Below are 54,799 nucleotides of genomic sequence, written 5' to 3' on the forward strand. Positions count from 1 at the left end.
CGCCACGCGCTTCGCGAGACGCACCTCGCGGGCACGCTGGCGGATGAGATGAGCTCGACGCGCTTGCGCCTTGGCTGAAGCGGCGCGGCTGCCGCAATGGCCTCCGGTTGCGACCACCACAGCCGGACCGGGGTTCGCTGCGGAGCCGGACAGTAGCCGGTCGACGGTCAACTGGATCGCGGTACCTTCGGTGATCGGCGGGCGCCGGCGGGTTGCGGGCAGGGTGCGATGGGTCGGCCTCGGATGCGGCCGGTTCCAGCGGCGGGCGGGCTCGGTGCCATAAAGCTGGGTGTCGGTGGTGGTCGTGGTGTCAGGTTCATGCTCGCTGGCCGGGGGGTACCGAGGATGAGCTCGCCGCCGTGGTGGGGATCGCGTCCGCCGTGCTGCCGGGGCACCCACAGGTGGTCGCTGCGGGTTCTCCGGCCTGGACGCGCTCCGGAGCCTGCTCGCCTCAGCCGGCGACGTTCACCGCGCGGCGTACGTCGGCGGCGTATGCCGTTGGTTGTTCCCAGGCCGCGAAGTGGCCGCCTGCGCTGTGCCGCCCGTACTCGCGGACGTTCAGGAACGTCTCGGCGTAGCTTGGTGGCTCCGCCCGGGCATCGCCCGGGCGGGTCAGCCGAGCGTCACGTGCAGGAGCTTCTCGTCGCTGTTGTCGGGGGTGCTGTCCTTGTCGCCCAGGTTGGACGTGGTCAGCCACAGGCCGCCGTCCGGGGCCGGCTCGACGGTGCGCAGGCGGCCGTAGGTGCCGTTGAAGTACACCGTGGCGGCCGGGAGGGCGGTGCCGCTGATCGGGGCCCGGTACAGGCGGGTGCCGCGCTCGCAGGCGATGTACACCACGTCGCGGACGACGGTCAGGCCCGAGCAGGAGCCTTCGGCGGTCGGGTAGGTGCGCTTCGGGGCGATGTAGCCGGCCGTCCCGCACGTGCCCGAGGTGCCCTCGCACGCGGGCCAGCCGTAGTTGCCGCCCTTCGTGATCAAGTTCGTCTCGTCCATGATCGAGTTGCCGAACTCCTGCTCCCACAGCCGGCCCTGCGAGTCGAACGCCAGGCCCTGCGGGTTGCGGTGGCCGTAGCTCCACACATAGTTGCCGAACGGGTTGTCCGACGGTACCGAACCATCCGCGTTCATCCGAAGGATCTTGCCGTTGAGACTGTTGGTGTTCTGCGCGTTGTCACCGTTCTGCGCGTCGCCGGTGGACGCGTAGAGCTTGCCGTCGGGGCCGAAGCGCAGCCGGCCGCCGTCGTGGAACTTGTTGCGCAGGATGCCGCTGACCAGGACCTGCTCGCTGCTCACGTCCAGCGCGTCGCCGTTGAGCTTGATCCGCACGATCCGGTTGTCCGTCGGCGACGTGTGCATGATGTACAGCCAGTGGTCGCTCGCGAACGAGCTCGAGACAGCCAGGCCGAGCAGGCCGCCCTCGCCGTCGGTGCTCTGCACGTTCGGCACCGCCCCGACCGCGGTCTTCGCGCCGGTCGCCGGGTTGAGCCGGACGATGTTGTGCGCGTCGCGCCGCGTGTAGAGCAGGTTGCCGTCCGGCAGCGTCACCAGGCCCCACGGGATGTCGGTGTCGGTGCCGACCTGCGTCACCGCGCACACCGGGCTCCCGCACGAGGCCCCGGTCGTCACGGTCGCGGTGTTGCTGTGCGCCGAGACGTTGGCCTGCGCATCCCTGGCAACGACAAAATACTTATAGGTGGTACTGCCAATCAGCGCACTGTCGATGAAGCTGGTCGCCGGCGCGGTCGTGGCCGTGCCCGTGACGGTGCCGACCTTGGCGTCGTCGCGGAAGATGTCGTAGGCCCGCACGCCGACGTTGTCCGTGGCCGCCGCCCAGTTGAGCGTGACCGAGGTCCCGGACACCTGCGCGGTGAGGTTCCCGGGCGCGGTCGGGGCCTGGGTGTCGGGCTGGCACTGCGGCGGCGTGATCGGCACGGTGGTGCTGGCCTGCGAGACGTTCCCGGCGGCGTCCCGGGCGTTGACGTACAGCCCCCAGGTGACCCCGCCGACGACGGTGAGGCCGGTCGAGAGCGTGCCGCCGGGGACGGACTTCATGAGCTGCCCGTCGTGGTACACGTCGTAGAAGGCCACCCCGACGTTGTCGCTGGACGCGTTCCAGGCGAACGTCACCGCGTCGCAGACGAGGTCACTGACCCGCGGGTTGCCCGGCACGGTCGGTGCCTGCGTGTCCGGGTTGGCCAGCGACGTCGTCCACTGCTGGTTGGTCTGCCCGTTGCAGGTCCACAGGTTGACGAGGGTGCTGTTGGCGGTCCCGGCCCCGTTGACGTCGAGGCACAGCCCGGACTGCACGCCGACGATGGAGCCGTTGGCCGCGAGCCGCCACTTCTGGTTGGCCTGCCCGTTGCAGGTGTAGATCTGCGCGGTGGCGGGCGAGGTGGTGTCCTGCCCGGCGACGTCGAGGCACTTGGCGGAGTCGTACACCCGCAGCTCCTGCGCCGCGGTGTAGGTCCAGCCCTGGTTGGCCTGCCCGTTGCAGTCGTAGATGTTGACGCCGGTCTTGTCGGCCTGGTTCTGCCCGATGACGTCGAGGCACCGCCCGGACGCGACGCTGACGACGGTCGCCCCGGCCGCGGCCTCGGCGGGCACCAGCACCGCCACCCCGACCAGCGTGACGACGACCCCCAGCACCGCCGCGCCACCCACGATCCGCAGCCGCCGCTTCACGACACCCGATACCATCCGACCCGCCCTCCCAGACGCACCTCCGGCGGGGACGGCTGGCGGACCGCCCCCGTATCCGGACATTCACCATCGAAGATGCGCTTTCGTGGCATGTCAAACGCAAGCGGAAAAAATAAGGAACCGTAAATCTCCCGCTATGGCTCGTCAGCCGCCGCGTCGGGCCGCCCTCGCCCTACGACTCGGCGAGGACGACCCGGTCCCGCGGGCGGTGGCGATCAACGGACCGGCCGGCCGCGGGACGCACGAGGCGACGTCAGCCGCGGCCGGTCTCCTCCTGCAGGTCCTCGATCAGCTGGGACGCCTCGGCCTTCGTGAGGTCCGCGGGGACCTCCTCGCCGGCCTCCCGGGCCAGCGTGCCCAGGTATGACTCCTGCGGCCCGGTCATCGGCTCGTCGCCGGTTACCCAGTCGGCCGGGTCCTTCTCAGGGTTGGGGTTCGTCATGCTCGTCTCCTCTCGAACACGTGTTGCATACCCGCCGCGGCCGGAATGAATCATGGCCCGGCCGGTGCCCATCGAAAGGGGTCGCGGGTGGCACGTTTCCGGGATTCGACCGGGTCGCGGTCGCCCTACCGTCACAGGCGACGGCCGGACGCCTGTGGAGGGGTGCCCGGCCGTTTCCAGGTCAGGCGCAGGCGACGCAGGTGCGCGCGGACGGGCGGGCGAGCAGGCGCTCGGCCGGGATGGGCTGCCCGCAGACCGCGCACACGCCGTAGGTGCCCGCGGACAGCCGGGACAGGGCGTCGTCCACCTCGGCGAGACGAAGCCGGGCCGAGGTGAGGACCGCGGTCAACTGGGCCCGCTCGTAGGCGATGGTGCTGCCCTCCGGGTCGTGCTCGTCGTCGGCGTTGGACTCGCGGGACGCCTCGAAGACCGACCGCAGGTCGGCCTCGAGGGCCGCCACCTCGGCCAGCAACGCCGAGCGCCGCCGCGACAGGGCGGAGGCTACGGAATCCATCGGTACTCCACCTCCGGGCGGCCCGCACTGCCGTAGCGCAGGTGCCGGGCGGCCGCGCCCCGCTCGGCCAGGTATTCGAGGTAGCGGCGGGCCGTGACCCGGGACGCCCGCAGCGACTGCGCCACCTCGGCCGCGGACAGGCCGCCGGCGGCGCCCCGGATCAGGTCGGCGACGGCCGACATCGACTCGGGGCTCATCCCCTTCGGCAGGTGCGTCGGGGACTGCCCGCGCAGCGTGGCCAGGAGCACGTCGACCTCGCCCTGGTCGGCGACGGACTCGGCCCGGTCCAGCTGGGAGCGGTACTGCCGGTAGCGCTCGAGCTTGTCGCGCAGCGCCGGGAACGCGAAGGGCTTCAGGAGGTAGTGCACGATCCCCTGCGACACGGCGGCCCGCACGACGTCGAGGTCACGGGCCGAGGTCACCGCCATCACGTCGGCCGGGTGGCCGGCCGCGCGCATGGCCCGGACCAGGTCCATGCCGTGCATGTCGGGAAGGTTGAGATCCAGCAGTACCAAATCGACCCGCTCTTTCACCAGAATGCGCAGCGCCTCGGCGCCGGTGCCCGTCTTCGCGGCCACGGCGAAGCCCGGGACCCGTTCGACGTACATGGCGTGCGCGTCGGCCGCGATCGGCTCGTCCTCGACCACCAGTACCCGGATCATGCCGGTACTCCCACCGGCACCCGGATGGTGAACGCGGACCCGTCGACCGCGATGTCGCCGCCGTGCCGGCGCACCGCCTGCCCGACGAGGGCCAGACCCAGGCCCGCGGAGGGGGCTGCTTTGGTCGACCAGCCCCGGGTGAAGGCGGGCGCGACGTCGGGCGGGTCGAGGCCCGGGCCGCTGTCGGCCACGCGCAGGGTCAGCGAGCCGGGCCGCAGCATCGCCGAGAACGCGACGCGGCGCGGGGGCGGGGCGGCCACGGCGGCGTCGATGGCGTTGTCGAGGAGGTTGCCGACGATCGTGACGAGGTCGCCGGGCGGGAGGGCGGCCTCGGGGACCTCCGCGTCCGGGGCCACCTCCAGCTCGACCCCGCGCTCGGCGGCCTGGGCGGCCTTGCCCAGCAGCAGCGCGGCCAGGACCGGCTCGCGGACGGCGCCGACGACCCGGTCGGTGAGCCGCTGGGCGACGGCCAGCTCGGCCCCGGCGAACTCGATCGCCTCCGCGGTCCGGCCGAGCTCGATCAGCGACAGGACGGTGTGCAGGCGGTTCGCGGCCTCGTGGGCCTGGGCCCGCAGCGACTCGGTGAAGCCGCGCACGGAGTCCAGCTCGCCGGTGAGGGCCTGCAGGTCGGTGTGGTCGCGCAGGGTCACGACCATCCCGGCGCCGGCCGGGGCCTGGTTGACCACGAGAACCCGGTCGCCGTCCAGGTGGATCTCGTCGGTGCGGGCGGTCCCGGCGGCGAGCGCGCCGAGCAGGCCTTCGGAGCCGATCGGTTCGCCGACGGCGGACTCGTCGATGCCGAGCAGGCGGCGGGCCTCGTCGTTGGCGAGCAGCAGCCGGCCGTGCCGGTCGAGCAGGAGCAGGCCCTCGCGGACGGCGTGCAGGACGGCGTCGTAGAACTCGTACATCCGGGCCAGCTCGGCCGGGCCCAGGTCGTGGGTCTGGCGGCGCACCCAGCGGCTCACCAGCCACGAGCCGACCCCGGCCAGGAGCAGGGCGAGGACGGCGGTGACGAGCAGCGACGGGATCCGCGAGCGGACCTGCTGGGCGACCGAGGTGAGCCGGATGCCGACCGAGACCAGGCCGACGACCCGCGCGCCGTCGCGGACCGGCACGACGGCCCGCATCGACGCGCCGAGGGTGCCGGTGTAGGTCTCGGTCAGCGGGCGGCCGTTGACCGCGGCGTCGATGTTGCCCAGGAAGTGGCCGCCGATCTGGCGAAGATCCGGGTGGGTGTACCGGATGCCGCCCGTGGTCATGATCACGACGAAGTCGGTCTCGGCGTCACGGTTGAGCCGGTCGGCGAGCGGCTGCAGGACGGCGGTCGGGTCGGGGGCCGCGAGCCCGTCGCGCACCGACGGGGAGTCGGCGACGCTCCAGGCGATGCCGAGGACCTTCTGCCGGGCCGCGTCGAGGCTGGCCCGGTCGGCCTGGATGTAGGCGCCGACGAGGGTACCGCTGACGAGGACGGTGATGACCGTCAGCTGGAGGCCGAGCAGCTGCTGGGCCAGGCTCCAACGCCGTGGGGACATGTACGCAATGTACGCAACAGTGACCGGGGTCACTCAAGCGAGAACGCTGGCGGTATGACACCCCCGGAGAACGCGACCGCTCCCGTCCGGCGGCGCGACCGTACGCATCTGCTGTATCTGGCCGTGATCGTCGCGGTCATCCTGGGCGCCGCGTTCGGCCTGCTCTGGCCGAAGACGGCCCTGGAGATGAAACCGCTGGGGACCGGCTTCGTCAATCTGATCAAGATGATGATCAGCCCGATCATCTTCTGCACGATCGTGCTCGGCATCGGCTCCGTGCGCCAGGTGGCCCGGGTCGGCAAGGTCGGCGGCCTGGCCCTCGGATACTTCCTGGTCATGTCCACGGTCGCGCTCGCGGTCGGCCTGGTCGTCGGCAACATCCTGCAGCCCGGCTCCAACCTGCACCTGACCGACGCGGCCAAGGCGGCCGCGGAGAAGTCGGCCGCCAGCGGCTCCGGCTCGACGACGGACTTCCTGCTGGGGATCATCCCGACCAGCTTCTTCTCGTCGCTGACCTCCGGCGAGGTGCTGGAGGCGCTGCTGGTCGCGCTGCTGACCGGGTTTGCCCTGCACTCCATCGGGCCGGCCGGGCAGAAGATCGTCACCGGGATCGGCTACGTCCAGAAGCTGGTGTTCCGGGTCCTCGCCATGATCATGTGGCTGGCTCCGATCGGCGCGTTCGGCGCCATCGCCGCGGTCGTCGGCGCCGGCGGCTGGGGCGCGATCGAGAGCCTGCTGCAGATCATGGCCGGCTTCTACCTGACCTGCGCCATCTTCGTGTTCATCGTGCTCGGGATACTGCTGCGCACGGTGGCCGGGATCAACATCCTGCTGCTGCTGAAGTACCTCGCCCGGGAGTTCCTGCTCATCCTGGGCACGTCGTCGTCGGAGTCGGCGCTGCCCCGGCTCATCGCCAAGATGGAGCACGCCGGCGTGTCCCGCACGGTCGTCGGCCTGACCGTGCCGACCGGGTACTCCTTCAACCTCGACGGCACCGCCATCTACCTGACGATGGCGTCGCTGTTCATCGCCGACGCCCTCGGCCAGCCCTTGAGCATCGGCCAGCAGATCTCGCTGCTGCTCTTCATGATCATCGCGTCGAAGGGCGCGGCCGGGGTCACCGGCGCGGGCCTGTCCACGCTCGCGGGCGGCCTGCAGGCACACCGCCCCGAGCTCGTCGACGGCGTCGGCCTGATCGTCGGCATCGACCGGTTCATGTCCGAGGCCCGGGCCCTGACCAACTTCGCCGGCAACGCGGTGGCGACGGTCCTGGTCGGCAAGTGGACCGGCGACTTCGACAAGGCGCGCTGCGACGAGGTCCTGGCCGGCCGGCTCCCGTTCGACGAGACGACCATGGTCGACGACCACGGCGGCCCCGGCGCCGAACCCGCTGAACCCGCGCCGCCCGCAGTCACCGTCCCGGCCCAGCCGTCCGCCACCGGAGCCCGGCCGGACGCGTGAGCATCCGGCCGGCGAGCGCCCCAATGCCTATCACTTGAGTGGGGTATTGACCGGCACGACATTGATTGTCTACCTTATCGGCAGGAAATAAGGGGAACCACCCGGCCACCGAGAAGCCGGGTGGTTCCGCGTCTCTGCCGATCGGGAGCCACCGTGTCCGAAACCGCCGTCGCGACCGACGTCCGCCGGTCCGCGCCCCGGCCCGCCCGCCGGGCCTGGGGGCTGCGGCTCGTCGCCCTGGCCGTCCTCGGCGCGCTGTGGCAGCTCACCGCCGTCGCCATGGACAACCCGGCGTTCATCCCGGCCCCGGCCGCGGTCTGGCACCGGCTCGTGCAGACATCGACCGACGGCTACAGCGGCTCCCTGCTGATCGAGCACCTCGGCGTGAGCCTGCGCCGGATCCTCATCGGCTCCGCGGTCGGCGTCGCCGGCGGACTGCTGCTCGGCGTGGTCATGGGCACGGTCACGTGGGTGCGGGTGGTGACCGAGCCGGTCGTCACGTTCGTGCGGGCCCTGCCGCCCCTGGCCTACTTCAGCCTCTTCATCATCTGGTTCGGCATCGACGAGACGCCGAAGCTGTGGCTGCTGTCGATCGCCGCGTTGCCGCCCGTCGCCGTGGCCACCGCGTCCGCCGTCGGGTCCGCGCCCACCCCGCTCGTCGAGGCGGTCCGCGCGCTCGGCGCCACCCGGTGGGCCGCGATCCGCGACGTCGTGCTGCCCAGCGCCCTGCCGGAGATCTTCACCGGTATCCGGCTGGCCGTCGGCATCGCCTACTCGTCGGTGGTGGCGGCCGAGACCATCAACGGCGTCCCCGGGATCGGCGGCATGGTCCGCGACGCCCAGCGGTACTCCCAGACCGACGTCGTCGTCCTCGGCCTCTTCGCCATCGGACTCTCCGGACTCGCCATCGACGCCGTGCTCCGCCTCATCGAACAGCGCCTGATCCCCTGGCGCGGACGACAATAAGGACGACCCCTTGAAGCGACTCACCGCGCTCCTCGCGACCACGATGCTCCTGGCGGCCTGCGGCAACGGCGCGGCCGGCGGCAGCAAGGACCCGGAGCAGAAGACCATCCGCCTGGCCTACCAGGCGTTCCCCAGCGGCGACCTGATCGTCAAGCACCAGCGCCTGCTGGAGCAGGCGCTGCCCGACTACACGATCACCTGGACCAAGTTCGACTCCGGGGCCAGCATCAACACCGCGTTCGTCGCCGGCAGCATCGACATCGCGGCCATCGGCTCCAGCCCCGTCGCCCGCGGGCTGTCGGCCCCGCTGAACATCCCGTACCAGGTCGCGTTCGTCCTGGACGTGGCCGGCGACAACGAGGCCCTGGTCGCCCGCAACGGCGCGAACATCGCCTCCGTCGCCGACCTGCGCGGGCACAAGGTCGCCACGCCGTTCGCGTCCACCGCGCACTACAGCCTCCTCGCGGCCCTCGACCGAGCCGGGGTCAAGGAGTCCGAGCTGACCGTCGTCGACCTCGAGCCCCAGGACATCCAGGCCGCCTGGGCCCGCGGCGACATCGACGCCGCCTACACCTGGCTGCCGTCCCTCGACGAGCTCAAGAAGACCGGCAAGGTCCTGATCTCCAGCCGGGAGCTGGCCACCGCCGGCAAGCCGACGCTCGACCTCGGCGTCGTCTCCACCGCGTTCGCCAAGGCCCACCCCGAGGCCGTCGACGCCTGGCGCAAGGCCGAGGCGAAGGCCCTCGACATCATCGCCCAGCAGCCCGACGCGGCGGCCGAGGCGGTCGGCCAGGAGCTCAACATCACCGCCGCCGACGCCAGGCACCAGCTGAGCCAGGGCGTGTTCCTCAAGCCGGCCGACCTGGCCACCCAGGAGTGGCTCGGCACCGAGGGCAAGGTCGGTGACCTGGCGAAGAACCTGCTCGCCGCGGCCCAGTTCCTCAAAGGCCAGAACAAGATCGATGCAATGCCGGACGCGGGTACCGTCGACAAGGCCATCTACACCAAGGGCCTCCCCGGTGTCCTCGCCGGCTGAGCCCGCCGTCCTGGTCGAGGACGTCGAGCACCGCTACGGGGCGGTGACCGCGCTCGGACCGCTGAAGCTCACCGTCCCGCCCGGGGAGTTCCTGGTCCTCGTCGGCGCGTCCGGGTGCGGGAAGAGCACGCTGCTGCGGCTCATCGCCGGGTTCGAGCGGCCGAGCGCCGGGCGGGTCCGGGTCGCCGGGGCGGAGCCGGTGCCGGGCCGCGGGGCGGGGCTGGTGTTCCAGGCGCCGCGGCTGCTGCCGTGGAAGACCGTCGGCGGCAACGTCGAACTCGCGCTGCGCTACGCCGGCGTGCCGCGCGAGGAGCGCCCGGGGCGGGTCACGCAGCTGCTGGACCGGGTCGGGCTCGACGACGTGGCCGGGCGGCGGACCTGGGAGATCTCGGGTGGCCAGCAGCAACGCGTGTCGCTGGCGCGGGCGTTGGCAGTACCGAATCCGCTGCTGTTGCTTGATGAACCGTTCGCCGCGCTCGACGCGCTGACCCGCGAACGACTCCAGGAGGACCTGCGTCAGGTCTCCGCCGCCAGCGGGCGCACGTGCGTCTTCGTCACGCACAGCGTCGACGAGGCGGTGTTCCTGGGCAGCCGGGTCGTCGTGCTCACCGAGCGGCCCGGCCGCATCGCCCTGGACGTGCCGATCGACCTGCCGCGGGCCGGCGTCGGCGCGGAGGAGCTGCGCCGGGCCCCCGAGTTCACCGCCTACCGGGCCGAGGTCAGGAGCACCGTATGAAACTCGAAGCACTCGGGCCCCGGTTCGGCGCCGAGGTCCACGACATCGACCTCGACCGGGCCGACGACGAGACCATCGCCGCCGTCCGGGCCGCGCTCGCCGAGCACAAGGTGCTGCTCTTCCACGACCAGCCGCTCGACGACGACGGCCACGTGCGGCTCGGCCGGCGCCTCGGCGAGCTGACCGCCTCCCACCCGGTGGTCGGCGGTGTCGACGAGGACCATCCGGAGGTGTACGCGCTCGACAGCGGCGACGGCGGCTACGCCGACGTGTGGCACACCGACGTGACGTTCGTGCGCCGGCCCCCGCTCGGCTCGATCCTGCGCGCGGTGACGCTGCCGGCCGCCGGCGGGGACACCAGCTGGGCCGACAGCCAGCTGGCCTACGAGTCGCTGTCCGCGCCGGTGCGGCGCCTGGCCGACGAGCTGACCGCGGTCCACGACGGCAACCGGGAGTTCGGCTACTACCTGGCCCAGCGCCGCGGCGGGCGCGGAAACGTATGGGACGGCGAGGTGGTGACCCGGCTCGACCCGGTCGAGCACCCGGTCGTGCGGGTCCATCCGGAGACCGGGCGGCGCGGCCTGTTCGTCAACCCCGGCTTCACCTCTCACATCGTGGGCGTCTCCGACGCGGAGAGCCGCGGCCTGCTCGACCTGCTCTACGCCCACCTCACCAAGCCCGAACACATTGTCCGGCACCGGTGGCGGGCCGGTGACGTGGCGATGTGGGACAACCGCAGCACCGCGCACTACGCCAACCGTGACTACGGCAACGAGCGGCGGGTCATGCACCGCATTACACTGCGGGGAAGTATTCCTGTCGGCCCGATCGGATAAAGGGAGTTCAGACGCGCATGGCCCTCCCCGACTTCCTGATCGCCGGGGTGCCCAAGGCCGGCACCTCGGCGCTGCATGCCGCCCTGGCACCGCACCCGCAGCTGCACCTGTCGGCGGTCAAGGAGCCCAAGTTCTTCCTGACCGACGGGCCCCCGCCGCGCCACGGCGGCCCCGGCGACGTGCAGACCTATCAGGAGCACGTGTGGCGCCTCGACGACTACGAGGCCCTGTTCGACGCGGCGCCGGCCGGTGCGCTGCGGGGTGAAGCCACGCCGTTCTACCTGCACGACCTCGACTCGCACGGGCGGATCGCCAAGCTGCTGCCCGACGTGCGGATCATTCTCGTCCTGCGGGACCCGGTCGACCGGGCGCACTCCAACTGGGCCCACCTGTTCGGCGCCGGCCTGGAGTCCGAGGCCGACTTCCTGCGGGCGGTGGCGCTCGAGGAGCGGCGCAAGGCCGCCGGCTGGGCCGCGTTCTGGCATTACACGGACCTCGGGCAGTACGGCAGCCAACTGGAGCATCTGCTCCAGCACGTCCCGCGCGAAAACGTGCTGCTGCTGCGGTACCGCGAACTGCGCGACGACCCCGCCGGCACCCTCGACCGGGTGTGCGCGTTCCTCGGCGTCGACACCGGCCTGCTCGCCCAGGCGCCACCCGACAACGTGCGCCCGTTCGTCGCCGACACGCCCGCGAACACGGCGATCCGCCTCGCATTGCGCACCGGCGGGCGGATCGGGCACCATTTCCCCCTGTCGGCGCGCAAGGTGTTCCGGACCCCGCTGCTCAGCCTGCTGCACCGCAAGCACGGGTCGCGGCCGTTCGTCACACCCGCGCAACGGGCGGCCCTGCTGCCTCGTTTCGCCGATGAGATCCGCAAGCTGGAGGATGTGAGCGGAGAGTCCTACGCCGACTGGCTCAGCCTCGAACACGCCAGCCGTTATCAGCCCTAGCTTTGAGGGGAACCGCCTTGTCTGTGCCGCCGCCGCTGCCCCGCCTGCACGACTCCGCCGTGGCGGTCGCCCCGCCGGACGGCGGTACCGGCACCTGGGCGGGCGCCCCGAGCGCGTGGCGGCACGGCGACGACATCTACCTCGCCTACCGCCTGCGCCGCCCCATCGGCGAGGGCCGCGGCTACGCCAACGTCGTCGCCCGCTCCACCGACGGCGTCAGCTTCACCCCGATCGCCGAGGTGCACAAGGACCGCTTCGGCGGCGCCTCCCTGGAGCGCCCGGCGCTGGTCCGGACCCCGGAGGGCCGCTGGCGGCTGTACGTGAGCGTCGCCACCCCCGGCACCAAGCACTGGCGGGTCGACGTCCTCGAGGCCGACCGCCCCGACGAGTTCACCGACGCCCCCGCGAAGACCGTCCTGCCCGGCGACCACACGATCGGGGTCAAGGACCCGGTCGTGCACTTCGACGGCGGGCACTGGCACCTGTGGGCGTCCTGCCACCCGCTCGAGTCCGACGAGCACGCCGACCGCATGTCCACCTGGTATGCGACCAGCCGCGACGGCCTCGAATGGCAGTGGCAGGGCGTGGCCCTGGCCGGCCGCCCCGGCGCCTGGGACGCCCGCGGCGTGCGGGTCTCCGCCATCCTGCCCACCCCGCACGGCCTCGTGGCCACCTACGACGGCCGCGCCACCGCCGAGGAGAACTGGGAGGAGCGCACCGGCGTCGCCACCGGCACCTTCGGTGCGCTCACCGCCTCCGAGGGCGAGCCGGTCACGTCCCCGCACGCCCCCGGCGGCCTGCGCTACCTGACCCTCGTCACCCTCCCCGACGGCCGGCACCGCATCTACTACGAGATGACCCGCGCGGACGGCGCGCACGAGCTGCGGACCGAGCTCGTCGGGTAGGGTTCTTCCCGGTGTGCCGGGAAGTCTGGTCGGCGTCGAATCGCCGACCCCTCCCGGAGGTGCCCGATGACCGCGCCCTCGCGCCGCCTAGCCGAGCTGCTGCGCACCGAGACCGTCGGCGGGCTGCTGCTGCTCGTCGCCGCCCTCGCCGCGTTCGCCTGGGCCAACTCACCGTGGGCCGCGGCCTACGACACCCTCGGCGGCGTGCCCGCCGGCGGCCTGACCCTGGCCGAGTGGGCCGCCGACGGCCTCCTGGCCATCTTCTTCTTCGTCGCCGGCCTGGAGCTCAAACGCGAACTCGTCGCCGGTGACCTGCGCGACCCCCGCCGGGCGATCCTCCCGGTCGCCGCCGCCGTCGGCGGTATGGCGGTCCCGGCGCTGCTGTATGTGGCGCTCAACGCGTCCACCGTCGGGGGTGACCTGCGCGGGTGGGCCGTGCCGACCGCCACCGACATCGCGTTCGCCCTGGCCGTCCTCGCGGTGGCCGGCTCCCGGGCCCCGGCCCCGCTGCGCACGTTCCTGCTCACCCTCGCCGTCGTCGACGACCTGCTCGCGATCCTGATCATCGCGGTGGTGTACACCAGCGGCCTGGCCCTGCTGCCCCTGCTGGCCGCCGCCCTGCCCCTCGCCGCGTTCGCCTGGCTGGTCCGCCGCTCGGGCTGGGTCCGGTGGCTGCTGCCGTTCCTGGCCGTCGCGGTCTGGGCGCTGGTGCACGCGTCGGGGGTGCACGCGACGGTCGCGGGGGTGCTGCTGGCCTTCACGGTGCCGGTCAACGGCGCCGCCGAGCGCCTGGAACACGTGTGGCGCCCCGTGTCGGCCGGATTCGCCGTGCCCGTCTTCGCCTTTTTCGCGGCGGGGGTACCCCTCGCAGGCCCGACGACCTTCACCGACGTGCTCCGCGACCCGGTGACCCTGGGCGTGCTGGCCGGCCTCGTCCTGGGTAAACCGATCGGTGTCGTCGGCGTCGCCTGGCTGACCAGCCGCGTGACCCGGGCGCCGCTGATGCGCCCCCGCGACCTGGCGGCCGCCGGCCTGCTGTCCGGCATCGGCTTCACCGTGTCGCTGCTGATCGCCGAGCTGGCGTTCGGCCCTGGCGACGCGGCCGAGGACCACGCCCGCCTGGCCGTCCTGCTGGCCTCGGTCCTCGCCGCGGCCGCCGCCGTCGCGGTGCTGCTGATCCGCCGCGCGCCCGCGCCGGTCCCGGGCTCCGGCGCGGGCCGGTCAGGCGAAGGCGATGTACCGTAGCCACAGATACGGCGCGCAGATCCCGACGGTGACCGCGGCGACGACGAGGCCGTATTTCGTGAACTCCCAGAAACTGATCCGCTGGCCGGCCCGCTCGGCCAGGCCGAGGATGACGACGTTCGCGGACGCGCCGACGGCGGTGGCGTTACCACCGAGGTCGGCCCCGAGCGCGAGCGCCCACCACAGCGGGTGCGGGCCCCCGGTGCCGCCGTCGGCGGCGACGAGATCGGCGACGATCGGGCTCATCGTGGCCACATACGGAATGTTGTCGACGATCGCCGACAGCGCCGCCGACCCGCCGAGCAGCGCCATCACGGCCACGTGGGGCTCGCCTGCGACAGCGCCGGCGATCCCCCGCGACAGCGCACCGATGGCGCCGGTGTTGACGAGCGCGCCGACCATCACGAACAGCCCGGCGAAGAACGCGAGCGTCGGCCACTCGACGTCCTGGAGGACCTCCCCGGCGTCGAGCCGGGAAACGGCCAGCAGGACCAAGCCGCCGACGATCGCGACCACGGACGGCTCCAGGTGGATCACCGAATGCAGGACGAACGCGGCGGTGACCAGGCCCAGGACGGCCAGGCTGACGACCAGCAGCCGCGGGTCGCGGATCGCGTCCCGCTCGCGCAGCCGGGTCACCGCCGCCGCCCGCTCGGGGTCGGCCCGCAGCGCGTGCCGGAACAGCACCCGGCACAGCCCGACGAACACGACGACCAGCACCGCGATCAGCGGGGCCAGGTGGTTGAGGAAGTCGTTGTAGCTCAGCCCGGCCCGGCTGCCGATGATGATGTTCGGCGGATCGCCGACGAGGGTCGCGGTGCCGCCGATGTTGCTCGCCATCGCCTCGGCGATGAGGTACGGCGCGACCGGCACGGCGAGGCGCTGGCAGACCAGGAACGTGACCGGCGCGATCAGCAGCACCGTGGTGACGTTGTCGAGCATCGCCGAGGCCACCGCGGTCACCGTGACCAGGATGACCATGACCGGGAACGGCCGCCCGCGGGCCCGCTTCACCGACCAGATCGCCAGGTATTCGAACGCGCCGGTCCGCTTCAGCACCGCGACGATCAGCATCATCCCGAGCAGGAGGAACACGACGTTCCAGTCGATCCCGGACTCCGGTGAGAAGAACGCGTGCCCGGCGTCGGTGGCCCCGATGAGCAGCATGAGCACCGCACCGCCGAGCGCGGCCGCGACCCGGTGGACCCACTCGGTGGCGATGAGCACGTACGCGCCGGCGAACACCGCCACCGCGGCCCAGGCGGTGACGCTCACGCTTCGAGCATCCGGTCGAGCAGCGTGTCGAGCGTGATCGCGCCGAGCAGCCGCCGGTCGCCGTCGACCACGGCGACGAGCGGGGTGCGGGTCCGGGCCATGACGGCCGCGATCTCCAGCACCGTGGCGTCCGGCGCCACGGCCGCCAGCTCACGCTGCTGGGCGGGCAGCGCCTGGGCGACGGTCCGGTCCCCGAGCTCCCGCAGCAGCAGATCCGCGGCCGGCTCCTCGATGACCCGGGCCAGGGCCGGATCGTCCTGGCAGTACTGCGGAATCGCCATGCGCAGCACCTGCGTCCCGGCCAGGACGGTGAACGGATACCCGCGGTGGTCGAGCACGATCAGCCCGGGCAGGTCCTGGCCGGCGAGCAGCCGGGCCGCCTCCAGCGCGGACGTGTCGAGCCGGACGGCCGGATACTCGCCGGCCAGATCGCGTGCCTTCATCTCGGGAGACCTCCGATCGACATGGCTGACCCACCGCCGACCAGACTTCCCGGCACACCGCCACCGACGTTACCGGATCACGACCCGGCCCGCTCGATCCGGATGACGGTCTGCTGCCCCGCCGCGACAAGCGTCCGCTCCTGACCCCGCAGCGCGAACACCTCCAGCCGGCACACGGTCAACGTCCGCCCGGACCGCAACACCGTCCCGACGGCTTCGATGGCCTCGCCTTGCGCGGGGGCGAGCAGATTGATCTTGTACTCCACGGTCAGCACATCGCTCCCGGCCGGAAACACGCTCAGGGCGGCGTAGCCACCCGCGGTGTCGGCGATGGCGCCGGTCGCCCCGGCGTGGATGTAGCCGTGCTGCTGCGTCACCTCGTCGCGAGCGTCGAGCCGGATGTGCACCACCCCGGCCCCGACGTGCGTGATCCGCGCCCCGAGCAGCCGCATCAGCCCCTGCCGCCCGAAGCTCTCGAGAATGCTCCGCTCGTCCACGTGGCCGGATAGTACCGGGATGCCCACCAGTACACCGCCCCCGGCGCGACCGGCCCGGCCGGCTGGCATCGCGTTCGGCACCGCTGCCTGAGCGCAGGCGACGAACCGGCACCGGCGGGCGTCGCCGGTGCCGGTGCCGGGGTGGGGCGCCTCAATCGCCGAGCCAGGCGTCCGCCAGGAGCTCGAACGACCGGATCCGATCGGCCGGGTCGTGGGTGATGGTGGTGACCAGCAGTTCGTCGGCGCCGGTCACGCGTCGCAGGGTGCGCAGCCGGTCGGCCACGTCCGGGGCGGTGCCGACGAAGCGGGTGTCGAGCCGGTCGCGGACCAGGGCCTGGTCCTCGTCCGACCACGGGAGGGCGGCCGCCTCGGCCGGGGTCGGGTAGGGGATGGCGCCGGTGCCGGTGCGGATGCTGCGGACCCAGTGCCGGAACGGGGAGCCGAGGTGCCGGGCCCGTTCGGCGGTGTCGGCGACGAGGACGTCGGCGGAGACCAGGACATAGGGGCGGTCCAGGACGGCGGAGGGGCGGAACGCGGTGCGGTAGGCCTCCACCGCCTCGAGGACGTTCGACGGGGCGACGTGGTAGTTGGCGGCGAACGGCAGGCCCCGCTCCCCCGCGACGCGGGCGCTCTCGCCGCCGCTGGAGCCGAGGACCCACAGTTCGGTCTTCGCGCCCTCGCCCGGGGTGGCGTGCACGTCGTAGTCGTCGCGGACCAGGGTGCCGGCGATGAGGGCCTGGATGTCGTCGACGATCGCGGCGAACGGCGGCGGCTCGGCGCCGGGCTGGCGCAGCAGGGTCGCGTAGGCGCCGAAGCGCGGGCCCGCGGCGAGTTTCGAGAAGTCGAACGGGGCCGGGATCAGCAGCCCGTCGACGAACCGGTCGGCGACGTCGGTGACCGGGGTGGGGCGGCCGCCGGAGCGGCCGAGGCCGAGGTCGATGCGGCCAGGATGGATGGCGTCGACGATCCCGAACTGCTCCACGATGGACAGCGGGGTCTGGTAGCCGACCTGGACGGCGCCGGAGCCGACCCGGATCCGGTCCGTGGCCGCCGCGATGAGGCCGATGAGCACGGCCGGGGCGGCACTGGCGACGCCCCGGGCGAAGTGGTGCTCAGCGACCCAGTAGCGGGCGTAGCCGAGCGCGTCGGCGCGGCGGGCCGTCGCCACGCTCGCGCGCAGGGCCGCGCCCGCGTCGGAGCCGCTGCTGATCGGGGCCAGGTCCAGGATGGACAGTGGCACGTCGGTCATGCCGTCACCCCCAGCGGCCGGCTGGGAATCTCGCGGCGCAGGACCGGTGCGACCTCGTGCTGGAACAGCTCCAGGGAGGCGCGGTGCTGCTTGTCGGTGAGGCCGTCGGCGTCGGCCTGCACGTGCATCACCTCGTGGCCGAGCCGGTCGTGGTAGCGGTGCACCTTGTCGATGATCTGCTGCGGGCTGCCGACGAGCATGGAGCTGCGCTCGATCGCGTCCTCGATCGACGTGAAGACCGGCTGGACGCCGTAGCGCTTGAAGGTCTCCAGGCGGGCGTTGAAGATCGGGCGGTACGTGTCGATCGCGACCTGGGACTGCTCGTGGACGTAGGTCCCGGCGGAGCCGGCGCCGACGAGGGCCTTGGAGGCGTCGTGGCCGTGGAAGGCCAGCCGCTCCCGGTAGTGCGCGATGAGCTCCGCGTAGGGCTCGACCGGGTTGGTGACGTTGGCCGAGAAGAGTGGGTCGCCGTACTGCGCGGCCAGCTCGACCGACGCCTTGCTGGTGGCGCTGCCGTGCCAGATCCGGATCGGCTGCTGCAGCGGCCGGGGCAGGACCTCGGCGTCGGTCAGCGACGGGCGGAACCGGCCCGCCCAGGTGACCCGGTCCTCCCGCCACAGCCGGGTGAACAGCTCGTAGCCCTCCCGGTTGCGGTCCCACTGGTCGTCGGTGGTGACGTGGAACAGCTGAGCCTGCGCGGTGCCGTTGCCCTTGCCGACGATGAGCTCGAGGCGGCCGTCGGAGAGGTTGTCGAGGGTCGCGTAGTCCTCGTAGGCGCGGACCGGGTCGAGCAGGCTCAGGGTGGTGACCGCGGTGAACAGCCGGATGCGGCTGGTGCGGGCCGCGATGTGGCTCAGCACCACCGGCGGCGAGGAGGAGATGAACGGCGCCTCGTGGCGCTCGCCGACGCCGAAGCCGTCGAAGCCGGCCTCCTCGGCGAAGACGGCGTTGTCGATCACCTCGCGCAGCCGGTCCCGGGGTGACTTCTTGCGGTCGTGGACGATCAGGGTGATGGCCAGGAATTTCATCGCGCCAGTCCCAGGTGTTCGCGCAGGGTCGTGGTGGTGTATTCGGTGCGGAGGACACCGCGCTCCTGCAGCAGTGGCACGACGGTGTCGACGAACTCGTCGAGGCCGCCGGGGACGATGTGCGGGACGATGATGAAGCCGTCCGCGGCGTCCTGCTGCACGAAGTCGTCGATGGTCTCGGCGATCTTGGCGGGGGTACCGATGAAGGTCTGCCGCCCGAAGACCTCGATGATCACATCGCGCAGCGACAGGTGTTGCTCCTCCGCGATGGCGCGCCACTGCCGGGCCGTGGCGAGCGGGTCGGCGAACATCCCGGCCCGCCCCTTGATGATCGAGTCCTGCTCCGGGGCCGGGTCGAACGCCGGCAGCGGCCCGTCCGGGTCGTGGTCGCTCAGGTCCTTGTTCCACAGCTGCTCCGCGAGCAGGATCGCGGTCTGCGGGCTGACCTGCTGGCGGCGGACGTGGTGGGCCTTCTCCTGGGCGTCGGCCTCGGAGGAGCCGAGGACGAACGTGCTCGCGGGCAGGATCTTCAGGTCGTCGGGCGTGCGGCCGTGCCGGGCCAGGCGGCCCTTCACGTCGGCGTAGAACGCCTTGCCGTCCTCGAGGGTGCCGTGCCGGGAGAAGATGGCGTCGGCGTCGCGGGCCGCGAACTCGCGCCCGGCGTCGGAGTCACCGGCCTGCAGGATCACCGGCCGCCCCTGGGGGCTGTGCGGGATCGGGAAGTGCCCGGCGATGTCGACGTGCTTGCCCTTGTGGGCGAACGCGCCGGGGTCGGCGTGGCGGGACCAGACGCCGGCCGCGCGGTCGGCGACGATCTCGTCGGCGGCCCAGGTGCCGAACAGCTCCTTGACCGTCTGCAGGACCTCGGCCGCCCGCGAGTAGCGGTCGTCGCGGTCGAGGTAGCCGCCGCGGCGGAAGTTCTCGCCGGTGAACGCGTCCCAGGAGGTGACGACGTTCCAGCCGGCCCGCCCGCCGGACAGGTGGTCGAACGAGGCGAGCTTGCGGGCCAGCTCGTAGGGTTCGTTGAACGTCGAGTTGAACGTCCCGGTCAGCCCGAGGTGGGTGGTGACCGCGGCCAGCCCGGCCAGGACGGTCAGGTTGTCGGGCCGCCCGACGACGTCGAGGTCGTGGATGCGGCCCCGCTGCTCGCGCAGCCGCAGCCCTTCGGCCAGGAAGAAAAAGTCGAACTTCCCGCGCTCGGCGGTCTGCGCGAGGCGGCGGAACGACTCGAACTCGATCTGGCTGCCGGACGCCGGGTCGCTCCACACGGTGGTGTTGTTGACGCCGGGGAAGTGCGCGGCCAGGATCACCTGCTTTTTCGTCATGCCGCGAACTCCTTGCGCGCGTACCGGTTTTCGGGCCGTTCGAGACCGAGGTGACCCCGCAAGGTGGTGGCGGTGTACTCGGTGCGGAACACTCCGCGCTCCCGCAGGATCGGCACGAGGCCGTCGACGATCGCGTCGAGGTCGGCGGGCAGGAGACCGGGCCGCAGCCGGAAGCCGTCCAGTCCCGCGCCCTGCCACTCCAGCAGGAGGTCGGCCAGCCCGGCCGCGTCTCCGGCATACACGAAAGCGTCGCTCTCGTAGGGGCCGGGCACGTGGTGCAGGAACACGCTCACGTCGGCGAAGATCAGGAGCGGACGGTCGGTCAGGGAGCGGACCTCGTCGACGATCGCGCGCGCGTTCGCCGCGTCCGTGGGGGTGACGAAGACGACGTCCGCGCCGGCGGCGGCGAACGCGTAGGGCACCCGCGAGTGCGCGAGGGCGGTGACGACCGGCTGGCCCTGCGGCGGCCGCGGCGTGATCGACGGGCCCTTGACGCTGAAGTGCTTCCCGGCGAAGTCGATGTAGTGCAGCTTGTCCCGGTCGATGAACCGGCCCGTGGCGGCGTCGCGGATGACGGCGTCGTCCTCCCAGCTGTCCCAGAGCCGCCGGACGACCTCGACGTGGTCGGCCGCGTCCTCGAACAGCCCGGCGATGAGCTCCGGGTCGATGGCGTTCGGGTCGCCGTTCGCGGCGGCGAGGGCGGCCGCGATGACGTCGGGGTCGACGGCGACGCGGGCCCGCCAGCCGGCCCGGCCCGTGCTCACGTAGTCGAGCGTGGCCAGCTGGGTGGAGACGTGGAACGGCTCGGTGGTCGTGGTCAGCACCGTCGGGACCAGGCCGATGCGGGCGGTCAGCGGGGCCACCCGCGTGGCGATGAGCAGCGCGTCGAGGTGGGCGCGGACCTGTCCGGCGCCGCCCGGGTACAGGCCGGGGCCGTCCTCGATCGTGACGAAGTCGAGGGTGCCCTCCTCGGCCCGGCGGACCAGCCGCAGCCAGTAGTCGGGGGTGAACAGCTCCTCGGTCCGCGCGGACTCCTCGCGCCAGGCCGCGGGGTGCCAACCGGCGCCGTCCAGGGCGACGGCGAGGTGCAGGGGTGTGCTGGTTGTGCTCATGCAAGCGACCAATCGGGGTGGGCGTAGGTGGTGAAGTCGGTCGTGTCGCGGAACGCCGGGACCTGGTAGAGGGCGCGGGCGTAGCGGTACAGGTTCGGGTATTCGGCGATCCGCGGGCCGAGCCGGGCCAGGTGCACCCAGACGCGGATGTCGGCCTCGGTGAGCACTCCGCCGACGAGATGCTCGCGGTCGCCGATGCGCTCGTCGAGCGCGGCCAGCTTCTCGTCGGTGGCCTCGACCTTGACGTCGGTGGCCTCGATCTCGGCCCGCAGGTGCTCCGGGTAGGTCTCCACGACCGGCTTGGCGAGGTGGCCGAACCTGGTGGCGAAGTCGATGCCGATGCCGGTGAAGTCGTTGCTGAGCACCCGGGAGGTCTGCCGGTCCCACAGCGTCGGGACGCTGATGTGCCCGTCGAAGCCGGGCTCGGTCGCCTCGTAGGCCTGGCGCAGCAGCGTGAACCCGTTGACCGGGTCGGGGCCGTAGCGCTCCCGGAAGGCCCAGCCGCGCCCGTCGCGGGCGTTGTCGATGTAGGAGACCGAGACGACGTCCTCGAGCCCCGCGAGAGCATGGGCGATGGTGACGCGCTGTGACCACGGGCAGAACCAGCCCGCGTAGAGGTGGTAACGGCCGGCTTCGGGGTCGTCGCTGACGTGATCGCTGAACCGGTACAGCGGCCGGGGGTCGTCGGGGCGCCGGGTTATGCGGTACTCGCCATGCACTCCCGTGTCGACCGGGCTGGCCAGACGGCTGGAGCGGGGCAGTTTGGACATCGTTGGACCTCCGTTGCGCCGGAGCAATAGCCGACTTATCCTACGTGAGCGATAGGAAATAAGCGAGAGCTACGTGACATGGCCGACAGGAACCCCCATCGACCGTTGACAGTCACGCTGAGCCACTGCTGCACTGGCCGACATTACCGACCGACAACCTGGGGATTTCGATGCGTAGATACTTAGCCGTCCTGACCGCGGTGACCCTCCTGGCCGCCGGGTGCGGGGGCGCCGCGGCCGAGGACCCCGGGGCCGCCACCGGCGCACCGGTCACCGGCGGCAAGCTGACCTGGGCCGTCGAGACCGAGCCGGTCACCTTCAACCCCCACCAGTACGCCCAGGCCAAGGCCCGGCTGCTGGTCTGGAACAGCTTCGAGGCCCTCCTCACGCACGACGAGAAGGGCGGATATCTCCCCTGGCTGGCGAAGTCCTACGAGGCCTCGGCGGACGGGAAGGTGTACACCTTCAAGCTGCGTGACGACGTGAAGTTCCAAGACGGCGACAAGTTCGACGCCGCGGCCGTCAAGGCCAACCTCGACCAGCTCCTCGTCCCCGGCTACGCCCCGGGCGTCACCTCGACCCAGCTGAAGAACTATTCGGGCGCGAAGGTCGTCGACGACTTCACCATCGAGGTCGACCTCAAACAGCCCGACGTGCTCATCCTGGACTTCTTCGCCTCGCCGCAGGGCGCGCAGGTCTCGCCGAAGTCGCTCAAGAGCCCCAACCTCAAGGCCGGCGGCCCGGACGTGGTCGGCACCGGCCCGTTCATCCTCGACCGCTACAGCAAGGGCCAGGAGGTCCACTACAAGAAGAACCCGGACTACAACTGGGCCCCGGCCAACGCGGGCCACCAGGGCGCGGCCTACCTCGACGAGGTCACCTACCGCTTCCTCAAGGAGTCCTCGGTCCGCGTCGGCGCGCTGACCTCGGGCCAGGTCGACGTCATCGAGGGCGTCCCGGCCACCGAGCAGGGCCTGGTCAAGGCCGACCCCAACCTGCAGTTCAGCCAGCACCTCAACAGCGGCACCGCGTACAACTACTACTTCAACCAGACCAGGGCGCCGTTCAACGACATCAAGGTCCGGCAGGCCTTCCGCGACGCGGTCGACGTCGACGGCGTGCTGCAGGGTGTGTACCGCGGCACCGCCACCCGGGCCTGGAGCGTGCTGAGCCCGTCCGGCCCCTACTACGACGCGTCGCTGGAGAAGACCTACGGCAACAAGCCCGCCGACGCCAACAAGCTGCTCGACGAGGCCGGCTGGAGCGCCAAGGACGCCGAGGGTTTCCGGACCAAGGACGGCCAGCGGCTCACCGTGCGCATCGTGCTCTCCGCGCCGTTCGTGCGGGACAAGCGCGACATCCTCGCCCAGGCCGTGCAGGCCGCGGTGAAGCAGTCGGCCGGCATCGACCTGCAGGTGAAGGTCGTCGACCAGGGCACCGCCACCGACGCGATCAACAAGAACGAGTTCGAGGTCTTCGACAACTCCCGGGCCGACACCGACGCCGGCGCCGCGCTCACCCTGATCGTGCCCAAGGACGCCCCGATCAACCGGCACGGCTACACCAGCCCCGAGCTCGACGCGCAGGTCGCGGCCGGCTCGGCGACCGCCGACCCGGCCAAGCGCAAGGAGATCTACACCGGCATCCAGAAGACGCTGACCGACAACGCGACCCTGCTGCCCCTCTACGCCCCGGCGGACCAGGTGGCCGCCCAGAAGAAGATCGGCGGCCTCGGCTTCGAGCCGACCGCGGGCGTGCCCGGCAGCGCTTACAACGTCTGGATCGGAAAGTAACGACATCATGTGGCGAGCCGTCATCCGGCGCCTCGGCAGCGCGGCGGTGGTCCTCTGGGCCGCCGCCACCGCCGCCTACCTGGCGCTGCACCTGGCACCCGGCGACACCGTCGACACCCTCGTCGGCGACGGGCCGGACACCCCGCAGATCCGCGCGCAGATCGCGGCCGACCTCGGCCTGGACCGCCCGGCGGTGGTGCAGTACATCACCTACCTGTGGCGGCTCCTGCACGGCGACTTCGGCCGCTCCTACATCCTGCAGCGCCCCGTCACCGACATCATCGGCAGCCAGGTCTGGCCGACGGTCAAGCTGACCCTGGCCGCCAGCGCGTTCACCGTCGTCATCGCGCTCGGCCTGGCGCTGCTGAGCACCGGGCGCACCGGGCGGTGGCGCTGGGTCCGCGGCCTGACCTCGGCCCTGGAGCTCTCGGCCGTCTCCGCGCCCGGGTTCCTCATCGGCATCCTGCTGCTGAGCGTCTTCTCGTTCCGCTTCGGCTGGTTTCCGGTCTCCGGCGACCGCGACCTCTCCGCGCTCGTCCTGCCCGCGCTGTCCCTGGCCCTGCCCCTCGGCGGGCTGCTCAGCCAGGTCATCCGCGAGGGCCTGGAGCGGGCCCTGGACGAGCCGTTCGCGGTGACCGCCCGGTCCCGGGGCCTGACCCGGCCGGCGCTGCTGTGGCGGCACGCGCTGCGCCACGCCCTGCTGCCCGCCGTCACCCTGGCCGGCACCCTCATCGGCTTCCTGCTCAGCGCGGCCGTCGTCGTCGAACGCGTCTTCGGCCGGCCGGGCCTGGGCCAGGTCGCCACCGACGCCGTCGGCACCAAGGACATCCCCGTAGTCCTGGCCGTGGTGATGCTCTCGGCCGCCATCTACGTCGCCCTGAGCACCATCGCCGACCTGACGTACCTGCTCATCGACCCGCGGCTGCGGAAGGGCTGACATGACCATCGCACTCCCGGCCCCGGTCACGGCGGGCGCCCGTAGCCTGCGCTGGTGGGCGCCCGGCATCGTGGCCGCCGTCATCGCGGTCCTGCTCGTCCTGATCGCGGCGATCGTCCCCGGCGCACTCGCCGGGGCCGATCCCCTCGCGGCGGACCCGTTCGCGGCGCTGCAGGCACCGAGCGCGCACCACTGGTTCGGCACCGACCAGCTCGGCCGGGACGTCTTCACCCGGACCGTCTACGGCGCTCGCTACTCCCTCGCCATCGGCGCCGCCTCGACCCTGCTGTCCCTGATCGTGGGCGGGCTCGTGGGGCTGCTCGCCGGGCTGGCGCCCCGGTGGATCGACGAGGTCCTCAGCCGCGCCCTCGACGTGCTCTCGGCGTTCCCCGAGGTCCTGCTGGCGCTGCTGTTCATCGCCTTCACCGAGCCCGGAACCACAAGTCTGGTGCTGGCCATCGCGCTGGCGTTCGCGCCGCGCTACGGCCGCATCGTGCGGGCACAGACCCTCCAGGTGCGCCGGGCCGGCTACGTCGAGCAGGCCGTCACGTTCGGGCTGTCCCGGGCCCGGCTCGCCTGGCGGCACATCCTGCCCAACGTCCTCGGGCCGCTGCCGATCCTGGCCACCATCGGGCTCGGCACCGCCATCGTCAACGCCTCGGCGCTGTCGTTCCTCGGCATGGGCCCGCAGCCGCCGACCCCCGAGTGGGGCGCGATGCTCTCGGAGAGCCGCAACTACCTGCGGGTCGCCTGGTGGTCGGCGATCCTGCCGGGCGCGACCCTCACGTTCACCGTCATCGCGCTGACCGCCCTCGGCCGGCGGCTGCAGCGCTGGTTCGAAGGCAGGCACTGATGGGCACCGGCGAGGCTCTCGTCCAGGTCGACAACCTCCGGGTCACGTTCCCCGGGCCGGTGCACGCCGTGCGCGGCATCAGCTTCTCCGTCGCGCGCGGCGAGTGCGTCGCCATCGTCGGGGAGAGCGGCTCCGGTAAGAGCGTCACCGCCCGCACCCTCGTCGGGCTGGCCGGCACCACGGCCACCGTCACCGCCGACACGCTGCGGCTCGACGGCCGCGACACCGCCGGCTTCGGCGACCGGGAGTGGCGGCGGCTGCGCGGCCGGGTCGCCGGGCTGGTGCTGCAGGACGCGCTGGTCTCCCTCGACCCGCTCAACACCGTCGGGCAGGAGATCGGCGAGGTGCTGCGGGTCCACGGCATCGGCACCGCCGGCGAGCGGACCGGCCGGGTCACCGGACTGCTGGAGGCCGTGCACGTCCCGGGGCCGGCCGAGCGGGCCCGGCAGTACCCCCATCAGCTCTCCGGCGGTTTGCGCCAGCGGGCCTTGATCGCCTCCGCGATCGCCGCCGACCCGCCGCTGCTCATCGCCGACGAGCCGACCACCGCCCTGGACGTCACGGTGCAGGCCCAGCTGCTGCGGCTGCTCGCCGAGCGCAAGGCCGCCGGTTCGACGCTGCTGCTGGTCAGCCACGACCTGGCGGTCGTCGCCGCGATCGCCGACCGGGTCCTGGTCATGCACGACGGCGTCATCGTCGAGCAGGGGCCGACGCCGGAGGTACTGCACGCCCCGCAACACGAGTACACCAAGCTGCTGCTGGCCGCCGTCCCCACCGCCGCCTCGAAGGGCGTGCGGCTGAGCTCGCTCACGAGGGAGCCGCTGCCGCCGCGGGCGGTGGAGCCGGACCGGGTCGTGCTGCGGGCCGAGGGGCTGCGGCACCACTACGGCCCCCGGCGCGTCGTCGACGACGTCAGCTTCACCCTGGCCCGCGGCGAGACCCTGGGCATCGTCGGCGAGTCCGGCTCCGGCAAGACGACCGTCGCCCGGATCGCGCTCGGCCTCGTCGAGCCCGAAGCCGGCACCGTGCACCTGGGTGACACCCGCTGGAGCGGCGTGCCCGAGCGCCGCCGGCGGGCCCAGCGCCGCGGGATCCAGGTGATCGCCCAGGACCCGCTCAGCTCCTTCGACCCGCGGTACACGGTGGAGAAGCTGGTCGCCGAGCCGCTCGACCTGCGCGGGTCCGCGCGCCGGGACCGGGTCGTCGAGCTCCTCGAGCGGGTCGGGCTCGGCCCCGCCCACCTGCGCCGGCACCCGCGGGAGCTCTCCGGCGGGCAGCGGCAGCGGGTGGCGATCGCCCGGGCCGTCGGGCCCCGGCCGGACGTGCTGGTCTGCGACGAGCCGGTGTCCGCGCTCGACGTGTCCATCCAGGCCCAGGTCCTCGACCTGCTCGCCGACCTGCAGGCGGCCGACGGCACCGCGCTGCTGTTCATCTCCCACGACCTCGGCGTCGTGCACCACCTCGCCGACCGGGTCCTGGTCCTGCACAACGGCCGGGTGGTGGAGCGGGGCGCCGTCGGCGACGTGTTCACCGACCCGTCCGACGACTACACGAAGGCACTGCTCGCCGCGGTGCCGCGGTTGGAGGCCGCCCGATGACGTTCTATGCCCTGGAGGTCGGCGCGCCCGACCTCGAGACCCTGCAGCGGCGGGTGCGCGCGGCCGAGGCCGCCGGGTACGCGTTCGTCACGTTCCCCGACGACCCGCTGCGCGGCGGGATCGAGGCCGGCGTCCGGGCCGCGTTCCTGGCCCGCCGGACCAGCCGGATCGGCCTCGCGCCGACGCTGCACACCACCACCACCGAGCCGTTCCACCTCGCCACCCAGCTGGCCAGTCTCGATCACGCGTCGCTGGGCCGGGCCGGCTGGGTCGTCGGCGCCACCACCGACCCGGCCGCGCTGGCCACCGTCGGGCGCACCGCCGTCGACCCGGCCGAGGTCGCCGACGTCGTGGACGTGGCCCGGCAGCTGTGGGACTCGTGGGAGGACGACGCGATCATCCGGGACGTGCCCACCGGCCGCTTCCTCGACCCGGCCAAGGTCCACCACGTGCACTTCGACAGCGACCGGTTCTCGATCGTGGGCCCGCTCATCACGACCCGACCGCCCCAGGGCCAGGTGGTCGTCATCGGCGCCGCCGCCCTCGGCCTCACCGACCGCCTCGACGTCGTCGTCGTCGAGCCGGGCGAGGCCGCTCCGCCCGGCGAGGCGCTGGTCTTCGCGTCCGTCTCCGCCGCCGAGCTGTCCACTTTGGACCGCCCCCTGGATGGTGTCCTGATCCGGGACGACGGCGGGGAGCTGCCGGCCGTTCCGCACCCATCGACCGCCGCCACGCTGCGGGAGGCCCTCGGCCTCGACCGTCCTGTGAACCGATTCGCGCCGGCGTGGAGTACCAGATGAGCCGCTTGTTGCATTTAGGGGTTTTCTTCACCGGCGTCGGCCCCAACCTGTTGTGGACCGAGCCCGACTTCGCCGACCACACGCACATCGACACGTTCATCCACGTCGCCAAGACCCTGGAGCGCGGCCTCTTCGACGCGTTCTTCCTCGGTGAGGGGCTGCGGGTGCGGGAGAACCGCGGCACCGTGCACGCCCTGGACGTCGCCGGCCGCCCCGACGCCATCACCCAGCTCGCCGCCCTCGCCGCCGAGACCACGCACATCGGCCTCGTCGCGACCCAGAACACCACCTACAACTACCCGGCCGACCTGGCCCGCCGCCTCGCGAGCCTCGACGCCGTGTCCGGCGGCCGGGCCGGCTGGAACATCGTCACCACCGACAACGCGTGGACGGGTGAGAACTTCCGCCACGGCGGCTGGCTGCCGCACGCGCGGCGCTACGAGCGGGCCGGCGCGTTCGTGGAGACGGCCAAGGCCCTGTGGCGCGGCGAACGGGTGGCCGCTGACGAGGATCTGCTGCGCCTCGACGCCGTCGGCGCGGTGCCGCCCAGCCCGCAGGGCCGCCCGGTGCTGTTCCAGGCCGGCGACTCCCCGGGCGGGCGCGACCTCGCCGCCCGCCACGCCGACGTGGTGTTCTCGGCCAACACCAGCTACGAGAAGGCGGCCGCCTACGCCGCCGACCTGCGGGAGCGGCTGCGGGCGTACGGCCGGCCCGAGGACGCCGTGCGGATCCTGCCCGGCGCGTCCGTCGTGCTCGGCGACACCCGGGCCGAGGCCGAGGAGAAGGCCCGCTGGATCAAGCGCGAGCAGACCACCGGGCCGCGCGCGCTCGCCTACCTCGAGCAGTTCTGGGGCAAGGACCTGTCCGGGTACGACCCCGACGGCCCGCTGCCGGACATCGACCCGACCGACGAGGAGCTGGACCCGTCGCGCGGGACGCTGCCGATCGAGTTCCGCACCGGCAAGGCGGCCCGGATCGCGGGCTGGCGGAAGCTCGCCGCCGAGGGGAGCCTGTCGATCCGCGACCTGGTCATCGCGGTCAGCCCCGGCCACGACCGCTTCGTCGGCACGCCGGGCCAGGTCGCCGACGAGTGGACCCGCTTCGTCCGCGACGGCGTCGTCGACGGCTTCAACCTGCTCCCCGAGCGGCTGCCGGGCACCGTCGAGGACGTCGTGGACCGCCTCGTGCCGCAGTTGCAGGAGCGCGGGGTGTATCGCACGGCATACACCGGTACCACGCTCCGGGAGCACCTTTCCCTATCGCTTTAGTAGGACTTCGGATAGACTGACCATGACCGGTACACCAGCGGAAAGCAGGGCCGACCCGATGACCGCTCCCGCAGTGCTCTCCCCCGCCGACCTTCGCCGCGTCTTCGGCGCGTTCCCGACCGGCGTCACCGCGATCGCCGCGGTCGTCGACGGTACCCCGGTGGGCCTGGCCGCCAGCTCCTTCACCTCGGTCTCCCTCGACCCGCCGCTGGCCTCGGTGTGCATCGCCCGCACCTCCACCACCTGGCCGGTCCTGCGCCGGGCGACCCGCCTCGGCGTCAGCGTCCTCGCCGCCGACCAGGAGCGCCTCGGCCGCCAGCTCTCCCAGCGCACCGGCGACCGCTTCGCCGGCGCGACCTGGCGCACCAGCCGCGACGGCGAGATCCTCCTCGACGGCGCCTGCGCGTGGCTGGACTGCACGATCGAGGAGGAGTACCCGGCCGGCGACCACGAGATCGTCCTGCTGCGCATCCACGACCTCGACGCCGACCACGACGCCGCCCCGCTCGTCTTCCACCGCAGCGGCTTCAACCGCCTCCGCTGACCAACCCCGCCACCCCGAACCCTTTCCTCTGCTCTTATTCTTGAGCCGAAGGCCCCGCTACCCCCCGCAGCAATCGCCGCCGCCCGAATTCTTCTTCTATTCTTATTCTTGAGCCGAAGGCCCCCGCTCCGCTACCACCGAAAGCCGACCACGGCGGACCCCGCAGCAATTGCCGCCACCCAAACTCTTCTTCTATTCTTATTCTTGAGCCGAACGCCCCCGCCCCGCTACCACCGAAAGCCGACCACGGCGGACCCGCAGGGCCAGACGAGCCGCAACCAACAAACCGCGACCAAACTACGGTCGAAACCACGCTACTCCGGTAGTTCCCATCGGCCGAGCTCACATTGCGGTGCCCCTCCAGCCGGAGCATGTCGACCCGACCCCGGCGGGCCGTGCGCGCGATAGCCGACAAACACCCGGTGACCGGCACCGGCGCTTCTCGATCGCGACGCTGCACACATGAGCCGAATCCACGGGCGAGATCGCTCAATGCCCTCCGGCGCCGCCACCTCCGCCGGCTCAGCGGCGCGGGCGTCCTCAGCGCCGTCCGCATCGGGGGCCGGCGTCGGCTCCTCGAGCTCTTCCAGCGGCTGGGCCTGCTCCGGTGGTCGGGCCCGCTCCCGTGACTGGGCCTGCTCCGGCGCATCGGCGAGCCGGGCCGGTCGGGCCGCCCGGGCCTCCAGCCACTCCTCCGTGGTCACCGGCACGTTGTCGCCGTAGATCTGGCGCAGCCTGGCCTCGTGCCGTTTCCGCAGTCCCCAGTCGCGTTGCTCTTGATGCACGCGACGGAACTCTTCGACCATGGGGCTGTATTTCCGCGATCGGGTCCGATCGCGGAGTCCGGCCTGTTCACTTCGGCCGATCAAGCTCATCTGCCCCCGCATACGATAATTATCTCAGCCGTGGTCGATACCCGCATCCATCACTATTTCACATAGCGCATGTGGCCTCTTTTGTTTTCCGGTTGGAGGGGCACCGCAATGTGAGCTCGGCCGATGGGAACTACCGGAGTAGCGTGGTTTCTACCGTAGTTTGGTCGCGGTTTGTTGGTTGCGGCTCGCCTGGCGCCGCGCGGTCCGTCGTGGTCGGCTTTCGGTGGTGGCGATTCGTGGGGCTTCGGCGAAAAGCAGTGGTCGGCTTTCGGTGGTGGCGATTCGTGGGGCTTCGGCGAGGAATTCACAAGTCCGGGCCGCGGGACCGTCGGGCTGCTCCGCTCACCGGCGGGCACGTCGGCGTGCCGGCCTCCCCGTGGCGGCACCCTCCGGGCATCGGTGGTGGCGGGAAGTCCGGAAGTGAGGTCCGTTTGCGCTGAGCGCCGCCGGGTACGCCGTAGCTGTTCCGCCCGTACGCGGTAAGGAGATTGCATGTCGACCGACGCCATTGTGCTGCTCAAGGACGACCACAAGAACGTCAAGCGGCTGTTCAAGGAGTTTCAGGCCGCCGAGGAGGGCCCGGCCGCGCGCAAGGCCGAGATCGTGGAGCAGATCCTCAAGGAACTGACGGTCCACACGTACATCGAGAACGAGGTCATGTACCCCGAGGTCCGCAAGCTGCTGCCGGACCTCGAGGACGACGTGCTCGAGTCCTACGAGGAGCACCACGTCGCCGACGTGCTGTGCTTCGAGCTCGCCACGATGGACGCGGACGACGAGCACTTCGACGCCAAGGTCACCGTGCTCATCGAGAACGTCACGCACCACATCGAGGAAGAGGAGCAGGAGTGGTTCCCGAAGGTCCGTGAGGGCCTCGGGCGCAACCAGCTCCAGGAGATCGGCGCGCGGATGCTGGAGCTCAAGCCGAAGGCGCCGACGAAGCCCACGCAGCCGGCGGCGCTCAAGAAGGCGCTCGACGCCATGCGGGCCTGAGGCGCCGGCCGTGGTCAACTTCGGGTACACCCTGATGACCGAGCAGAGCGGGCCGAAGGACCTGGTCCGCTACGCGGTGCGGGCGGAGGAGGCCGGCTTCGACTTCGAGGTCTGCAGCGACCACTACTCGCCGTGGCTGACCGAGCAGGGCCACGCCCCCTACGCGTGGTCCGTCCTCGGCGCCGTCGCCCACGCGACCAGCCGGGTCGAGCTGGCGACGTATGTGACGTGCCCGATCCAGCGGTACCACCCGGCGGTCGTGGCGCAGAAGGCGGCGACGATCCAGCTGCTCGCCGACGGGCGGTTCATCCTCGGCCTCGGCGCCGGGGAGAACCTCAACGAGCACGTCACCGGCGAGGGCTGGCCACCGGTCGCCCAGCGCCAGGACATGCTCGAGGAGGCGGTGCAGATCATCCGGGCCCTGCACACCGGCGAGCTCGTCACGTGGGAGGGCGACTACTTCCGGATCGACTCGGCCCGGGTCTGGGACGCCCCCGACGGTGGCGTACCGATCGGGCTGGCGGTGTCCGGTGACAAGTCGGTCGAGCGGTTCGCGCCGCTCGGTGACCACCTGATCGCCGTCGAGCCCGACGCCGACCTGGTCAAGGGCTGGACCGGCGCCCGGCCGGCCGGTGCCGCGAAGTCCCGGGCCATCGGGCAGATCCCGATCTGCTGGGCCCCCGACAAGCAGCAGGCGATCGACCTGGCCCACGAGCAGTTCCGGTGGTTCGGCGGCGGCTGGTTCGTCAACGCCGACCTGCCGACCCCGGCCGGGTTCCAGGCGGCCAGCCAGTTCGTGCGCAAGGAGGACGTCGCCGGCTCGATCGCCTGCGGCCCCGACCTCGACGAGCTGGCCGAGAGCGTCCGGCCCTACTGGGAGGCGGGCTTCACCGACGTCGCCGTCGTCCAGGTCGGCGACGCCCTGCAGCAGCGCTTCCTCGACGAGGCGGCCGGTCCGCTCCTGGAGCGGCTGCGCACGCTCGCGAAGTGAGGTCGTACAGCAACGAGGTGGGCACCCGGGCGACCCGGATGCCCACCTCATTTGTTTCCGGTCAGGCGACGGAGGCCGGGAAGCGCTCCCAGACCCGGTGCAGCGCGAGCAGCGGCTGCAGGGCCGTGAGGGCGGCCGCACCGCCGTCAGCGGTGACGACCCCCGGGCTGCCGGCCACGCCGACCTGCTGCAGGGCCTCCGCGCCGGCGCCCCACGCGCCGATCGCCTTGCCGTGCCGCCAGCACTCGTCGACCAGCAGCAGCACCCGCGGGTCCACGGTCGCCGAGTCGGACGCGCCGGCCTTCGAGTCGCGGGCCGGGACGGCGTCCGGTGACGGCGGCGGCGCGGCCGCCAGCAGCAGCGCGTCGAACTCGACCGAACGGGCGGCGGCGAAGGTCCGCTGGACCGTCAGGTCGCCGATCAGGCCGCCGTGCGGGCCGATGACCAGCGGCACCATGCCGGCGCCGAGGATCGTGCGGCGGACCGCGTCGACGTCCTCGGTGCCGCCCGTCTCCGGGCCCACGACGATGCCGATGACCCGGCCGTCCGGCGGCCACTCCTGCCCGATCTGCGACAGCGCCGGGCTCGGGGCGACCTCCTCCAGCAGGGGCTCGCTCGGCTTCGGCGCCGGCAGTCCCAGGCCCGCGGCGACCTCGGCGCACAGCACCGGGTCGATGTTGGCCAGGCACTGCAGCTGGCGCTCCCGGATCTCCTGGTGGAAGCAGCGGGACAGCTCGAACGTGTAGGCGTTGATGATGTGCTCGCGCTCGACCGGCGTCATGCTCAGCCAGAACAGCCGCACCTGGCTGTAGTGGTCGGCGAACGAGGCCGGGTTGGCCCGCACCTTCGGCGCCTCCGTGACGGTCACCGGCAGGTCCGCGAACGTGCCCTGGTCGGCGCCGGCCGGGAACGGGTTGCCGCCGTCGAGGGAGTTGGGGCGGTACGGTGCCACGCCGCCGTGCACCGCCTGCTGGTGGAAGCCGTCGCGGAGCATGTCGTTGACGGGCGCGTGCGGCCGGTTGATCGGGATCTGGTTGAAGTTCGGCCCGGCCAGCCGGGTGATCTGGGTGTCGACGTAGGAGAACAGCCGGCCCTGCAGCAGCGGGTCGTTGGTGACGTCGATGCCGGGCGGCAGGTGCCCGAGGTGGAAGGCGCTCTGCTCGACCTCGGCGAAGAAGTTCGTCGGGGTCCGGTCCAGCACCATGCGCCCGACCGGCTGCACCGGGGCGAGCTCCTCCGGCACGATCTTCGTCGGGTCGAGCAGGTCGACCCCGGCGAACGTCTCGTCCGGCGTGTCCGGGAAGACCTGCAGGCCCAGCTCGTACTCCGGGAACGCGCCGGCCTCGATGGCGTCGTAGAGGTCGCGACGGTGGTAGTCCGGGTCGACCCCGGCGATCAGCTGCGCCTCCTCCCAGGTCAGGGAGTGCACGCCGAGCTTGGGCTTCCAGTGGAACTTGACCAGGGCCGTCTCCCCGGCCGCGTTCACCAGCCGGAAGGTGTGGACGCCGAAGCCCTCCATCATCCGGTACGAGCGCGGGATGCCCCGGTCCGACATGTTCCACATCGTGTGGTGCTGGGCCTCGGTGTGCAGCGACACGAAGTCCCAGAACGTGTCGTGCGCGCTCTGGGCCTGCGGGATCTCGCGGTCCGGGTGCGGCTTGCCGGCGTGGATGATGTCCGGGAACTTGATCGCGTCCTGGATGAAGAACACCGGAATGTTGTTGCCGACGAGGTCAAAGTTGCCCTCCTCGGTGTAGAACTTCGTGGCGAAGCCGCGGGTGTCGCGCACCGTGTCGGCCGAGCCTCGCGAACCCAGCACGGTGGAGAAGCGGACGAAGACGTCGGTGCGCACGTCCTTGGCCAGGAAGGCCGCCGTGGTGACGTCGGCGGCGGTGCCGTACCCCACGAAATAGCCGTGGGCGCCGGTCCCGCGGGCGTGCACGACCCGCTCGGGGATGCGCTCGTGGTCGAAGTGCGTGATCTTCTCGCGGAAGTGGTGGTCCTGCATCAGGATCGGGCCGCGCGGCCCGGCCTTCAGCGAGTGGTCGGTGTCGCGCAGGCGGGTGCCGGTCGACGTGGTGAGGAACTCGCCCTGCTGCGCGTTGCTGATCGGCGGCGCCCCGGTCTTCGCCCCGGTGGGGCTGACCGTCTCCGGGGTTCCCTGCTCCTTGGACGGCGGCGGCGGGCCGGTCGGGTCGGTCGGCTCGGTCAAGGACGGCGTGACACTGCCCGGCTTGCCGGGCACATCGGGCGTCAGCGCATCGGTCACCTTGGCGGCCGCGGCCTCGACGACATCCTTGACCACCTCGGTTGGCTTGCGAGATTCCATATGGCCGCCGGTACCCGGGCGGATCGGGGCAAAACAATCCACCCGATCGATCAAGATCGTGAATCGCGGCACTGGCCGGGCCTGCGGATTGACGGCCGACGGTCGCTGCCCGTAGCGTCGGCGGTACTTGACGGCGACAGGAAGCCGGTGAAAGCCCGGCACGGTCGCGCCACTGTGAGTCGCACACCCCGAGGTGAGCGGTGAGTCAGACCCTCCGCCGTCAACTGCCACTGCACTAGAGGGACGCAAGATCCCTGAAGGAGGCTCCACATGAGCGTATCGTCACCGACCCCCGCGCCCGCCGCCGTCGCGACGCCGGTCGTCATCCCGCTGTCCCGGTCGCTGGTCTGGCTGGTCGGCACCGCCGCGTTCGCCGCCCTGCTCTACTACTTCATCGGCATCGACCAGGGCGCCGTCTCGGTCTTCGGCGCCGACGCCCACGTGCACGAGTTCGTGCACGACGGCCGGCACTTCCTCGGCTTCCCCTGCCACTGACATGGAGAAGCGCATCATCTTCCGCGGCGCCCTCGCCGGGCTCGCCGCGGGCCTCGTCGCGTTCGTCTTCGCCCGCATCTTCGCCGAGCCGCTGATCCAGCGGGCCATCGACTACGAGGGCGGCCGCGACGAGGCCCAGCACGCCCTCGACTCGGCCGCCGGCGTGGGCGGCGCCGACGAGCACGGCGCCGAACTGTTCAGCCGGACCGTGCAGGGCAACATCGGCATCGGCGTCGGCATGCTCCTGTTCGGCCTGGCCATGGGCGCCCTGTTCGCCGTCGCCTACATGATCTGCCTGGGCCGGGTCGGCAACCTGCGCCCCCGCAACCTGGCCGTCGCCCTGGCCGGGGCCGGCTTCCTGACGCTCGCCTTCGTGCCGTTCCTCAAATACCCGGCCAACCCGCCCGCGGTCGGCCACGAGGAGACCATCGGCCAGCGCAGCGCGTACTACCTCATCATGGTCCTGGCCTCGATCGCGTTCCTGATCCTGGCCGTCGTCCTGGGCCAGCGCCTCAAACCGCGCTTCGGCACCTGGACCGCCACGGTGCTCGCCGGCGCCGCGTTCGTCGTGGCCGCCGGGGTCCTGGGCTTCCTGCTGCCGACCTTCGGCGACCTGCCGACGAACGTCGCCGACTACGGCCGGCACGCCTCCGAAACCCCGCTGCCCCTGCGCAACGAGGCCGGCGACATCGTGTTCCCGGGCTTCGACGCGGACCTGCTCTACGAGTTCCGCCTCTACTCCCTCGGCGCGCAACTGCTCCTGTGGACCGTGATCGGCCTGACCTTCGCCCCATTGGCCGAGCGGCTCCTGGGCCACCGCCCGATCCGCGTGGAGGAGCCGACCACCGCCGCCGTCTAGTCGTCCTTGTAGGGGCTGTCGGCCAGGAGTTTGGCGAGATGAGCGGCGTGGGCGGCCAACGTCTTGGTCGCCGCGCCGGTCGTCTCCGGCTTCGGGCCGGCGTCGGCGTAGTCGAGCTTGCCCATCGCCTCGCCGACCCAGTATGTGCCGCCGCCCGCCGGGATCGTGAAGCCGACGTCGTTGAGGGCCTGGAAGACCTCGGCGGTGACGTGGTGGGCGCCGTCCTCGTTGCCGACCACGCCGACGACGCCGACCTTGCCGTGCATCGTCGGCTGGCCGATCTCGGCGTCGAGGCGCTCGAGGACGACCTTGCAGATCGACGCCGGCTGGCCCATCCAGATCGGGGTGGCGATGACCAGGATGTCGGAGCCGAGCAGCTTCGTGCGGATCTCCGGCCAGGCGTCGCCGTCGCCCTCGTCGGTGGTGACGCCGTACTTCACGTCGTGGTCGGCGACGCGGATGACCTCGCCGTCGACGTCGTGGTCGGCCAGGGCGGTGAGGATCTCCCGGCCGAGCAGCTCCGAGCTGGACGGGGCCGGTGACTTCTTGAGGGAGCAGACGAGCACGAGGGCGCGCATCTACAGGAACTCCTTCCGGTACAGGTCGATGAGCTCGGCGTAGTTCGGCCCGATGTTGGCCACGTAGACCTCGTCGAACCCGGCGTCCTCGTAGGCCTTGAGCTGCTCGGCCTGCTTGCGCGGGTCGGGGCCGCAGGCGATCGCGTCGGCCACCTGCTCCTTCGTGACCAGCTGGGACGCCTGCTCGAAGTGCTTCGGCGACGGCAGGACCTGGGACAGCTCGCCGGGCAGGCCGGAGTTCGGCCACAGCCGGTGCGCGATGTTCACACCCTCCTGCTCCGTCGCGGCGTAGCTGGCCTTGAAGCCGCCCTGGACCGGCTTGTCGCCGCCGCCGGCCGCGCGGAAGCCCTTGACGAGGTCCGCGTCGGGCATGGTGAGGATGTAGCCGTCGGCGATCCGGCCGGCGAGGTCCAGGGCCTTCGGGCCGAACGCCGACATGTACACCTTCGGCGGCGTCGCCGGGCGGGTGTACACCTGGGCCTGCTCGACCTCGTAGTGCGGGCCGCGGTGGTTGACGAACCCGCCGTCCCACAGCTTCCGCATGACGTCGACGGCCTCTTCCAGCATCTCCAGGCGCTCACCGGCCGACGGCCACCGCGCGCCGGTCACGTGCTCGTTCAACGCTTCACCGGTACCGACGCCGAGCACGAACCGGCCGTCGTGCAGGACGGCGCTGGTGGCCGCCGCCTGGGCCGTGACGGCCGGGTGGATGCGCTGGATCGGGCAGGTGACCGCGGTCGTGACGGGGATCGTGACGACCTGGCTCAGGGCCCCGATCATCGACCAGACGAACGGGCTCTGGCCCTGTTCGTCGTTCCACGGATGGTAATGGTCGGAGATCCACAGCCCCTGGAACCCGGCGTCCTGAGCCAGCCGGGCCTGCTCGATCAGCTGGGCCGGGGTGTACTCCTCACACGACAAGAAATACCCGATGCGCATGGGGGCCCATTACCCACCGAGCATCGCCCGTACCGTCTCCGCGTCCTCGTTCGCCCCGAACACCACGGTCCCCGGCTCCATCCGCACACCGGCCGCGAGGGGCCCCGCGACGACCGGGTCGAAGCCGAGGGCGTCGACGATCGCCGCGACCGCCGCCACGTCGTCCGGCCCGTCCCCGGCGACCGCGATCGCCCGCCGCCCGGGCGTCCCCGCCGGCCGCGCCCCGGCCTCGAGGTCGTGGTAGCCCATGTGGTTGAACGCCTTCACGACCCGGGAGCCGGGCAGGAACGCCTGCACCAGCTCGCTGGAGCGGCCGAGGTCGTCGCGGACCCCGTCGACCTCCCACCAGTAGTTCATGGCGTCGATGACGAGTTTGCCGGCCAGCTGCGCGACCGGCAGCGTGCGGTATCGGCCCAGCGGCAGCGCCAGGATCACGACGTCCGCCCCGCCCGCCGCCTCGGCCGCGGTCACCGCCTTCGCCCCCGGCGCGAGGACCTCGACGATGAGCGCGATCCGGGCCGGGTCACCGGAGCCGGCGATGCGCACGTCGTAGCCGGCGGCGACGGCGAGGCGGGCCAGCACGGTCCCGACCTTGCCGGCGCCCAGGATGCCGAGGGTGGTCATGCCAGCATGTCCCGGACCATCGGCATCACCTTGGTCCCGAACAGCTCCACGGAGCGCATCCGGGCCCCCACCGGCTGCGCGCCCGCGGTGTAGATGAGGTCGAACCGGCCCACGCCCAGGTCCTTGACCGTCCGGGCGATCTTGCGGGCCACGGTCTCGGGGCCGCCGATGTACAGCGAGCCGTCGGCGACCTCGGCCTCGAACTCACCCCGCCGCAGCGCGGGCCAGCCGCGCAGTGCGCCGATGCGGTCCCGGATCGTCTTGAACGGGCCGAAGAACAGCTCCTTCGCCTGCTCGTCGGTGTCCGCGACGAACCCGGGCGAGTGCATGCCCACCGGATGCGCGGACGTCCCGAGCTGGTCGGCGGCACGACGGTACAAGTGAAGATAGGGTTTGAAGCGGTTCGGGTCTCCGCCGATGATCGCGAGCATCAGCGGCAGGCCGTAGCGGGCGGTCCGGACCACGGACTGCGGTGATCCGCCCACGCCGACCCAGGTGGGGAGCCGGCCGGACTCGGTCTTCGGAAACACGTCGGCTTCAAGCAACGGCGCTCGTTTGGTACCGCTCCAGGTCACCGGCCGCTCGTCGAGCAGCTTGACGAACAGCTCCAGCTTCTCCTCGAACAGCACGTCGTAGTCGGCGAGGTCGTAGCCGAACAGCGGGAACGACTCGGTGAACGACCCGCGCCCGAGGATCACCTCGGCCCGGCCGCTGGAGATGGCGTCGAGGGTCGCGAAGCGCTGGAAGACGCGCACCGGGTCGTCGGAGCTCAGCACGGTCACGCCGGAGGCCAGCTTGATCCGCGAGGTCCGGGCCGCGATCCCGGCCAGGACGGTCTCCGGGGTCGAGATGGAGTACTCCGGCCGGTGGTGCTCCCCCAGCGCGATCCCGTCCACGCCGAGCTCGTCGGCGAGCACGGCCTCCTCGACGACCTGCCGGATCGCCGCGGCGTACGACAGCGGGGCCCCGGTGTGGTCGACCGGGACGTCCCCGAACGTGTCGAGACCGAACAACAGCTCGCTCATGGCCCTGCCCCGTTCCGTCGATGCTTGACGCGTCAATCATGCCCCGGATATGATTGACGCGTCAAGAAGATGGAGGTGACGCGGGTCATGCGCCGTTTACCAGCCCGGGACGAGCTCGCCGCGTGGCGGGAGTTCATCGAGGCGGCCGAGGCGCTGCGCACCGCGCTCGCCGCCCGCCTGCAGCACGACACCGGCCTGTCCACCGCCGACTACGCCGTCCTGCTGGCCTTGAGCGAGGCCGAGGGCACCCGGCTGCGCTCCTCGGAGCTGGCCGAACGGTGCGGCTGGGAGCGCAGCCGGCTGTCGCACCACCTGGCCCGCATGGAACGCCGCGACCTGATCCGCCGCGAGGACTGTCCCACCGACAACCGCGGCGCCGAGATCGTCCTGACCCGCCCGGGCGCGGCCGCCTTCCACGCGGCGACGGTCCCCCACCTGACCGCCGTGCGCGAACTCTTCGTCGACGCCCTGACCCCGGCCCAGCTCACCGCGGCGGCCGACCTCGCCGCCGCCCTGAAGTCCCGCCTAGCCCGCGACGCCTAGCCGCCCGGGACGACCGGCTTGCCCGGCGGCGCCGATGCATCGACAGTGGTAGGTATGGCGTCGACCGGTGAGCGGCTGGCCGCCGCGCTCGCCGGGCGGGACCTGCCGCCGCCCGGGTGGGGCCCGGCCCGGCTCGTCGTGGCCGCGGTGGCGCTGCTGCTGCACCTGACCGCCCTCGCCGCGCTGGCCGGCGGGGCCTGGCTGGTCGCGCGCGACTTCCCGAGCTTCACGATCCTGCCGGGCGTGGTCCTGCTGGCCTTCGGAGTGCTGCTGCTCCCCCGTCCGGAGAGCCTGCCGCGGTACTCCACGCGCCTGGACCGCACCCGCGCGCCCCACCTGTTCGCGTTCGTCGCGGCCGTCGCCGGTGCGGCCGGAGTCCCCGTACCGCACCTCATCGTCGTCGACGACACCTTCGACGCGGACGGCGGCACCACCGGGCTCCGGCGGCGGCGGTACCTGCGGCTGGGGTTACCACTGCTGGCCGTCCTCGACGCCGGCCAGTGCACCGCCCTGGTCGCGCACCAGCTGGCCCACACCACCACCGGCAACCCGCTGCGCACCGGGCTGACCGGCTCGGCCGACCGCAGCCTGACCGCCCTGATGGCGCTGTTCGAGCCGGGGCCGGACACCGCGCTGCGGGCGTTGCAGGACCCGGCGATCGTCAAGGCCGGGATGGGGACGCCGCCGCGGGCCGCGAACGGCAACGTCGCCGACGTCTGGTACGCCGAGCTACTCATCCGCCCGGTGCTCGCGGCGCTGCGCGGGCTGGCCGCGGCGGGCCGCCGGCTCCTGCTCACCCTGGCCGCGCCGGACGTCCACCGGGCCGAGTACCGCGCCGACGCCGTCGCCGCCGGGGTCGCCGGGACGGCCGCGACCCTGGAGCTGCTCGACGTACTCGCCCTGCGCGAGACGGTGCTGACGGTCCTGCGCCGCCACATCCGCGCCGCCGCCGACGACCGCCCGGACCCGCCGGCCTGGCGCACGCTGGCCGCCGACGCCCGGCGGCACTCGGCCGCGGCGCTGCCAGCGCTGCGCGCGGCATCGCCGTTCGCCGATCATCCGCCGCTCGAGTATCGGACCCGGCTGCTGCGGTCGCGGCCCGCGGTGGCACCGATGCCCGAGCCGCCGGACCCGGCCGGGGTCGACGCCGACCTCGCGGAGCAGTACCGCCGGATGGTTCGCGACCTGCGCTTCGGCTGAGCGGGTGCTACTCGGCCCGGTGCAGCGTGGCGTCGAGGAACAGCTCCAGGGTCTCGCCCATGAGCTCGGCCAGGGTGCGCTCGTTGCCGGCCTGGTTCCAGCGGTTGCGGGCGGCGAAGAACACCGCGGCCGCCGTCCACGCGGCGACAACGGCGGCCGGCTCGCCGGTGCCCCGTTCGCGCAGCGCGGCGGCGATCCGGGCGGCCAGGGCGGCCCGCTTGACCAGTTCCCGCTCCTGCAGCTCGGGGCTGGCCGCGATGACCCGGCCGAGCAGCTCGGCACCGCCGCGGTACTTCTCGTACATGGTGACGGCGGCCCGCTGCAGCGCGGCGACGGCGGCGTGCAGCGGGTCCACCATCGCCGGCTGGGCGGCGATCTCGGCCGCGATGAACGCCTCGGACTCCTCCTGGCCGGCGAAGACCACCTCGCGCTTGTCGGCGAAGTGGTGGAAGAACGTGCGCCGGTTGAGCCCGGCCCGCTCGGCGATCTGCGCGACGGTGGTGCCCTCGAAGCCCTGCTCGTCGAAGAGCGTCAGCGCGGCCGCGCGCAGCCGTTCGTACGCGCCGGGTTCCCATCTCGCCATAGCCCCAGCCTACGTGATTGCACTCAGTGGCATCAGCGCGGTAACGTGATGCCACTGAGTGCAATCACCCTTCGGTTGAACGGAGCTTCTGCCATGGCTGACTTCACCGCCGCCGACCTGCCCGACCTCGGCGGCCGGACGGCGATCGTGACCGGCGCCAACTCCGGCGTCGGGCGGGCGACGGCCCAGGCCCTCGCCGCCGCCGGTGCGCGGGTCGTGCTCGCCGTGCGCGACACCGGCAAGGGCCGGGCCGCCGCCGACACGATCACCGGCGCCACCGAGGTGCGCCGCCTCGACCTCGCCGACCTCGCCTCCGTGCGGGCCTTCGCCGCCGCCTGGACCGGCCCGATCGACCTGCTCGTCAACAACGCGGGCATCTCGGTGCCGCAGCGCCGCCGCACGGCCGACGGGTTCGAGCTGCAGTTCGCCACCAACCACCTCGGGCCGTTCGCGCTGACCAACCTGCTGCTCGAGCACGTCACCGACCGGGTCGTGAACCTCGCGTCGCAGGCCGAGCGCATGGGCCGGCTCGACCTCGACGACCCGGACGGCGACCGCCGCCCCTACCGGGCGTCGGCCGCCTACAACCGCTCGAAGCTGGCCAACCTGCTGTTCACCGCCGAACTGCAGCGCCGCCTGGACGCCGCCGGCTCGAAGGTTCGGGCCCTGGCCGCCCACCCGGGCCTGGTGCGCAGCGAGATCTACACGGAGACCGGGGCGGCGACCAGGCTCCTGGTCCGCCTGCTCGGCCAGAGCCCCGCGGCGGGCGCGCTGCCGGTCCTCTACGCGGCCGTCGCCGACCTGCCCGGCGACAGCTTCACCGGGCCGAGCCGCTTCGCACACATGCGCGGCGCCCCCGAGCTGATCAACCGCTCGGCCACGGCCCGCGACGCCGATCTGGCCGCGCGGCTCTGGACGCTTTCAGAGCGGCTCACCGGCACACACTTCCCGCTCGGCCGTCAAATCTCCACCGGCACGGTATGAAAAAGACCACAGCGGGAACAACCGGCACCGCGGTCGATTTGTGTGTCGTGTGACCACCGATCCGACTCCACTGTTCACGCCGTACGCACTGGGCGAGCTCGAACTGGCCAACCGCTTCGTGATGGCCCCGATGACGCGGCAGTTCTCGCCCGGCGGCGTTCCCGGCACCGACGTCGCCGCCTACTACGCCCGAAGGGCACCGCACGTCGGACTCATCGTCACCGAGGGCACCTACGTCGACCACCCGTCGGCCGGCTCCAGCGACCGGGTGCCCCGGTTCTACGGCGCCGACGCCCTGGCCGGCTGGCAGTTCGTCACCGAGGCCGTGCACGCGGCCGGCGGGCGGATCGTGCCGCAGCTGTGGCACCTCGGCGCGGTGCGGACCGAGGGCGCCCCGCCGCACCCGGGCGCACCGGTGCTGAGCCCCTCGGGTCTGCGGGCCGACGGCACCGCCGTCGGTGAGCCGGCCACCGCCGCCGACCTGGACACGGTCGTGGCCGCGTTCGCCCGGGCGGCCGCGGACGCCGAGCGCGCGGGCTTCGACGGGGTGGAGATCCACGGCGCGCACGGCTACCTGCTCGACCAGTTCCTGTGGCCGGGCACCAACCGCCGCGCCGACGACCACGGCGGCAGCCTGGCCAACCGGGCCCGGCTCAGCGCCGAGGTGATCGCCGCGATCCGGGCGAGCACCAGGCCCGGCTTCCCGGTGCTGTTCCGCTTCTCCCAGTGGAAGGGCGGCCACTTCGACGCCCGCATCGCCGACACCCCGGACGAGCTGGAGCAGCTGCTCACCCCGCTCGTCGACGCCGGCGTCACGGCCCTGCACGTGTCGACCCGGCGCTACTGGCTGCCCGCGTTCGAGGATTCGGCGCTGACCCTCGCCGGCTGGACGAAGAAGCTCACCGGCCTGCCGGTCATCGCCATCGGCTCGGTCGGCGTCCGGCAGGCGTTCCGGGGTGAGCACGAGGAGCAGGCCGAGTCGCTGAGCCTGGCCCCGCTGCTGGAACGCTTCGAGCAGGGCGAGTTCGACCTCGTCGCCCTGGGCCGGGCCCTGCTGTCCGAGCCGGCCTGGCCGACCAAGCTGGCCGCGGGCCGGGTGGCCGACATCCGCCCCTACGACAAGGCCGACGAGGCCCGCCTGGCCTGATCCTGCGGTGGTGCGGCCGCCGCGGCCCGGGCGTCGGCGGCGGCCAGCCCGGCGCGCATCGCCTCCCGGGCGGCTTCGTCCCACGGCCCGGAGGCGGTCAGCGGGATCTCGGTCATGAACCGGCGCTCCGCCTCGGGGATGAGCGCGGCGACCCGGTCGGGGTCGGTCGCCGCGGTCGCGTACAGGTTCGGGCCGTCGGCGTAGTACGGGTCGATCAGGACGAGGCGGCCGTCGGCGGTGCGCATGACGTTGGCCGGGTTGTCGTCCAGCGGGCCGCACCACGGCAGCTCGCGCCGGGCCCGGTCGTGGATCCGCCGGACGATGGCGGTGAGGTCGGCGACCGGTGGGGCGCCGGTGGCGATGGCGCAGTGGAACGCGGCGGCCTCGTCCTGGGCGACCGGTTCGAGCCATTCGAGGACCTGCAGGTCGCCGCCGCCGGCCAGGCGGCGGTGCGCGAACAGCCGCGGGACCTGGCGGGTGTGCGCGGCCTGCGTGTACAGCGCGGCGGAGTATGGGCCGACCGGGTCGAACGGGCTGATCCGCGCGGCCGCCGTGCCGTCCGGGGAGCGCAGGGCGATCGCCCAGTCGCCGGCGCCGCCGGGGCGCCAGCCGTCGCGCAGCAGCGCCGCGTGGACGTCGCGATGGCCGGCCGCCCGGGGCAGCCGCCCGACCGTCTCCGCATACGGGTCTGCGCCCGGCGACATCATGCCGCCGAGCGTAGACCAGGGGGACGGCACCGACCGGTCATGCCGCCGCGACCGTGCGGACGGCGTCGGCGATGGCGCGGAAGTCCTTTTTCAGCAGCGCACCGTGGTTGCTGGTGACCTTGGCCGCGATCTCGATCCGCGGGTTGCGGGCGACCACCTGGTCGAGGCTGGCCCGGATCCGCTCCTGCTCGTCGCCGCGGCTGCCGAGCGACGCCCCGGAGGCGACCACGTAGCGGACCGGCACCGTGACGGCGTCCAGGACCGGGCCGAGCTCGCGCTCCCGGGACAGCTTGCCGAGCTCGATGTTGCTCTCGGCCTGCTGCGCGGCGGACATCCGCGGGGTCAGGCCGGTCGGGCGGAGCAGCGGCGTGAACCAGGACATCCGCTTGAACAGCTTGCGGATGCGCACCTCCATGGCGTCGGTCAGCCAGTCGTGCGGGAACGCGCCGTCGACCAGGACCGCGCCGGCGGCCCGCTCCGGGTTGCGGTGGGCCCAGTGCGCGGCGACGTTCGCACCGTAGGACCAGCCGACGACCAGGGCCCGCTCGACCCCCCGGGCCGCGAGCACCAGGTCGACGTCCCGGACCGCCGCTTCGAACGAGTAGTCGGCCGAGCGCTTCGACCGGCCGCGGGCCCGCTCGTCGAACGTGATGTGCCGGAACCCGGCGCCCAGCTCGTTGATGACGTGCTTCCAGTACCCCTGCGTCGCGAACTGGCCGTTGCAGTAGAGCACGGGGAGGCCGGCGCCCCCGGTGTCGGTGGCGGCGAGCGCGGTGTCCTCGACCGGAATCATGCCGGTCCACTGCGTTGCGTTCGTGTTCGTCATGGCCACCACTCTCGCCACCGCCCGGGTCACCGCCCTGACACGGCCCTGACACGGCGGTGCCTGACGAAGACGAGGTTGTCACCGTCCGCGCGGGCCTCGGTCGGCCGGAGCCGGGCCCGGGACCGGGTCGCGTTCGGCCTGCTCCAGGGTTTGGCGGGGGCCGGACCGGGAACAGGAACGGGTGATGGATGCGCCGGTCTGGCTGCTGCACCTGCTCACCGCCGGGCGGGAGAAGGAGCTTGTGCTGCGGGTGCACGACGCCGACCTCTCCCGCCAGCAGCTGGCCGAGTGGATGGAAGCCGGCGCGGTGCACCCGCTGACGGTGTCGCGCTCCGGCGACGAGCAGACGTCGACCCTGCTGGTCAACTTCCGCCACGTCGTCGGAGCGCGGCTGGCACAGTACGGCGACGGCCGGTCCAGCGCCTTCTGAGGCTACGAGTGGACGAGCTCGCGGGCCGGTTCGACCGTCGGCTCGGTGGCGTTGGTCGTGCGCGCGTACCGGGGCAGCAGGGCCACGTCGGCCAGCCAGCCGAGGGCGAGGAAGCCGACGGTGCCGAGGTACCACCAGCCCTGACGCTTGCGGCCGAGGTAGAAGTGATGCGCCCCGAACAGGCCGAGGAAGAGCCACCAGGTGTACGCCACCAGGACCGACTTGCGCCGCTTGCCCTTCGCCGCCGCCGGAACCGCGACCGGGATTGAGACCAGGACCGGGGCTGGGAGCGCGGCTGCGGCCGGGACTGGGACTGAGACCAGGACTGGGGCTGGGGCTGAGACCAGGACCGGGGCTGAGACCGGGGCCGGAGCCGGAGCCGGGGCGGGCTCATCGAGGACCTTCTCCTGCAGGCCGATCACGCGGTGCAGGCGCTTCAGCCACGCCGGGGCCCACCAGTTCGCCGAGCCCAGCAGCGTCATCGTCGCCGGGACCAGGACGCAGCGGACCAGGGTCGCGTCCACCGCGACGGCCACCGCCAGGCCCAGGCCGATCTGCTGCACGCCGCCCATCTCGCCGGTCACGAAGCAGCCGAACACGATGACCATGAGCAGCGCGGCCGACGTGATGATCCGGCCCGAGTGCTGCAGGCCGCGGCGGACGGCGACGTCGGTCGGGTGCCCCTTGTCGGTGTACTCCTTGATCCGGCCGAGCAGGAACACCTCGTAGTCCATCGAGAGCCCGAACGCGAAGGCGAACACGCTCACGACAGTGAACGGGCTGAGGCCGCCGACGGTGAGGACGCCGAGGGGTTCGGCGAGGAACCCGTGCTGGAAGACGGCGGTGAGGATGCCGAACGTGGCCCCCAGTGACACGAGATTCATCAGCACGGCCTTCAGCGGTACCACCACCGAGCCTGTCATCGCGAAGAGCAGCACGACCATCGCGAGCAGCGTCACGCCCAGGGCCAGGGGCAGGCGGTCGATGATCTGCCCGACCACGTCGGTGACCATGGCACCGCTGCCGGTCACCCAGGACTCGCCGCCGCCGGGCCGGTCGGCGCGGATCCGCTCGACGAGGTCGCGCGCGGCGGGGCCTTCGGGGTCGCCGGTGGCCTCGATGCCGATCGTCGCCAGGCCGTTGCCGGCGTCCGCGGCCGGGTGGATCAGCCGGACACCGGGGGTGCCGTCGAGGCGGGCGGCCCAGGTGTCGAGCTCGGCCGGGCTGAGGTGCGCGACGACCGTGACGGCGGGCGCGGCGCTCTGCCCGTAGTTGTCCGTCAGTTCGTGCTCGACCTGCACCGACTCCATCTTCGGCGGCAGGGCGCCGAGGTCGTCGAGGTGCAGGGTGGTGCCGAGGGCCGGCAGCGCGACGGCGACCAGGGCCGCCCCGCCGAGCAGCGTGGTCAGCAGCGGCCGGCGCTGCACGATCCGGGCCAGACTTGCGAAAAAGCCGGAGTCGGGGGTACGGCGACCCGCCCGCTTCGACGGCCGGATGCGCTTGCGGGCCAGGCCGAGCAGGGCCGCGGTGAACGTCAGCGACACGAGCATGGCGGCGATGGCCACCGAGATCCCGGCCGCGCCGAGCGCACTGAGCCCGGTGATCCCGAACAGCAGCAGCCCGCTCAGCGCGGCGGCGACGGTGAGGGCACTGAACGCGATCGTCCGCCCGGCCGTGGCCCAGGCCCGCCCGAGCGCCTGCTGCGGTTCGAAGCCGGCGGCGAGCTCCTCGCGGTAGCGGGCGACGAGCAGCAGCCCGTAGTCGATGGACAGCCCGAGCCCGAGGAGCGTGACGATGGTGACCGCGTTCGAGTCGAGCTCGGTGAACTTGGTGAACACCAGCAGCATGATCATCGAGAAGGCGATGGACACGATCGCGGCGAGCACCGGCATCCCGGCGGCGATGACGCCGCCGAAGATGAACACCAGCACGACCAGGGTGATCGGCAGCGACATCGACTCGGACTTGGACAGGTCGGCCCCGGCCTGCGCGTTGGCCTGCTGGTTGATCACCGGCCCGCCCCCGGCCCGGATCCGCGCGTCGGGCTGCCCGTGCTCGCGCAGGGTCACGGCCCCCGCGTGCAGGGCGTCGGTGAGCGCGGAGGCCGCGGTGTCCTGGGCGTCGTCGCTCAGGTTCTTCAGCGTCACCTGCACCAGCAGCCCGCGATGGTCCTCGGCGACCAGACCGGCCGCCGGATCGGGTGGCAGCCCGTCGGTGAACGGGGTCACGACCTGCTGCACCCCGTCGACGCCGCGCAGCTTGTCGGCGAGGGCGCCCACGTCGGTGCGCACCTGCGGCGCGGCGGGGTCGATGCCGTCGACGACCCCGATGACGGTACCGCCCTGCGTCGACTGGGTGGCGAGCACGTTCTGCCCCCGGAACGACTCCATGTTCTTCGGACTGTTGTTCGCGGCGAGCGCGTCGAAGACCGGCCCGGCGGCGAGGACGCCGAGCACGACGGCGGCCAGCCAGATCCCGAGCACCCCCCACCGGTGCCGGAAACACCACTGCCCGACGCGCGCGATGAACCCGTGTCCCATAGCCATCCCCAATGCCGATTCCGTCGACCATCAACGGTTCTCAGCCTCGTCATCCGGGAGCGTCAGCACACTGCCGCCGACCACCGAGTCGAGCGACCGGCCACCCCCAGCCGGCAGAGGGGGGACAGCCCTACCACCCGCTGGTGGTTCAGGCCGCAGCCCGATCGCCGATCTGCGGGTGGTTCAGGCCGCCGCCCGGTCGCCGAGCCCCCGCCGCCGCCCCTCCGGCTCGGTCAGCGCGGCCGGCACGTGCGCGACGTCCATGGCGCCCAGATCGGTCCCGGGCGCGACGACCGCGAGCGCGAGGTGGGTCAACGACACCCCGGCCTGCTCAGCCACGGGCACGAGCCGCTCGACGGCGGCATGCTTGCGCCGATCGGTCATGTGCCCCGCCGGATCAGTGACGGCGAGTTGGCCTTCTACCGCTGCTGGTCCGGGCCTTCGGCGAGGGGTTCGCGGGCGGCTCGGGTGGCGTGGGCGACGGTGGTGGCGCCGCTGGTGAGGGCGCGGCGCCAGGGGGTGGTGCCCTCGATCTCGATCTGCAGGGAGAAGCTCAGGAACGTCCGGATGAGCACGATCAGGCCCAGGACGGCGACGTTGGTCAGGGTGGGGGCGACGGCTACGGTCCGGATCAGGTCGGCGGCGACCAGGACCTCCAGGCTCAACAGCAGGACACCGCCGAACGTCGCCCGCAGCGCCTGGTAGGCCCGGCGGCCGCCGTGGGTCCGCCAGGTCCAGCCGGCCAGGGCCACGGACCAGAGCAGGCCGGCGACGAGGACCGCGGCGCCGAGTGCGTCGAAGCCCTGGGCGGTGTGGTCCATCAGCTCGGTGAACGTCATCCTGGCTCCCGGCTCGGCGACTCAGACGGAGGTGGGCATCGGGCCGCCGCGCCAGGTGACGGCGTCCCGCAGGGCGGCGATCAGGTCCAGGTCGGTGCCGGCCCGGTCGGCGTAGGCGCGGTGCAGGTTGAGGACGATCCGCTCCGCGTCGGGCCAGGCGGCGAACTCGCCGAGGTCGAAGGCGCGGGCCGCCTCCAGTGGTGTGCGGTCCGGGTCCACGGCGTCGGCGACGGCCGAGTAGTACCGCCGCAGCTTGGAAAAGGCCGCGCCGATCTCCGGTCCGTGCAGCACGGGTCCGTGGCCCGGCACGAGGTGCGCGGGTTGCAGGGTGGCCATCCAGTCGAGGGCGCGGGCGGCACCGGGCAGCGAGCCCATGAAGATCAACGGGGTCAGGCCGCTGAAGACCAGGTCGCCGGCGAAGAGGACGCGCTCCCGCGGCAGCCAGGCCACGAGGTCGCCGGGGGTGTGTGCGGGGCCGCCCGGGTGCAGCAGGTCGATCCTCGTGCCGCCGGCGTGGAGCGTCACCGCGTCCCGCACGGCGACGTCGGGGAGGCGCCGGGTGACGTCGCCCCAGTCGGGGACCGGGGTCCAGAACGGCGGGCAGCCGTCGATGATCGGGTCGGTCCGCAGCGCCTCGCGCATGTGCTCGTGGCCGAACAGCACCGTGCCCGCCGGCAGGAGGCTGTTGCCGTACGTGTGGTCGCCGTGCTGGTGCGTGTTGACCGCCAGGCGCACGGGCCGGCCACCGGACACGCCGGCGACGGCGGTGAGGAAGCGGCGGGTGCGCTCGGCGGTGGCGCACGTGTCCACGATGAGGACGTCGTCGCCGCCGACGACGGCGCCGGCGTTGTTCACCCACCAGGTGCCGTCCGGCTGGACCCAGGCGTAGACGCCTTCCACGACGGTCTCGAGCATGCGCCGAGTCTAGGGCGCGACCCTCGGGCGACGGCGTGAGGCCGGGCCCGGCGCGCGGCCGGACCCGGACCCGTGGGACTCAGCTGCAGGCGGCGCCGTTGAGCGTGAAACCGCTCGGGGCGGCGTTGTTGCCGTTGTGGTTGGCCTGGAAGCCGATCGTCGTCGAGCCGCCCGGTGGGATGCTGCCGTTGTAGCTGGCGTTCGTCGCGGTCACCGCGCCGCTGGACGGGGAGTACGTCGCGTTCCAGCCGGACGTGATGGTCTGCCCGGACGCCAGGTTGAACTTCAGCTGCCAGCCGTTGATGGCTGTGGAGCCGGTGTTCGTGATGGTGATGTTGTCGGTGAGGCCGGTGTTCCAGGCGCTCACCTGGTTGGTGACCTTGCAGGCGCCGCCGCCGTTGTTCGGGGGCGGGCTGGAGACACCCGGGCTGCTCGGGCGGGGCGAGCTGGTGGTCGGGCCCGTGGTGGTGGGGCTGCTGCCCTCGCTCACCGTGATGTTCGAGCTGACGCTGCTCTGGTAGCCCTCGGTCGCCAGGACCTGGTAGTCGTGCTGGCCCAGGGTCAGGCCGGCCGCCGACCAGGCGTTGAAATGGTTGGCCGTGGTGATGGTGCCGCCGACGCGCTTGTTACGGCGGACGCTCCAGTACTGGTAGAACGTGGCGTTACCGATGATGGACGGCTGGTTGGTGCGCAGGGTGCGGTAGAGGTCGTAGGTGCTGCCGTCGGTGGTCACCGTGCCGAGCGACTGGGTGCCGTTGCTCGGGTTGTAGTTGCCGTAGGTCTCCACGACGTAGTACTCGATGAGCGGGTTGGTCGTCCAGCCGTACAGCGCCAGGTAGCAGTTGCCACCGCAGTTGAACGAGCCGGAGTAGTTCACGGTGTGGCTGGAGCCGGGCTTCCAGCCCTTGCCGACCACCGAGTTGTTGAGGTTGCTCATCGACACGCTGTACTGGCCGCCGGCGCCCAGGTTCATCGTGACGTTGCCGCTGTCCTTCCAGTACGTGAAGAAGTAGCCGTTGTGGTACCCGGTCAGGTTGGACGTAATGGTCCGGTCCGCCTCGGCGTGGGCGGTGCCGGCCACCGCCAGTGAGGTCACGGCCAGCGCGGCGGCGATGCCGGCCCCGAGGAGCAGTCTCAAGCGCTTCATGCGTCGACGCTCATCGATCACGCCGGAACCTGTCAACAACTTTCCGGAAGTGCCGCTTCGGGGGTACTGCCTCGACCGCATGTTACAAGGCGCAATGGCACCGAAAGTTGCGAAGGAGGCATGAAACTTCCGTGTCAGCCTGTGACCTGGGTGCAACCACTTGATCCGGACCGTTCGCGGCCGATATAGCAGTCCGTGACCGCCGAGCATCGTGCCCCGCTGCGCTACGTGGCGGCCACCGGCGCGCTCGCGGCGGCCGGGACGCTCTGGTACGTCCTGTGGTACTGCACCGGCATCGGCCCGGCCGCCGTGTCGTTCCTGTGGCTGCCGCTCGGCGCCGCCGTCACCGTGGCCGCCGTGTACGACCTGCTGCGGCGCGGGGCACTGACCGTACCCGCGAAACGGTTCTGGCGGTTGTTGCTCGTGTCTTTCTGCGGTGTCGGCGTCGGCTTCTCCGTGCTCGCCGCCGCCGGCTTCCGGGACACCTCCGTCCTGCCGGTCATGCCCCCGGCCGCGGCGGTGTGCTCGGGGATCGGCTTCCTCACCGCGATGTGGGCGATGGGCCGGGTCCCGCTCGGCATCAGCAGCGCCGGCGAGCGCTGGAAACAGTGGCTCGACCGGGCCATCGCGTTCCTCGGCGGCAGCACCGTGCTGTTCCACTTCGGCCTCGCCCCGATGCTCGGCGGCACCCGGGTGTGGAGCATCCAGGCCCTGGTGCTGCTCGGCATGTCGTTCGCGCTCGCGGTCGGCGGCATCACGAAGGTCGCCTACATCGCGGGCGGCCCCGTCGACCGGGTCGCGCTGCGCCTGATCGGCCTGTGCGGGCTGTGCGGCGCGGGCGTCGCCGTGTGCATGGTCCTCGGCGGCGACCCCGGCACCGTCCCGGCCCAGGCCGTCGTCATGCCGATCGCCCCGCTGCTCGGCACCGTCGCCGTGCGCCGCCAGTGGACCGCCGGCGCCGAACGCCGCAGCCGGGCCAACATCTGGCTGCCGTACCTCGCCGTCGCCGCCGTCGACGTGCCCCTCATCGCCGTCATCCCGGGCGCGCTCACCTGGACCGACAAGCTCGTCATCCTGTCCTCGGTGCTGGTGACCGGGCTGGTCACGATCCGGCAGTTCGTCGCCTTCCGGGAGAACGCCCGGCTGCTGCGCGAGAAGCGGCTCTCCGAGGAGCGCCTCCAGCACGAGGCCACCCACGACGGCCTGACCGGGCTGGCCAACCGGGCCCTGTTCCGCCGCCGGCTCGGCGAGCAGCTCGACCGCGGCGGCGCGACCGTCCTGCTGGTCGACCTGGACGACTTCAAGACCATCAACGACTCGCTGGGCCACGACGTCGGCGACGACCTGCTCATCGCCGTCGCCGACGTGCTGCGCGCCGAGACCGTCACCGACGGCCTGCCCGTGCGCCTCGGCGGCGACGAGTTCGCGGTCCTCATCACCGAGGCCACGGTCCTCGGCGAGACCATCGCGCAGCGCATCCTCGACGCGTTCGCGGGGGCGCTGAGCGCGCACCGCCTCCTCGTCCACGCCAGCATCGGCATCGCGACGGCGCACACCGGCACACCCCTGGACCGCCTCCTGCGCGACGCCGACGTGGCCATGTACGCGGCCAAGCAGCGGGGCAAGGCGAACTGGGTGCGGTACCACGACGGCATGGAACAGCCGGTGGCCGACCACGCCCAGCTCGGCGGCGAACTGCGCCGGGCCCTCGACGCCGGCGAGTTCACCGTCCACTACCAGCCCATCATGTCCCTGCACAACGGCCGCATCGTCGGCGTCGAAGCCCTGGCCCGCTGGCGCCACCCGACCCGCGGCCTCGTCGCCCCGGCCGAGTTCATCCCGGCCGCGGAGAGCACCGGCCTGATCGTCCCCCTGGGCCGCTTCGTCCTGCGCGAGGCGTGCCGCCAGGCCGCCGCCTGGCTCGCCGAGTTCGGCCCCGACGCCCTGCAGAAGTTCGGCCCCAACGTCTCCGCCCGCCAGCTCCACGACCCCGACTTCGTCACCGACGTCCAGGCCGCCCTGGCCGAGACCGGCCTGCCCGCGGACCGCCTGGTGCTCGAGCTGACCGAGTCGGCGGTACTGCGCGGGCAGCAGGTCTCCCGCGCCCTGTACCAACTGCACGCCCTGGGCGTCCGCATGGCCCTCGACGACTTCGGCACGGGCGAGTCGTCACTTTCGCTGCTGCGCTCCTTCCCGGCCGCGATCATCAAACTCGACAAGAGCTTCGTGGACGGCATCGAACTGGACGAGCCCGGCTCCCCCGAGGCCGACGCCCGTCAAGCGGTCGCGCGAGCCGTGATGCAGCTGGCCCTGGCTTTGGGCCTGGACACGGTGGCCGAGGGCATCGAGAACCAGGCCCAGGCCGACCGTCTGCTGGAACTGGGCTACTCACTGGGCCAGGGCTACCACCTGGCCCGCCCGATGCCGGCGGAAGCAATGACCGCACTCCTGGCCGCCCAAAAAAACCTGTTCGCGCCTGCGTAGGATTGACCAGCCAACCAACCGGCCGCTGTTTCTTGCGCCGAAGGCCCCGCGCCATGACGTGAACGTCCACAGCTGGGTCACCGCGGTGCCTAGGAGGATTTCTTCCTGTCTGGAAGCGGCGGTCACCTACCTCACCGGGCTGCCCTACGTCGACACGGTCGGCATGGTCGGCGAGGCGACCACCATCACGGTCTACAGCGAAACCGAGCCCGACGCGGCCAACTACCGCCCGGCACCGGGAGCCGACGACTACTACCTCAATCCGGCCCGCGGCAACGTACCCGAGTACCGGAACGAACTCGACGTGGCTTCGTGGGAGCACTGGCACTCGTTCGAGGCGTTGCGCCGGGCCTCATCGGTCACCACCCCGACGATCGTCGTGCACTCCGACCAGAGCGCCCTGCCCGGCAACGCCAGGAAACTCTACGAGGCCGTTCAAGGTCCCAAGGAACTGGTGTGGTCGGACGGGAACCACTTCGACTACTACGACTCGCCGACACAGATGGACAACGCGGTCGCGAACGTGACCCGGTTCTTCCGCACCCATCTCGCGGCCTGATGCCGTCTGAAGCCCAGCATGCCTACGTCGAGGGCCGCGCCCGGCATGCCAACCGGCGCCCGGTGCGCTCGGGTTCTCCACCTTCTCGACCGGCGCCGGTTGCTGTTGTGGAGCCGGGTGGGCGCGAGGGTGCGGGTGGCGCTCAGGAAGCCGTGGTGTCAGCCGATCGGGCAGCGCGACAACGACTGCTGACCGGAGAGGCGCCATGACGACGACCACCACCCGACCGGGGACGAAGCGGGCCGTCCGGGCCGCGGCCGTGGAGCATCCGCACCACGCGCGGCGGTGGGCCATTCTCGGTGTGCTCGGCCTCGCGCAGCTCATGGTGGTGCTCGACGCCACGATCGTGAACATCGCGCTGCCGTCGGCGCAGCGGGCGCTGGGGTTCTCCAACGAGTACCGGCAGTGGATCGTCACCGCCTATGCGCTGGCGTTCGGGGCGCTGCTGCCGCTCGGCGGGCGGGTCGGTGACCTCATCGGGCGCAAGACGACGCTGATCGTCGGGCTCATCGGGTTCGCGGCCGCGTCGGCCGTCGGCGGGGCGGCGCAGGGGTTCGGGATGCTGGTCGGGGCGCGGGCCGCGCAGGGCGCGTTCGGGGCGCTGCTGGCCCCGGCCGTGCTGTCGCTGCTGACCACGACGTTCACGGACGCGAAGGAGCGGGCCAAGGCGTTCGGCATCTACGGTGCCATCGCCGGTGCCGGCGGCG

Annotated in this window: 54 protein-coding genes and 1 riboswitch (1 of these 55 only partly in view); of the genes, 27 read left to right on the plus strand and 27 right to left on the minus strand. The window is 72.2% G+C overall.

The features are described 5' to 3' along the window. Positions 1–612: 612 nt before the first annotated feature. From ACIA8L_RS10330 to ACIA8L_RS10350, 5 genes are all read right to left on the minus strand, one after another. Positions 613–2,682, minus strand: coding sequence for a PQQ-dependent sugar dehydrogenase (locus ACIA8L_RS10330; protein ID WP_395902650.1), 2,070 nt, complete (start codon positions 2,680–2,682; stop codon positions 613–615). A 271-nt stretch (positions 2,683–2,953) separates the two neighbouring features. Further along, entirely contained in the window at positions 2,954–3,142 is a 189-nt protein-coding gene (locus tag ACIA8L_RS10335; RefSeq protein WP_395902652.1) for a DUF3072 domain-containing protein, read from the minus strand. 181 nt (positions 3,143–3,323) lie between these two features. After that, a complete protein-coding gene (locus ACIA8L_RS10340) occupies positions 3,324–3,656 on the minus strand; it encodes a TraR/DksA family transcriptional regulator (protein WP_395902654.1) in 333 nt (110 codons plus the stop codon). Then, complete coding sequence (locus tag ACIA8L_RS10345) at positions 3,644–4,318, minus strand: response regulator (protein ID WP_395902656.1); 675 nt, start codon at positions 4,316–4,318, stop codon at positions 3,644–3,646. Before ACIA8L_RS10345 ends, ACIA8L_RS10340 begins: the two co-directional genes overlap by 13 nt. Next, positions 4,315–5,850, minus strand: a complete 1,536-nt coding sequence (locus ACIA8L_RS10350) for an ATP-binding protein (protein WP_395902658.1) — start codon at positions 5,848–5,850, stop codon at positions 4,315–4,317. The genes ACIA8L_RS10345 and ACIA8L_RS10350 overlap by 4 nt, the downstream gene beginning before the upstream one ends. A 54-nt stretch (positions 5,851–5,904) precedes the next feature. On the opposite strand from ACIA8L_RS10350, the gene ACIA8L_RS10355 reads away from it, so the two are divergent. The 8 genes from ACIA8L_RS10355 (at position 5,905) to nhaA (ending at position 13,988) form a co-directional block, all read left to right on the plus strand. Beyond that, entirely contained in the window at positions 5,905–7,311 is a 1,407-nt protein-coding gene (locus ACIA8L_RS10355; RefSeq protein ID WP_395902660.1) for a cation:dicarboxylate symporter family transporter, read from the plus strand. Positions 7,312–7,464: 153 nt separating this feature from the next. Continuing rightward, on the plus strand, positions 7,465–8,277 hold the full coding sequence (locus ACIA8L_RS10360; RefSeq protein ID WP_395902662.1) for an ABC transporter permease: 813 nt from the start codon (positions 7,465–7,467) through the stop codon (positions 8,275–8,277). A gap of 10 nt (positions 8,278–8,287) precedes the next feature. Beyond that, positions 8,288–9,313 (plus strand): glycine betaine ABC transporter substrate-binding protein, encoded by a 1,026-nt coding sequence (locus ACIA8L_RS10365; RefSeq protein WP_395902664.1) that lies wholly within the window; start codon positions 8,288–8,290, stop codon positions 9,311–9,313. Continuing rightward, a complete protein-coding gene (locus tag ACIA8L_RS10370; RefSeq protein ID WP_395902666.1) occupies positions 9,297–10,049 on the plus strand; it encodes an ABC transporter ATP-binding protein in 753 nt (250 codons plus the stop codon). The genes ACIA8L_RS10365 and ACIA8L_RS10370 overlap by 17 nt, the downstream gene beginning before the upstream one ends. Further along, the gene (locus ACIA8L_RS10375) at positions 10,046–10,885 is read left to right on the plus strand and encodes a TauD/TfdA dioxygenase family protein (RefSeq protein WP_395902668.1); all 840 of its coding nucleotides are present in this window, start codon (positions 10,046–10,048) and stop codon (positions 10,883–10,885) included. Before ACIA8L_RS10370 ends, ACIA8L_RS10375 begins: the two co-directional genes overlap by 4 nt. Before the next feature lie 17 nt (positions 10,886–10,902). Continuing rightward, positions 10,903–11,838 carry a sulfotransferase family protein gene (locus ACIA8L_RS10380; RefSeq protein WP_395902670.1) on the plus strand — a complete coding sequence of 312 codons (936 nt, stop codon included), beginning with the start codon at positions 10,903–10,905 and terminating at the stop codon, positions 11,836–11,838. Between the two features lie 23 nt (positions 11,839–11,861). After that, positions 11,862–12,743, plus strand: coding sequence for a hypothetical protein (locus tag ACIA8L_RS10385; protein ID WP_395904182.1), 882 nt, complete (start codon positions 11,862–11,864; stop codon positions 12,741–12,743). A 66-nt stretch (positions 12,744–12,809) separates the two neighbouring features. Then, on the plus strand, positions 12,810–13,988 hold the full coding sequence (nhaA, locus tag ACIA8L_RS10390) for a Na+/H+ antiporter NhaA (protein WP_395902672.1): 1,179 nt from the start codon (positions 12,810–12,812) through the stop codon (positions 13,986–13,988). Here the strand turns inward: nhaA and ACIA8L_RS10395 are convergent. The 8 genes from ACIA8L_RS10395 to ACIA8L_RS10430 form a co-directional block, all read right to left on the minus strand. Further along, a complete protein-coding gene (locus ACIA8L_RS10395; RefSeq protein ID WP_395902674.1) occupies positions 13,965–15,263 on the minus strand; it encodes an SLC13 family permease in 1,299 nt (432 codons plus the stop codon). The two genes, nhaA and ACIA8L_RS10395, sit on opposite strands and share 24 nt — an antisense overlap. After that, positions 15,260–15,706 carry a CBS domain-containing protein gene (locus ACIA8L_RS10400; protein WP_395902675.1) on the minus strand — a complete coding sequence of 149 codons (447 nt, stop codon included), beginning with the start codon at positions 15,704–15,706 and terminating at the stop codon, positions 15,260–15,262. Before ACIA8L_RS10400 ends, ACIA8L_RS10395 begins: the two co-directional genes overlap by 4 nt. 77 nt (positions 15,707–15,783) lie before the next feature. Beyond that, positions 15,784–16,203 (minus strand): PaaI family thioesterase, encoded by a 420-nt coding sequence (locus tag ACIA8L_RS10405; protein WP_395902677.1) that lies wholly within the window; start codon positions 16,201–16,203, stop codon positions 15,784–15,786. A gap of 151 nt (positions 16,204–16,354) precedes the next feature. Beyond that, entirely contained in the window at positions 16,355–17,452 is a 1,098-nt protein-coding gene (locus ACIA8L_RS10410) for an LLM class flavin-dependent oxidoreductase (RefSeq protein WP_395902679.1), read from the minus strand. Further along, the gene (locus ACIA8L_RS10415; protein ID WP_395902681.1) at positions 17,449–18,480 is read right to left on the minus strand and encodes an LLM class flavin-dependent oxidoreductase; all 1,032 of its coding nucleotides are present in this window, start codon (positions 18,478–18,480) and stop codon (positions 17,449–17,451) included. Before ACIA8L_RS10415 ends, ACIA8L_RS10410 begins: the two co-directional genes overlap by 4 nt. Then, positions 18,477–19,805 (minus strand): NtaA/DmoA family FMN-dependent monooxygenase, encoded by a 1,329-nt coding sequence (locus ACIA8L_RS10420; RefSeq protein WP_395902683.1) that lies wholly within the window; start codon positions 19,803–19,805, stop codon positions 18,477–18,479. Before ACIA8L_RS10420 ends, ACIA8L_RS10415 begins: the two co-directional genes overlap by 4 nt. Continuing rightward, complete coding sequence (locus tag ACIA8L_RS10425; protein ID WP_395902685.1) at positions 19,802–20,917, minus strand: LLM class flavin-dependent oxidoreductase; 1,116 nt, start codon at positions 20,915–20,917, stop codon at positions 19,802–19,804. Before ACIA8L_RS10425 ends, ACIA8L_RS10420 begins: the two co-directional genes overlap by 4 nt. After that, positions 20,914–21,687, minus strand: coding sequence for a glutathione S-transferase C-terminal domain-containing protein (locus ACIA8L_RS10430; protein WP_395902687.1), 774 nt, complete (start codon positions 21,685–21,687; stop codon positions 20,914–20,916). Before ACIA8L_RS10430 ends, ACIA8L_RS10425 begins: the two co-directional genes overlap by 4 nt. A 170-nt stretch (positions 21,688–21,857) precedes the next feature. Between ACIA8L_RS10430 and ACIA8L_RS10435 the strand changes: the two genes are divergently transcribed. From ACIA8L_RS10435 to ACIA8L_RS10465, 7 genes are read left to right on the plus strand one after another with little or no spacing between them, the layout of a single operon-like run. Then, positions 21,858–23,480 (plus strand): ABC transporter substrate-binding protein, encoded by a 1,623-nt coding sequence (locus ACIA8L_RS10435; protein WP_395902689.1) that lies wholly within the window; start codon positions 21,858–21,860, stop codon positions 23,478–23,480. Between the two features lie 7 nt (positions 23,481–23,487). Then, entirely contained in the window at positions 23,488–24,417 is a 930-nt protein-coding gene (locus tag ACIA8L_RS10440; RefSeq protein ID WP_395902690.1) for an ABC transporter permease, read from the plus strand. A 1-nt stretch (position 24,418) separates the two neighbouring features. After that, on the plus strand, positions 24,419–25,270 hold the full coding sequence (locus ACIA8L_RS10445; protein ID WP_395902692.1) for an ABC transporter permease: 852 nt from the start codon (positions 24,419–24,421) through the stop codon (positions 25,268–25,270). Then, positions 25,270–26,868, plus strand: a complete 1,599-nt coding sequence (locus ACIA8L_RS10450) for a dipeptide ABC transporter ATP-binding protein (RefSeq protein ID WP_395902694.1) — start codon at positions 25,270–25,272, stop codon at positions 26,866–26,868. The genes ACIA8L_RS10445 and ACIA8L_RS10450 overlap by 1 nt, the downstream gene beginning before the upstream one ends. Then, on the plus strand, positions 26,865–27,668 hold the full coding sequence (locus tag ACIA8L_RS10455) for an LLM class flavin-dependent oxidoreductase (protein WP_395902696.1): 804 nt from the start codon (positions 26,865–26,867) through the stop codon (positions 27,666–27,668). The genes ACIA8L_RS10450 and ACIA8L_RS10455 overlap by 4 nt, the downstream gene beginning before the upstream one ends. Beyond that, positions 27,665–28,936: an LLM class flavin-dependent oxidoreductase gene (locus ACIA8L_RS10460; protein WP_395902698.1), complete on the plus strand. Its 1,272-nt coding sequence runs from the start codon at positions 27,665–27,667 to the stop codon at positions 28,934–28,936. The genes ACIA8L_RS10455 and ACIA8L_RS10460 overlap by 4 nt, the downstream gene beginning before the upstream one ends. 58 nt (positions 28,937–28,994) lie before the next feature. Further along, positions 28,995–29,480 (plus strand): flavin reductase family protein, encoded by a 486-nt coding sequence (locus ACIA8L_RS10465; RefSeq protein WP_395902700.1) that lies wholly within the window; start codon positions 28,995–28,997, stop codon positions 29,478–29,480. A gap of 314 nt (positions 29,481–29,794) precedes the next feature. On the opposite strand, the gene ACIA8L_RS10470 is transcribed toward ACIA8L_RS10465, so the two are convergent. Next, the gene (locus tag ACIA8L_RS10470) at positions 29,795–30,286 is read right to left on the minus strand and encodes a hypothetical protein (RefSeq protein ID WP_395902702.1); all 492 of its coding nucleotides are present in this window, start codon (positions 30,284–30,286) and stop codon (positions 29,795–29,797) included. A 561-nt stretch (positions 30,287–30,847) separates the two neighbouring features. Here ACIA8L_RS10470 and ACIA8L_RS10475 point away from each other — a divergent pair. Both ACIA8L_RS10475 and ACIA8L_RS10480 read left to right on the plus strand, forming a co-directional pair. Beyond that, complete coding sequence (locus ACIA8L_RS10475) at positions 30,848–31,348, plus strand: hemerythrin domain-containing protein (RefSeq protein WP_395902704.1); 501 nt, start codon at positions 30,848–30,850, stop codon at positions 31,346–31,348. A gap of 10 nt (positions 31,349–31,358) precedes the next feature. Further along, positions 31,359–32,339 carry an LLM class F420-dependent oxidoreductase gene (locus ACIA8L_RS10480; protein ID WP_395902706.1) on the plus strand — a complete coding sequence of 327 codons (981 nt, stop codon included), beginning with the start codon at positions 31,359–31,361 and terminating at the stop codon, positions 32,337–32,339. 61 nt (positions 32,340–32,400) lie between these two features. On the opposite strand, the gene ACIA8L_RS10485 is transcribed toward ACIA8L_RS10480, so the two are convergent. Beyond that, entirely contained in the window at positions 32,401–34,668 is a 2,268-nt protein-coding gene (locus tag ACIA8L_RS10485; protein ID WP_395902708.1) for a catalase, read from the minus strand. Positions 34,669–34,772: 104 nt separating this feature from the next. Further along, positions 34,773–34,905, plus strand: a riboswitch (cobalamin riboswitch). A 33-nt stretch (positions 34,906–34,938) separates the two neighbouring features. Here ACIA8L_RS10485 and ACIA8L_RS10490 point away from each other — a divergent pair. Together ACIA8L_RS10490 and ACIA8L_RS10495 are read left to right on the plus strand one after the other, a co-directional pair. Further along, positions 34,939–35,163 carry a CbtB-domain containing protein gene (locus ACIA8L_RS10490; protein ID WP_395902710.1) on the plus strand — a complete coding sequence of 75 codons (225 nt, stop codon included), beginning with the start codon at positions 34,939–34,941 and terminating at the stop codon, positions 35,161–35,163. A gap of 1 nt (position 35,164) precedes the next feature. Next, positions 35,165–36,022: a CbtA family protein gene (locus tag ACIA8L_RS10495; RefSeq protein ID WP_395902712.1), complete on the plus strand. Its 858-nt coding sequence runs from the start codon at positions 35,165–35,167 to the stop codon at positions 36,020–36,022. On the opposite strand, the gene ACIA8L_RS10500 is transcribed toward ACIA8L_RS10495, so the two are convergent. From ACIA8L_RS10500 to ACIA8L_RS10515, 4 genes are read right to left on the minus strand one after another with little or no spacing between them, the layout of a single operon-like run. Beyond that, positions 36,019–36,600, minus strand: a complete 582-nt coding sequence (locus ACIA8L_RS10500; protein ID WP_395902714.1) for a flavodoxin family protein — start codon at positions 36,598–36,600, stop codon at positions 36,019–36,021. The genes ACIA8L_RS10495 and ACIA8L_RS10500 overlap by 4 nt on opposite strands. Beyond that, a complete protein-coding gene (locus tag ACIA8L_RS10505) occupies positions 36,601–37,539 on the minus strand; it encodes a TIGR03557 family F420-dependent LLM class oxidoreductase (protein WP_395902716.1) in 939 nt (312 codons plus the stop codon). A gap of 9 nt (positions 37,540–37,548) precedes the next feature. Then, positions 37,549–38,163 carry an NADPH-dependent F420 reductase gene (locus ACIA8L_RS10510; RefSeq protein WP_395902718.1) on the minus strand — a complete coding sequence of 205 codons (615 nt, stop codon included), beginning with the start codon at positions 38,161–38,163 and terminating at the stop codon, positions 37,549–37,551. After that, a complete protein-coding gene (locus ACIA8L_RS10515) occupies positions 38,160–39,188 on the minus strand; it encodes an LLM class flavin-dependent oxidoreductase (RefSeq protein WP_395902720.1) in 1,029 nt (342 codons plus the stop codon). Before ACIA8L_RS10515 ends, ACIA8L_RS10510 begins: the two co-directional genes overlap by 4 nt. A gap of 87 nt (positions 39,189–39,275) precedes the next feature. Here ACIA8L_RS10515 and ACIA8L_RS10520 point away from each other — a divergent pair, with 87 nt between their 5' ends. Both ACIA8L_RS10520 and ACIA8L_RS10525 read left to right on the plus strand, forming a co-directional pair. After that, positions 39,276–39,731 carry a MarR family winged helix-turn-helix transcriptional regulator gene (locus ACIA8L_RS10520; RefSeq protein WP_395902722.1) on the plus strand — a complete coding sequence of 152 codons (456 nt, stop codon included), beginning with the start codon at positions 39,276–39,278 and terminating at the stop codon, positions 39,729–39,731. Between the two features lie 54 nt (positions 39,732–39,785). Then, positions 39,786–40,931 carry a hypothetical protein gene (locus ACIA8L_RS10525; protein ID WP_395902724.1) on the plus strand — a complete coding sequence of 382 codons (1,146 nt, stop codon included), beginning with the start codon at positions 39,786–39,788 and terminating at the stop codon, positions 40,929–40,931. A 7-nt stretch (positions 40,932–40,938) separates the two neighbouring features. Here ACIA8L_RS10525 and ACIA8L_RS10530 read toward each other — a convergent pair whose 3' ends face one another. Next, complete coding sequence (locus ACIA8L_RS10530; RefSeq protein WP_395902726.1) at positions 40,939–41,514, minus strand: TetR/AcrR family transcriptional regulator; 576 nt, start codon at positions 41,512–41,514, stop codon at positions 40,939–40,941. A gap of 93 nt (positions 41,515–41,607) precedes the next feature. Between ACIA8L_RS10530 and ACIA8L_RS10535 the strand changes: the two genes are divergently transcribed. Further along, positions 41,608–42,498, plus strand: coding sequence for an oxidoreductase (locus ACIA8L_RS10535; protein ID WP_395902727.1), 891 nt, complete (start codon positions 41,608–41,610; stop codon positions 42,496–42,498). Between the two features lie 49 nt (positions 42,499–42,547). After that, complete coding sequence (locus ACIA8L_RS10540) at positions 42,548–43,645, plus strand: NADH:flavin oxidoreductase (RefSeq protein ID WP_395902729.1); 1,098 nt, start codon at positions 42,548–42,550, stop codon at positions 43,643–43,645. Here the strand turns inward: ACIA8L_RS10540 and ACIA8L_RS10545 are convergent. Both ACIA8L_RS10545 and ACIA8L_RS10550 read right to left on the minus strand, forming a co-directional pair. Further along, positions 43,612–44,352, minus strand: a complete 741-nt coding sequence (locus ACIA8L_RS10545; RefSeq protein WP_395902731.1) for a hypothetical protein — start codon at positions 44,350–44,352, stop codon at positions 43,612–43,614. The two genes, ACIA8L_RS10540 and ACIA8L_RS10545, sit on opposite strands and share 34 nt — an antisense overlap. 37 nt (positions 44,353–44,389) lie before the next feature. After that, complete coding sequence (locus ACIA8L_RS10550) at positions 44,390–45,178, minus strand: alpha/beta fold hydrolase (protein WP_395902732.1); 789 nt, start codon at positions 45,176–45,178, stop codon at positions 44,390–44,392. Between the two features lie 184 nt (positions 45,179–45,362). Here ACIA8L_RS10550 and ACIA8L_RS10555 point away from each other — a divergent pair, with 184 nt between their 5' ends. Continuing rightward, positions 45,363–45,608 (plus strand): hypothetical protein, encoded by a 246-nt coding sequence (locus ACIA8L_RS10555; protein WP_395902734.1) that lies wholly within the window; start codon positions 45,363–45,365, stop codon positions 45,606–45,608. Positions 45,609–45,610: 2 nt separating this feature from the next. Here the strand turns inward: ACIA8L_RS10555 and ACIA8L_RS10560 are convergent, their stop codons facing one another. The 5 genes from ACIA8L_RS10560 to ACIA8L_RS10580 all read right to left on the minus strand — a co-directional run bounded on the left by ACIA8L_RS10560 (position 45,611) and on the right by ACIA8L_RS10580 (position 51,049). After that, positions 45,611–48,148, minus strand: a complete 2,538-nt coding sequence (locus ACIA8L_RS10560; protein WP_395902736.1) for an MMPL family transporter — start codon at positions 48,146–48,148, stop codon at positions 45,611–45,613. Positions 48,149–48,331: 183 nt separating this feature from the next. Beyond that, on the minus strand, positions 48,332–48,532 hold the full coding sequence (locus ACIA8L_RS10565; protein WP_395902738.1) for a hypothetical protein: 201 nt from the start codon (positions 48,530–48,532) through the stop codon (positions 48,332–48,334). Positions 48,533–48,567: 35 nt separating this feature from the next. Then, positions 48,568–48,987 carry a DUF1622 domain-containing protein gene (locus ACIA8L_RS10570; RefSeq protein WP_395902740.1) on the minus strand — a complete coding sequence of 140 codons (420 nt, stop codon included), beginning with the start codon at positions 48,985–48,987 and terminating at the stop codon, positions 48,568–48,570. A 21-nt stretch (positions 48,988–49,008) separates the two neighbouring features. Next, positions 49,009–49,902: an MBL fold metallo-hydrolase gene (locus tag ACIA8L_RS10575; RefSeq protein WP_395902742.1), complete on the minus strand. Its 894-nt coding sequence runs from the start codon at positions 49,900–49,902 to the stop codon at positions 49,009–49,011. A gap of 79 nt (positions 49,903–49,981) precedes the next feature. Next, positions 49,982–51,049 (minus strand): glycoside hydrolase family 11 protein, encoded by a 1,068-nt coding sequence (locus tag ACIA8L_RS10580; RefSeq protein ID WP_395902744.1) that lies wholly within the window; start codon positions 51,047–51,049, stop codon positions 49,982–49,984. Between the two features lie 195 nt (positions 51,050–51,244). Between ACIA8L_RS10580 and ACIA8L_RS10585 the strand changes: the two genes are divergently transcribed. From ACIA8L_RS10585 to ACIA8L_RS10595, 3 genes are all read left to right on the plus strand, one after another. Further along, the gene (locus ACIA8L_RS10585) at positions 51,245–53,533 is read left to right on the plus strand and encodes a putative bifunctional diguanylate cyclase/phosphodiesterase (protein ID WP_395902745.1); all 2,289 of its coding nucleotides are present in this window, start codon (positions 51,245–51,247) and stop codon (positions 53,531–53,533) included. 85 nt (positions 53,534–53,618) lie between these two features. Continuing rightward, positions 53,619–54,092 (plus strand): hypothetical protein, encoded by a 474-nt coding sequence (locus ACIA8L_RS10590; RefSeq protein ID WP_395902747.1) that lies wholly within the window; start codon positions 53,619–53,621, stop codon positions 54,090–54,092. Between the two features lie 205 nt (positions 54,093–54,297). Then, positions 54,298–54,799, plus strand: partial view of an MFS transporter gene (locus ACIA8L_RS10595; protein WP_395902749.1) — the beginning only. It continues 998 nt past the right edge of the window; 502 of the gene's 1,500 nt are visible here — the first part of the coding sequence; the start codon lies at positions 54,298–54,300; the stop codon falls past the right edge of the window.

The sequence above is a fragment of the Dactylosporangium sp. NPDC051541 genome (assembly GCF_044454505.1).
Classification (GTDB): Bacteria; Actinomycetota; Actinomycetes; order Mycobacteriales; family Micromonosporaceae; genus Dactylosporangium.

What these genes read in the sequence shown, in the direction of transcription:
- ACIA8L_RS10335 (WP_395902652.1), bottom strand. Translation starts at nt 3,142, where the DNA reads ATGACGAACCCCAACCCTGAGAAGGACCCGGCCGACTGGGTAACCGGC.
- ACIA8L_RS10340 (WP_395902654.1), bottom strand. Translation starts at nt 3,656, where the DNA reads ATGGATTCCGTAGCCTCCGCCCTGTCGCGGCGGCGCTCGGCGTTGCTG.
- ACIA8L_RS10345 (WP_395902656.1), bottom strand. Translation starts at nt 4,318, where the DNA reads ATGATCCGGGTACTGGTGGTCGAGGACGAGCCGATCGCGGCCGACGCG.
- ACIA8L_RS10350 (WP_395902658.1), bottom strand. Translation starts at nt 5,850, where the DNA reads ATGTCCCCACGGCGTTGGAGCCTGGCCCAGCAGCTGCTCGGCCTCCAG.
- ACIA8L_RS10355 (WP_395902660.1), top strand. Translation starts at nt 5,905, where the DNA reads ATGACACCCCCGGAGAACGCGACCGCTCCCGTCCGGCGGCGCGACCGT.
- ACIA8L_RS10375 (WP_395902668.1), top strand. Translation starts at nt 10,046, where the DNA reads ATGAAACTCGAAGCACTCGGGCCCCGGTTCGGCGCCGAGGTCCACGAC.
- ACIA8L_RS10380 (WP_395902670.1), top strand. Translation starts at nt 10,903, where the DNA reads ATGGCCCTCCCCGACTTCCTGATCGCCGGGGTGCCCAAGGCCGGCACC.
- nhaA (WP_395902672.1), top strand. Translation starts at nt 12,810, where the DNA reads ATGACCGCGCCCTCGCGCCGCCTAGCCGAGCTGCTGCGCACCGAGACC.
- ACIA8L_RS10400 (WP_395902675.1), bottom strand. Translation starts at nt 15,706, where the DNA reads ATGAAGGCACGCGATCTGGCCGGCGAGTATCCGGCCGTCCGGCTCGAC.
- ACIA8L_RS10410 (WP_395902679.1), bottom strand. Translation starts at nt 17,452, where the DNA reads ATGACCGACGTGCCACTGTCCATCCTGGACCTGGCCCCGATCAGCAGC.
- ACIA8L_RS10415 (WP_395902681.1), bottom strand. Translation starts at nt 18,480, where the DNA reads ATGAAATTCCTGGCCATCACCCTGATCGTCCACGACCGCAAGAAGTCA.
- ACIA8L_RS10420 (WP_395902683.1), bottom strand. Translation starts at nt 19,805, where the DNA reads ATGACGAAAAAGCAGGTGATCCTGGCCGCGCACTTCCCCGGCGTCAAC.
- ACIA8L_RS10425 (WP_395902685.1), bottom strand. Translation starts at nt 20,917, where the DNA reads ATGAGCACAACCAGCACACCCCTGCACCTCGCCGTCGCCCTGGACGGC.
- ACIA8L_RS10430 (WP_395902687.1), bottom strand. Translation starts at nt 21,687, where the DNA reads ATGTCCAAACTGCCCCGCTCCAGCCGTCTGGCCAGCCCGGTCGACACG.
- ACIA8L_RS10435 (WP_395902689.1), top strand. Translation starts at nt 21,858, where the DNA reads ATGCGTAGATACTTAGCCGTCCTGACCGCGGTGACCCTCCTGGCCGCC.
- ACIA8L_RS10440 (WP_395902690.1), top strand. Translation starts at nt 23,488, where the DNA reads ATGTGGCGAGCCGTCATCCGGCGCCTCGGCAGCGCGGCGGTGGTCCTC.
- ACIA8L_RS10445 (WP_395902692.1), top strand. Translation starts at nt 24,419, where the DNA reads ATGACCATCGCACTCCCGGCCCCGGTCACGGCGGGCGCCCGTAGCCTG.
- ACIA8L_RS10450 (WP_395902694.1), top strand. Translation starts at nt 25,270, where the DNA reads ATGGGCACCGGCGAGGCTCTCGTCCAGGTCGACAACCTCCGGGTCACG.
- ACIA8L_RS10455 (WP_395902696.1), top strand. Translation starts at nt 26,865, where the DNA reads ATGACGTTCTATGCCCTGGAGGTCGGCGCGCCCGACCTCGAGACCCTG.
- ACIA8L_RS10460 (WP_395902698.1), top strand. Translation starts at nt 27,665, where the DNA reads ATGAGCCGCTTGTTGCATTTAGGGGTTTTCTTCACCGGCGTCGGCCCC.
- ACIA8L_RS10465 (WP_395902700.1), top strand. Translation starts at nt 28,995, where the DNA reads ATGACCGCTCCCGCAGTGCTCTCCCCCGCCGACCTTCGCCGCGTCTTC.
- ACIA8L_RS10470 (WP_395902702.1), bottom strand. Translation starts at nt 30,286, where the DNA reads ATGGTCGAAGAGTTCCGTCGCGTGCATCAAGAGCAACGCGACTGGGGA.
- ACIA8L_RS10475 (WP_395902704.1), top strand. Translation starts at nt 30,848, where the DNA reads ATGTCGACCGACGCCATTGTGCTGCTCAAGGACGACCACAAGAACGTC.
- ACIA8L_RS10485 (WP_395902708.1), bottom strand. Translation starts at nt 34,668, where the DNA reads ATGGAATCTCGCAAGCCAACCGAGGTGGTCAAGGATGTCGTCGAGGCC.
- ACIA8L_RS10490 (WP_395902710.1), top strand. Translation starts at nt 34,939, where the DNA reads ATGAGCGTATCGTCACCGACCCCCGCGCCCGCCGCCGTCGCGACGCCG.
- ACIA8L_RS10495 (WP_395902712.1), top strand. Translation starts at nt 35,165, where the DNA reads ATGGAGAAGCGCATCATCTTCCGCGGCGCCCTCGCCGGGCTCGCCGCG.
- ACIA8L_RS10500 (WP_395902714.1), bottom strand. Translation starts at nt 36,600, where the DNA reads ATGCGCGCCCTCGTGCTCGTCTGCTCCCTCAAGAAGTCACCGGCCCCG.
- ACIA8L_RS10505 (WP_395902716.1), bottom strand. Translation starts at nt 37,539, where the DNA reads ATGCGCATCGGGTATTTCTTGTCGTGTGAGGAGTACACCCCGGCCCAG.
- ACIA8L_RS10510 (WP_395902718.1), bottom strand. Translation starts at nt 38,163, where the DNA reads ATGACCACCCTCGGCATCCTGGGCGCCGGCAAGGTCGGGACCGTGCTG.
- ACIA8L_RS10515 (WP_395902720.1), bottom strand. Translation starts at nt 39,188, where the DNA reads ATGAGCGAGCTGTTGTTCGGTCTCGACACGTTCGGGGACGTCCCGGTC.
- ACIA8L_RS10520 (WP_395902722.1), top strand. Translation starts at nt 39,276, where the DNA reads ATGCGCCGTTTACCAGCCCGGGACGAGCTCGCCGCGTGGCGGGAGTTC.
- ACIA8L_RS10525 (WP_395902724.1), top strand. Translation starts at nt 39,786, where the DNA reads ATGGCGTCGACCGGTGAGCGGCTGGCCGCCGCGCTCGCCGGGCGGGAC.
- ACIA8L_RS10530 (WP_395902726.1), bottom strand. Translation starts at nt 41,514, where the DNA reads ATGGCGAGATGGGAACCCGGCGCGTACGAACGGCTGCGCGCGGCCGCG.
- ACIA8L_RS10535 (WP_395902727.1), top strand. Translation starts at nt 41,608, where the DNA reads ATGGCTGACTTCACCGCCGCCGACCTGCCCGACCTCGGCGGCCGGACG.
- ACIA8L_RS10545 (WP_395902731.1), bottom strand. Translation starts at nt 44,352, where the DNA reads ATGATGTCGCCGGGCGCAGACCCGTATGCGGAGACGGTCGGGCGGCTG.
- ACIA8L_RS10550 (WP_395902732.1), bottom strand. Translation starts at nt 45,178, where the DNA reads ATGACGAACACGAACGCAACGCAGTGGACCGGCATGATTCCGGTCGAG.
- ACIA8L_RS10555 (WP_395902734.1), top strand. Translation starts at nt 45,363, where the DNA reads ATGGATGCGCCGGTCTGGCTGCTGCACCTGCTCACCGCCGGGCGGGAG.
- ACIA8L_RS10560 (WP_395902736.1), bottom strand. Translation starts at nt 48,148, where the DNA reads ATGGGACACGGGTTCATCGCGCGCGTCGGGCAGTGGTGTTTCCGGCAC.
- ACIA8L_RS10565 (WP_395902738.1), bottom strand. Translation starts at nt 48,532, where the DNA reads ATGACCGATCGGCGCAAGCATGCCGCCGTCGAGCGGCTCGTGCCCGTG.
- ACIA8L_RS10570 (WP_395902740.1), bottom strand. Translation starts at nt 48,987, where the DNA reads ATGACGTTCACCGAGCTGATGGACCACACCGCCCAGGGCTTCGACGCA.
- ACIA8L_RS10575 (WP_395902742.1), bottom strand. Translation starts at nt 49,902, where the DNA reads ATGCTCGAGACCGTCGTGGAAGGCGTCTACGCCTGGGTCCAGCCGGAC.
- ACIA8L_RS10580 (WP_395902744.1), bottom strand. Translation starts at nt 51,049, where the DNA reads ATGAAGCGCTTGAGACTGCTCCTCGGGGCCGGCATCGCCGCCGCGCTG.